This window comes from Synergistaceae bacterium (assembly GCA_017450125.1).
GTDB lineage: Bacteria > Synergistota > Synergistia > Synergistales > Aminobacteriaceae > JAFUXM01.
The window spans coordinates 1-55029 of record JAFSWZ010000014.1 but is presented as its reverse complement, the minus strand read 5'-3'; the positions used below and the strand labels follow the sequence as shown (position 1 = coordinate 55029).

67 protein-coding genes and 1 tRNA gene (1 of these 68 only partly in view) are annotated in these 55029 nt (G+C 54.5%); 23 read left to right on the top strand and 45 right to left on the bottom strand.

Annotation, left to right across the window (positions count from 1 at the left end; genetic code table 11):
- Positions 1-92, bottom strand: the start of a protein-coding gene (locus IJT02_03115) for an acyl-CoA thioesterase (GenBank protein ID MBQ7543912.1). 334 nt of this gene lie to the left of the window's left edge; only the first 92 of its 426 coding nucleotides appear in the window; the start codon lies at positions 90-92; its stop codon lies off the left edge, out of view.
- A gap of 92 nt (positions 93-184) precedes the next feature.
- Here IJT02_03115 and gyrB point away from each other — a divergent pair, with 92 nt between their 5' ends.
- The 4 genes from gyrB to IJT02_03095 all read left to right on the top strand — a co-directional run bounded on the left by gyrB (position 185) and on the right by IJT02_03095 (position 4267).
- On the top strand, positions 185-2095 hold the full coding sequence (gyrB, locus tag IJT02_03110) for a DNA topoisomerase (ATP-hydrolyzing) subunit B (GenBank protein ID MBQ7543911.1): 1911 nt from the start codon (positions 185-187) through the stop codon (positions 2093-2095).
- An 87-nt stretch (positions 2096-2182) separates the two neighbouring features.
- Positions 2183-2755 (top strand): flagellar export chaperone FliS, encoded by a 573-nt coding sequence (gene fliS, locus IJT02_03105; GenBank protein MBQ7543910.1) that lies wholly within the window; start codon positions 2183-2185, stop codon positions 2753-2755.
- The gene (locus IJT02_03100) at positions 2745-3218 is read left to right on the top strand and encodes a hypothetical protein (GenBank protein ID MBQ7543909.1); all 474 of its coding nucleotides are present in this window, start codon (positions 2745-2747) and stop codon (positions 3216-3218) included. Before fliS ends, IJT02_03100 begins: the two co-directional genes overlap by 11 nt.
- A complete protein-coding gene (locus IJT02_03095; GenBank protein MBQ7543908.1) occupies positions 3215-4267 on the top strand; it encodes a M48 family metalloprotease in 1053 nt (350 codons plus the stop codon). Before IJT02_03100 ends, IJT02_03095 begins: the two co-directional genes overlap by 4 nt.
- 36 nt (positions 4268-4303) lie before the next feature.
- Here IJT02_03095 and IJT02_03090 read toward each other — a convergent pair whose 3' ends face one another.
- From IJT02_03090 to acgM, 4 genes are all read right to left on the bottom strand, one after another.
- Positions 4304-5197, bottom strand: a complete 894-nt coding sequence (locus tag IJT02_03090; protein MBQ7543907.1) for an O-fucosyltransferase family protein — start codon at positions 5195-5197, stop codon at positions 4304-4306.
- A gap of 98 nt (positions 5198-5295) precedes the next feature.
- Positions 5296-5371, bottom strand: a tRNA-Arg gene (locus IJT02_03085).
- A gap of 73 nt (positions 5372-5444) precedes the next feature.
- Entirely contained in the window at positions 5445-6026 is a 582-nt protein-coding gene (locus tag IJT02_03080; GenBank protein ID MBQ7543906.1) for a nitroreductase family protein, read from the bottom strand.
- Entirely contained in the window at positions 6023-7054 is a 1032-nt protein-coding gene (gene acgM, locus IJT02_03075) for a radical SAM/SPASM domain protein, ACGX system (GenBank protein ID MBQ7543905.1), read from the bottom strand. The genes IJT02_03080 and acgM overlap by 4 nt, the downstream gene beginning before the upstream one ends.
- Positions 7055-7332: 278 nt before the next feature.
- Between acgM and IJT02_03070 the strand changes: the two genes are divergently transcribed.
- Complete coding sequence (locus IJT02_03070) at positions 7333-7686, top strand: helix-turn-helix transcriptional regulator (protein ID MBQ7543904.1); 354 nt, start codon at positions 7333-7335, stop codon at positions 7684-7686.
- Here IJT02_03070 and IJT02_03065 read toward each other — a convergent pair.
- Positions 7649-8152, bottom strand: coding sequence for a 3-isopropylmalate dehydratase small subunit (locus tag IJT02_03065; protein ID MBQ7543903.1), 504 nt, complete (start codon positions 8150-8152; stop codon positions 7649-7651). The genes IJT02_03070 and IJT02_03065 overlap by 38 nt on opposite strands.
- A gap of 12 nt (positions 8153-8164) precedes the next feature.
- Positions 8165-9424, bottom strand: a complete 1260-nt coding sequence (locus tag IJT02_03060) for a 3-isopropylmalate dehydratase large subunit (protein MBQ7543902.1) — start codon at positions 9422-9424, stop codon at positions 8165-8167.
- Positions 9425-9473: 49 nt separating this feature from the next.
- Between IJT02_03060 and radA the strand changes: the two genes are divergently transcribed.
- Complete coding sequence (gene radA, locus IJT02_03055) at positions 9474-10820, top strand: DNA repair protein RadA (protein MBQ7543901.1); 1347 nt, start codon at positions 9474-9476, stop codon at positions 10818-10820.
- On the opposite strand, the gene IJT02_03050 is transcribed toward radA, so the two are convergent.
- On the bottom strand, positions 10817-11851 hold the full coding sequence (locus IJT02_03050) for a hypothetical protein (protein ID MBQ7543900.1): 1035 nt from the start codon (positions 11849-11851) through the stop codon (positions 10817-10819). The two genes, radA and IJT02_03050, sit on opposite strands and share 4 nt — an antisense overlap.
- An 80-nt stretch (positions 11852-11931) precedes the next feature.
- Here IJT02_03050 and IJT02_03045 point away from each other — a divergent pair, with 80 nt between their 5' ends.
- Genes IJT02_03045 through IJT02_03035 form a run of 3 tightly spaced genes read left to right on the top strand, consistent with a single transcriptional unit; the run spans position 11932 to position 13611 of the window.
- On the top strand, positions 11932-12300 hold the full coding sequence (locus IJT02_03045) for a desulfoferrodoxin (protein MBQ7543899.1): 369 nt from the start codon (positions 11932-11934) through the stop codon (positions 12298-12300).
- 17 nt (positions 12301-12317) lie between these two features.
- Positions 12318-12788, top strand: coding sequence for a ferritin (locus IJT02_03040; GenBank protein ID MBQ7543898.1), 471 nt, complete (start codon positions 12318-12320; stop codon positions 12786-12788).
- A gap of 49 nt (positions 12789-12837) precedes the next feature.
- Complete coding sequence (locus IJT02_03035) at positions 12838-13611, top strand: TIGR02757 family protein (GenBank protein ID MBQ7543897.1); 774 nt, start codon at positions 12838-12840, stop codon at positions 13609-13611.
- 74 nt (positions 13612-13685) lie between these two features.
- Here the strand turns inward: IJT02_03035 and IJT02_03030 are convergent, their stop codons facing one another.
- From IJT02_03030 to IJT02_02990, 9 genes are all read right to left on the bottom strand, one after another.
- Positions 13686-13826 (bottom strand): XkdX family protein, encoded by a 141-nt coding sequence (locus IJT02_03030; protein MBQ7543896.1) that lies wholly within the window; start codon positions 13824-13826, stop codon positions 13686-13688.
- A complete protein-coding gene (locus IJT02_03025) occupies positions 13826-14110 on the bottom strand; it encodes a hypothetical protein (protein ID MBQ7543895.1) in 285 nt (94 codons plus the stop codon). Before IJT02_03025 ends, IJT02_03030 begins: the two co-directional genes overlap by 1 nt.
- A 19-nt stretch (positions 14111-14129) precedes the next feature.
- Complete coding sequence (locus IJT02_03020) at positions 14130-15407, bottom strand: hypothetical protein (protein MBQ7543894.1); 1278 nt, start codon at positions 15405-15407, stop codon at positions 14130-14132.
- A gap of 151 nt (positions 15408-15558) precedes the next feature.
- A complete protein-coding gene (locus IJT02_03015) occupies positions 15559-16113 on the bottom strand; it encodes a hypothetical protein (protein ID MBQ7543893.1) in 555 nt (184 codons plus the stop codon).
- 12 nt (positions 16114-16125) lie between these two features.
- On the bottom strand, positions 16126-16812 hold the full coding sequence (locus IJT02_03010) for a hypothetical protein (GenBank protein ID MBQ7543892.1): 687 nt from the start codon (positions 16810-16812) through the stop codon (positions 16126-16128).
- Positions 16813-16892: 80 nt separating this feature from the next.
- Positions 16893-18353: a hypothetical protein gene (locus tag IJT02_03005; protein ID MBQ7543891.1), complete on the bottom strand. Its 1461-nt coding sequence runs from the start codon at positions 18351-18353 to the stop codon at positions 16893-16895.
- A 147-nt stretch (positions 18354-18500) separates the two neighbouring features.
- Positions 18501-20228 (bottom strand): hypothetical protein, encoded by a 1728-nt coding sequence (locus IJT02_03000; GenBank protein ID MBQ7543890.1) that lies wholly within the window; start codon positions 20226-20228, stop codon positions 18501-18503.
- Between the two features lie 15 nt (positions 20229-20243).
- Complete coding sequence (locus IJT02_02995) at positions 20244-21410, bottom strand: hypothetical protein (protein MBQ7543889.1); 1167 nt, start codon at positions 21408-21410, stop codon at positions 20244-20246.
- Entirely contained in the window at positions 21407-22162 is a 756-nt protein-coding gene (locus IJT02_02990; protein MBQ7543888.1) for a phage tail protein I, read from the bottom strand. Before IJT02_02990 ends, IJT02_02995 begins: the two co-directional genes overlap by 4 nt.
- A 52-nt stretch (positions 22163-22214) precedes the next feature.
- On the opposite strand from IJT02_02990, the gene IJT02_02985 reads away from it, so the two are divergent.
- The 5 genes from IJT02_02985 to IJT02_02965 all read left to right on the top strand — a co-directional run bounded on the left by IJT02_02985 (position 22215) and on the right by IJT02_02965 (position 25148).
- On the top strand, positions 22215-22601 hold the full coding sequence (locus IJT02_02985) for a hypothetical protein (GenBank protein ID MBQ7543887.1): 387 nt from the start codon (positions 22215-22217) through the stop codon (positions 22599-22601).
- Positions 22598-22948: a hypothetical protein gene (locus tag IJT02_02980; protein ID MBQ7543886.1), complete on the top strand. Its 351-nt coding sequence runs from the start codon at positions 22598-22600 to the stop codon at positions 22946-22948. The genes IJT02_02985 and IJT02_02980 overlap by 4 nt, the downstream gene beginning before the upstream one ends.
- A complete protein-coding gene (locus tag IJT02_02975) occupies positions 22945-23274 on the top strand; it encodes a hypothetical protein (GenBank protein ID MBQ7543885.1) in 330 nt (109 codons plus the stop codon). Before IJT02_02980 ends, IJT02_02975 begins: the two co-directional genes overlap by 4 nt.
- 91 nt (positions 23275-23365) lie before the next feature.
- Positions 23366-23983: an IS607 family transposase gene (locus IJT02_02970; GenBank protein MBQ7543884.1), complete on the top strand. Its 618-nt coding sequence runs from the start codon at positions 23366-23368 to the stop codon at positions 23981-23983.
- Positions 23967-25148, top strand: coding sequence for a transposase (locus IJT02_02965; GenBank protein MBQ7543883.1), 1182 nt, complete (start codon positions 23967-23969; stop codon positions 25146-25148). The genes IJT02_02970 and IJT02_02965 overlap by 17 nt, the downstream gene beginning before the upstream one ends.
- Positions 25149-25291: 143 nt before the next feature.
- Here the strand turns inward: IJT02_02965 and IJT02_02960 are convergent, their stop codons facing one another.
- From IJT02_02960 to IJT02_02945, 4 genes are read right to left on the bottom strand one after another with little or no spacing between them, the layout of a single operon-like run.
- A complete protein-coding gene (locus IJT02_02960; GenBank protein MBQ7543882.1) occupies positions 25292-25492 on the bottom strand; it encodes a hypothetical protein in 201 nt (66 codons plus the stop codon).
- Positions 25489-25863: a peptidase M15 gene (locus tag IJT02_02955; GenBank protein ID MBQ7543881.1), complete on the bottom strand. Its 375-nt coding sequence runs from the start codon at positions 25861-25863 to the stop codon at positions 25489-25491. The genes IJT02_02960 and IJT02_02955 overlap by 4 nt, the downstream gene beginning before the upstream one ends.
- A gap of 17 nt (positions 25864-25880) precedes the next feature.
- Positions 25881-26090, bottom strand: coding sequence for a tail protein X (locus tag IJT02_02950; GenBank protein MBQ7543880.1), 210 nt, complete (start codon positions 26088-26090; stop codon positions 25881-25883).
- Positions 26083-28425 (bottom strand): phage tail tape measure protein, encoded by a 2343-nt coding sequence (locus IJT02_02945; GenBank protein ID MBQ7543879.1) that lies wholly within the window; start codon positions 28423-28425, stop codon positions 26083-26085. Before IJT02_02945 ends, IJT02_02950 begins: the two co-directional genes overlap by 8 nt.
- Before the next feature lie 66 nt (positions 28426-28491).
- Between IJT02_02945 and IJT02_02940 the strand changes: the two genes are divergently transcribed.
- Complete coding sequence (locus IJT02_02940; protein ID MBQ7543878.1) at positions 28492-28731, top strand: hypothetical protein; 240 nt, start codon at positions 28492-28494, stop codon at positions 28729-28731.
- Between the two features lie 90 nt (positions 28732-28821).
- On the opposite strand, the gene IJT02_02935 is transcribed toward IJT02_02940, so the two are convergent.
- Together IJT02_02935 and IJT02_02930 are read right to left on the bottom strand one after the other, a co-directional pair.
- Entirely contained in the window at positions 28822-29136 is a 315-nt protein-coding gene (locus IJT02_02935; protein ID MBQ7543877.1) for a phage tail assembly protein, read from the bottom strand.
- A gap of 4 nt (positions 29137-29140) precedes the next feature.
- Positions 29141-29665 carry a phage major tail tube protein gene (locus IJT02_02930; protein ID MBQ7543876.1) on the bottom strand — a complete coding sequence of 175 codons (525 nt, stop codon included), beginning with the start codon at positions 29663-29665 and terminating at the stop codon, positions 29141-29143.
- A gap of 43 nt (positions 29666-29708) precedes the next feature.
- On the opposite strand from IJT02_02930, the gene IJT02_02925 reads away from it, so the two are divergent.
- On the top strand, positions 29709-29864 hold the full coding sequence (locus IJT02_02925; protein MBQ7543875.1) for a hypothetical protein: 156 nt from the start codon (positions 29709-29711) through the stop codon (positions 29862-29864).
- 4 nt (positions 29865-29868) lie between these two features.
- A complete protein-coding gene (locus tag IJT02_02920; GenBank protein MBQ7543874.1) occupies positions 29869-30063 on the top strand; it encodes a hypothetical protein in 195 nt (64 codons plus the stop codon).
- A 1-nt stretch (position 30064) separates the two neighbouring features.
- Here IJT02_02920 and IJT02_02915 read toward each other — a convergent pair whose 3' ends face one another.
- From IJT02_02915 to IJT02_02835, 17 genes are all read right to left on the bottom strand, one after another.
- Positions 30065-31309: a phage tail sheath family protein gene (locus tag IJT02_02915; GenBank protein MBQ7543873.1), complete on the bottom strand. Its 1245-nt coding sequence runs from the start codon at positions 31307-31309 to the stop codon at positions 30065-30067.
- Positions 31310-31561: a hypothetical protein gene (locus IJT02_02910; GenBank protein ID MBQ7543872.1), complete on the bottom strand. Its 252-nt coding sequence runs from the start codon at positions 31559-31561 to the stop codon at positions 31310-31312.
- Positions 31562-31565: 4 nt separating this feature from the next.
- Positions 31566-32105, bottom strand: coding sequence for a hypothetical protein (locus IJT02_02905; GenBank protein ID MBQ7543871.1), 540 nt, complete (start codon positions 32103-32105; stop codon positions 31566-31568).
- Positions 32102-32638, bottom strand: a complete 537-nt coding sequence (locus IJT02_02900) for a hypothetical protein (GenBank protein ID MBQ7543870.1) — start codon at positions 32636-32638, stop codon at positions 32102-32104. The genes IJT02_02905 and IJT02_02900 overlap by 4 nt, the downstream gene beginning before the upstream one ends.
- Entirely contained in the window at positions 32635-32997 is a 363-nt protein-coding gene (locus IJT02_02895; GenBank protein ID MBQ7543869.1) for a hypothetical protein, read from the bottom strand. The genes IJT02_02900 and IJT02_02895 overlap by 4 nt, the downstream gene beginning before the upstream one ends.
- Positions 32970-33998 (bottom strand): major capsid protein, encoded by a 1029-nt coding sequence (locus tag IJT02_02890; protein MBQ7543868.1) that lies wholly within the window; start codon positions 33996-33998, stop codon positions 32970-32972. The genes IJT02_02895 and IJT02_02890 overlap by 28 nt, the downstream gene beginning before the upstream one ends.
- Positions 33999-34008: 10 nt before the next feature.
- Positions 34009-34392: a hypothetical protein gene (locus IJT02_02885; GenBank protein ID MBQ7543867.1), complete on the bottom strand. Its 384-nt coding sequence runs from the start codon at positions 34390-34392 to the stop codon at positions 34009-34011.
- Between the two features lie 5 nt (positions 34393-34397).
- Positions 34398-35204: a Clp protease ClpP gene (locus tag IJT02_02880; protein ID MBQ7543866.1), complete on the bottom strand. Its 807-nt coding sequence runs from the start codon at positions 35202-35204 to the stop codon at positions 34398-34400.
- The gene (locus tag IJT02_02875) at positions 35170-35472 is read right to left on the bottom strand and encodes a hypothetical protein (GenBank protein ID MBQ7543865.1); all 303 of its coding nucleotides are present in this window, start codon (positions 35470-35472) and stop codon (positions 35170-35172) included. The genes IJT02_02880 and IJT02_02875 overlap by 35 nt, the downstream gene beginning before the upstream one ends.
- Positions 35442-36626: a phage portal protein gene (locus tag IJT02_02870; protein MBQ7543864.1), complete on the bottom strand. Its 1185-nt coding sequence runs from the start codon at positions 36624-36626 to the stop codon at positions 35442-35444. The genes IJT02_02875 and IJT02_02870 overlap by 31 nt, the downstream gene beginning before the upstream one ends.
- Positions 36623-36853 carry a hypothetical protein gene (locus IJT02_02865; protein ID MBQ7543863.1) on the bottom strand — a complete coding sequence of 77 codons (231 nt, stop codon included), beginning with the start codon at positions 36851-36853 and terminating at the stop codon, positions 36623-36625. The genes IJT02_02870 and IJT02_02865 overlap by 4 nt, the downstream gene beginning before the upstream one ends.
- Positions 36847-38640, bottom strand: a complete 1794-nt coding sequence (locus tag IJT02_02860; protein MBQ7543862.1) for a phage terminase large subunit family protein — start codon at positions 38638-38640, stop codon at positions 36847-36849. Before IJT02_02860 ends, IJT02_02865 begins: the two co-directional genes overlap by 7 nt.
- Positions 38576-38950, bottom strand: coding sequence for a hypothetical protein (locus IJT02_02855; GenBank protein MBQ7543861.1), 375 nt, complete (start codon positions 38948-38950; stop codon positions 38576-38578). The genes IJT02_02860 and IJT02_02855 overlap by 65 nt, the downstream gene beginning before the upstream one ends.
- On the bottom strand, positions 38950-39180 hold the full coding sequence (locus tag IJT02_02850; protein ID MBQ7543860.1) for a hypothetical protein: 231 nt from the start codon (positions 39178-39180) through the stop codon (positions 38950-38952). Before IJT02_02850 ends, IJT02_02855 begins: the two co-directional genes overlap by 1 nt.
- Before the next feature lie 2 nt (positions 39181-39182).
- A complete protein-coding gene (locus IJT02_02845; protein ID MBQ7543859.1) occupies positions 39183-39353 on the bottom strand; it encodes a Lar family restriction alleviation protein in 171 nt (56 codons plus the stop codon).
- A gap of 290 nt (positions 39354-39643) precedes the next feature.
- The gene (locus IJT02_02840) at positions 39644-40105 is read right to left on the bottom strand and encodes a hypothetical protein (protein MBQ7543858.1); all 462 of its coding nucleotides are present in this window, start codon (positions 40103-40105) and stop codon (positions 39644-39646) included.
- Positions 40093-43122 (bottom strand): toprim domain-containing protein, encoded by a 3030-nt coding sequence (locus IJT02_02835; protein ID MBQ7543857.1) that lies wholly within the window; start codon positions 43120-43122, stop codon positions 40093-40095. The genes IJT02_02840 and IJT02_02835 overlap by 13 nt, the downstream gene beginning before the upstream one ends.
- Before the next feature lie 115 nt (positions 43123-43237).
- On the opposite strand from IJT02_02835, the gene IJT02_02830 reads away from it, so the two are divergent.
- The 6 genes from IJT02_02830 (at position 43238) to IJT02_02805 (ending at position 48602) form a co-directional block, all read left to right on the top strand.
- The gene (locus IJT02_02830) at positions 43238-44203 is read left to right on the top strand and encodes an AIR synthase family protein (protein MBQ7543856.1); all 966 of its coding nucleotides are present in this window, start codon (positions 43238-43240) and stop codon (positions 44201-44203) included.
- A gap of 30 nt (positions 44204-44233) precedes the next feature.
- Positions 44234-44686 (top strand): hypothetical protein, encoded by a 453-nt coding sequence (locus tag IJT02_02825; GenBank protein MBQ7543855.1) that lies wholly within the window; start codon positions 44234-44236, stop codon positions 44684-44686.
- A 129-nt stretch (positions 44687-44815) separates the two neighbouring features.
- Positions 44816-46615, top strand: a complete 1800-nt coding sequence (gene aspS / locus IJT02_02820) for an aspartate--tRNA ligase (protein ID MBQ7543854.1) — start codon at positions 44816-44818, stop codon at positions 46613-46615.
- Between the two features lie 354 nt (positions 46616-46969).
- On the top strand, positions 46970-47770 hold the full coding sequence (locus tag IJT02_02815; GenBank protein ID MBQ7543853.1) for a radical SAM protein: 801 nt from the start codon (positions 46970-46972) through the stop codon (positions 47768-47770).
- Positions 47771-47893: 123 nt separating this feature from the next.
- Entirely contained in the window at positions 47894-48085 is a 192-nt protein-coding gene (locus IJT02_02810) for a hypothetical protein (GenBank protein ID MBQ7543852.1), read from the top strand.
- A gap of 211 nt (positions 48086-48296) precedes the next feature.
- A complete protein-coding gene (locus IJT02_02805; protein ID MBQ7543851.1) occupies positions 48297-48602 on the top strand; it encodes a hypothetical protein in 306 nt (101 codons plus the stop codon).
- 14 nt (positions 48603-48616) lie between these two features.
- Here IJT02_02805 and IJT02_02800 read toward each other — a convergent pair whose 3' ends face one another.
- From IJT02_02800 to IJT02_02780, 5 genes are all read right to left on the bottom strand, one after another.
- Positions 48617-48817, bottom strand: coding sequence for a hypothetical protein (locus IJT02_02800; protein ID MBQ7543850.1), 201 nt, complete (start codon positions 48815-48817; stop codon positions 48617-48619).
- A 28-nt stretch (positions 48818-48845) separates the two neighbouring features.
- The gene (locus IJT02_02795; protein ID MBQ7543849.1) at positions 48846-49265 is read right to left on the bottom strand and encodes a flavodoxin; all 420 of its coding nucleotides are present in this window, start codon (positions 49263-49265) and stop codon (positions 48846-48848) included.
- An 18-nt stretch (positions 49266-49283) separates the two neighbouring features.
- Positions 49284-49880 carry a DUF3793 family protein gene (locus IJT02_02790; GenBank protein ID MBQ7543848.1) on the bottom strand — a complete coding sequence of 199 codons (597 nt, stop codon included), beginning with the start codon at positions 49878-49880 and terminating at the stop codon, positions 49284-49286.
- Between the two features lie 66 nt (positions 49881-49946).
- Entirely contained in the window at positions 49947-51347 is a 1401-nt protein-coding gene (locus tag IJT02_02785; protein MBQ7543847.1) for an MATE family efflux transporter, read from the bottom strand.
- 176 nt (positions 51348-51523) lie between these two features.
- Positions 51524-55029 (bottom strand): putative Ig domain-containing protein (locus IJT02_02780; protein MBQ7543846.1); only part of this gene is annotated, 3506 nt, incomplete at its 5' end.

Sequence of the window (55029 nt, the reverse complement as noted above, 5' to 3'; positions counted from 1 at the left end):
AACCAGTCCAGATAGTGCCCGTGATACGCAACTCCCATCTTGTCGGTCTCCGCATAACGCACGCGGATTGTTGCCGTGCTCACTCTTGCCATAAGTTCACCGTCTTTCCCGAAAATTTTTCCGCAATGATACCACAATGCTATAATCTCTTTATCCCAGCAAAGGAGCTAACAATATATATCACATGGAATCACAGCAGCATGTAAATGATTACGGAGCAGAAAGCATAAAGGTTCTGGAAGGTCTTGAAGCCGTCAGGAAGCGTCCCGGAATGTACATCGGCGACACATCAACGCGCGGGCTTCATCACCTAGTCTATGAAGTTGTAGATAACGCTGTCGACGAAGCGATGGCGGGCTTCTGCAACGAAATACAGATTACCATTCACCGCGACGAGAGCATCACTGTGCAGGACAACGGGCGCGGCATCCCTACAGACCCTCACCCCTACAACGGCAGGCCGACGAGCGAAGTCGTGCTTACGGTGCTTCACGCGGGCGGAAAGTTCGGGCAGGGAGCGTACAAGGTCTCAGGCGGGCTTCACGGAGTCGGCGTGTCTGTCGTAAATGCGCTGTCTGAATGGTTAGTGGTTACGATTGCGCGCGACGGCATCGCGAAGACCCAGCGTTTCGAGCGCGGAGTTCCTGTTACTGACCTGAGCGAGGGCTCACCCGCAGACTGGCAGGGCACTCGTATAGACTATCTGCCGGACAAGGAGATTTTCGAGGAAGTCCACCACTCTCTTGATACGCTGAAGAGCCGCTTCAAGGAATTAGCCTTCCTGAATCCGGGCTTGAAGATTTCTGTTCTCGACGAGCGCACGAACGACAGCCGCGAGTACTTCTTCAAGGGAGGCATCGGGGCATTCGTGAAGTACATTGACCGCGACAGGACGGCACTCTTCAACGAACCCGTAGTGCTTTCGGGAACGCGGGACAACATCTCGATAGACTTGGGCTTTGAGTACAACGACGGCTATCAGGAGCACATGTACACCTACGCGAACCTGATACACACGATAGAGGGCGGAACTCACCTTGTGGGGCTTCGCACGGCTCTGACCCGCGCAATCAACGAGGCGGCAAGGACGGGGAAGATTCTCCGCGACAAGGAAGAGAACCTCAGCGGCGATGACCTCAAAGAAGGGCTGACCTGCGTGCTGTCGGTGAGGCTCAGCGAACCGCAGTTCGAGGGACAGACAAAAACACGTCTCGGTAACAGCGAAGTTAGGGGAGCAGTGGACTCGTTCATCTACGAGGGGTTAATCTCTGCGTTCGAGGACAGGCCGGAGATCGTCAGACCCATCGCGGAGAAGGCGATACGTGCGAGAAGGGCACGTGAGGCGGCCAAGAAAGCGCGCGAGCTCGTCCGCAAGGGTGCAATGTCGGGGATGAGTCTTCCGGGCAAACTTGCTGACTGTTCGTCGAAGAAGGCGGAGAACACCGAGCTGTACATAGTCGAGGGCGACAGTGCAGGCGGAAGCGCAAAGCAGGGGCGCGACAGGAAGTTTCAGGCTATTCTGCCTCTGCGGGGAAAAATCCTCAACGTCGAGAAGGCACAGATGGACAGAATGCTGAGCAACAGGGAGATTCAGACCATCATTACGGCACTGGGATGCGGGATCGGCAGTGAGTTCGACGCAAGCAAACTGCGTTACCACAAGATTATCATCATGACGGATGCCGATGTCGACGGTGCACACATAGCTACGCTGCTTCTGACGTTCTTCTACCGCCACATGCCGGAGCTCCTCTCGCAGGGTTATCTGTACCTCGCACAGCCTCCGCTCTACCGCGTGCAGTACGGAAAGACCGTGAACTACTGCTACACCGACCGTGAACTTCGCGAGCACATCGAGAGTGCCGCAGACCCGTCGAAGGTCAGCGTCCAGAGGTACAAGGGGCTAGGCGAGATGAACCCCGAGCAGTTGTGGGAAACCACGATGGACCCGGCAAACAGAATCCTCAAGAGGGTAGAGCTCGACGACAACCTTCTTGCTGATGAGTACTTCGACATTCTGATGGGCGACAAGGTAGAACCGCGCAGGCAGTTCATCATAGCGAACGCCGGTGAAGTGAAAAATCTTGACGTTTAGGCCGCGTTGTGTTAAAAGTGCAGAAATCCCTAACCGATATTCTTTGCAGAAACCAATAACACAAGAACAATTCAGGGGGTCAGTTTTATGGTAAATCCTAATGCACAGTTCACCTATCAGGCGACGAGAATTTCAACGGCGACGAAGGAACAGCTCCTTCTCATCACCTACGACATCGGAATAAAGGCCTGCCACACTGCGGAGAATGCACTTCTCGGCAAGACGAACGGCGGTTCTCCGGACTACGACCTCGCCAACAGGGAGACGATACGCGCTCAGGAAGTTATCCGCGAGCTCATGGTTACGTTGAACCGCGAGAAGGGCGGGGAAGTTGCGGAAAAGCTCATGCAGCTCTATGAGTACATGTACCAGCTTCTTGTTGACGCGAACATCAAGAAAGAGCCCGAGAACATCAGGACGGTCTGCGGAATGCTCGAGGAACTCAAGCAGACGTGGGAGGAAGCACTGGTGAAGCTGCTGAAGGAGTATCAGGCGGCGCATCCTGAGGATCAGGACCTGGCGGCGGCAGTAGCTGAGGTTGAGGGCAGGAAGCCGGAGCCCGCACCGGCAAGAGCACCGTCGGCATACCCTCCTGCAGGAGCTGCGGCTCAGGGGACAGCGAAAAATGTTAAAGCAGGAACATTCACGCTTGCAGGATAGCGTACTGACACAGGCAAAGGAACTCATACGGCGTGAGATAAGTTTATGCCGGACGTTAAGGGCAATGATCTCGAGGGAACTTGAGGCCATTGTCCTTAATGGTGATATGGACGAGCTGTTTGACCTGCTGGAACAGAAAGACGGCATAATCTCACAGCTCCAGCTTCTTGCGGACGGCTGGAAGGACCTTCTTGAGCAGGCAGGCCTTCACTCAGCCCCGAACGGCATGAACTTCCCTGAGGGATTCGGGAGGTATCTGCTTGACCTGTACCCTGACGACGAGGAACTTCCTGCGCTCATCGAGGAGAGCCGGGACTTGGCCGGGAGCATAATCCGTGCAGAGGACGACGCGATAAACGAGCTGGACAAGTTCAAGAGCGGCCTCAGAAGCCAGATGGTTACGCGCGTACAGGGACAGAACGCCGCCGCGAGCTATGCGCGTATGGGAGGGTCGATGATATGAGGAAGTTTATTGCGGTAATCCTTGTGCTCGTGTGCGCGGGATGCGCTTTCTGCGCTGAGCCTGACCCTGACTTGGCGAAGGAAGTAGAGATAGGACGCAAGGCTATGGCGCGCATCAGCGAGGAGTGGCCTATAACTGCAGACCCTGCGGCTGTCTCGAAGCTGGAGATGATAGCGGCACGTCTTGAACCGTTCATGTCCCGTCGCATAAAGTGGGAAGTACGTCTCGTGAAGACCGAAGCCATCAACGCCTTCTGCTTACCTGGAGGGTTTATCTTCTTCACGACGGGAATAGTCGACGCGCTGAAGACTGACTCGGAACTTGCGGCGGTAATGGCACACGAAATGATTCACGCGGACAGGAAGCACAGTCTGCGGATGGCGGCGGAGAGCAACAAGGTTACGCTGGGTGCGCTGGCTGTAATGCTCCTCAGCGGGGGAGCTGCCGCACCGATAATCCTTGCTCAGGTTGCGCAGGTTGCCATCACAAGCTCATACACGCGGGAGCTTGAGGCAGAAGCTGACCGGCTGGGGCTTGAGGCACTCATACAATCCGGGTACTCGCCGACGGGAATGGTTACGCTGTTCGAGCACTTCATGGAGCAGGAGTACAAACAGCCTATAATCGAGTACGGAATTTACATGAACCACCCGGACACTCCGAAGAGGCTTGATGCGGCGGTGAAGACCTTGCACGAGCGCAAGATACCCATTGAGCGCAAGTACTCTCTGGGTCTCCTCAGAACCGACATCAAGGAGAGCGGGAACAACCTTCAGCTGACGGTTGACGGGCTTGCAGTTGCGACGGGGAACAAGACGGCGGAGGTCAGGGCTGTGCTTTCGGGAATGCGGGAAACTCTGGACAAGTACTTACAGCTTGAGCTTGCACCGTATGAACTGCACATAGTGAACGGTACGCTGTACATAGGGAATCATTTTACGGCGGGGCAGGTGAAGGGGGTAACTCCTCCCGATAAGATTCGTGAGAACCTGATGAGGGCAATAAACCTAGCGAGAGCCAAACATCCAACGTCAAAATTCTTCAAGTGATACACAGAGTCCCGTACAAAGGTGCGGGGCTTGTTTTTACGGGTATTCTCCGAGAGCGAACACATAGAGGTACTCAAAGCCTTCAGAGAGGCACACAACACCTGTTGATCCGCTCGTCGGTGAAGTGATGAACCCTGCGCACCTGCTCAGGAACAGCATTGACACGAGATATTCCAGCCCGCGAAGGTATTTGTCGTTTGCCCTTGATGCCTGAACATACGGCAGATATTTCGGATTGTCGTAATTATAATCGAGGTAATCAGCATCAGGAAGCATCAGCTTATCCCCGAAAGCATCACGGAATTGTGCGAGTATCACTTTGTCTTCAGTAGCGAGGTACACTGCATCAAAGCCTTCTTCCTGCAGAGCCTCACGGGTTTTAGCGATTGCCTGTTCTGCTGTCGGAGGTATCGGGTGGCCTTTAGGCTTCAAGGCAGCGTAGTCCGTCCCTCTGACCAGAACGCCGAGCACTCTTCTGCTTTCTGCTTTCCGGCGGAGCTCACCGAGACGTTCGAGCACTGCAGGAGTGAAGCGGATATACTTTCTGCACAGTCCGCGCCAGTAATCCAGCTTTCCGTCAAGCCCGTAAAAGAACTCTGCAGATTGCGAAGGACGGGACAAACACGCCGAGTCCTTGCCGAGAATATATTTTCTGCATGAGAGTGCTTCATCAAGCGCAACGTTACCGGGCTGCTCAAAGTAGTATTCCCACGCGTTCACTTGGCCAAGTTCGGAGGGGTACAGATACGCGTTGGGGTAATTCTTCATATCGACAACAGGGATATAGCCCTTGCGGTCGGCATAGTCTATCCCGCCGAGAATGGTGATGAAGTAGGAGAACAGTCCGACATCGTCAGCTTCTCTCCGTATGATGTAGGGCGTTCTGCTGAAACTTATTCTGCTGTGGGGCTGGAAACGTGTCTTGTTCATTCTCCACGCGTAATAATGCTTCAGTTTTGCGATGCGGTCAGAGACAGACATACAGCGAAAATTCCCTTCGTGATAATTTATGCGGTGAATGTTTGTGATGGCGACCCCGGGGTGACTCGAACACCCGGCCTACTGCTTAGGAGGCAGTCGCTCTATCCACTGAGCTACGGGGCCTGAAAAGTTCAACCGTAAGAATATAGCAACAATCCCCTATTTTGTCAAACCTTCAGCCTTCCCATTGCGGCGATTACCCCACAATCCTGAATCTTCCTTCATGCAGTTTCTTGGGGGAAGGTTCAGGACCGTCAATATACCCCAGCAGCACGAAGCATCTTGCCGTGTAGCCTTCGGGAATCTCCCACTCCTTCAGGAGCTTCCGGCCTTCGGGGCTGGTGAAAGTCTCCTCGCCTCTCGCAACTATGCATGACGACAGCCCGATTGAGTGAGCCTCAAGAATCATGTTCTCGGCACAGCAGAACGCATCCGCCACGCTGTACAGAAAATCCTCCGGCCCGAAGACCGCGCACACGCACGGAGCACCGTAGAACCCGCTCTTGATTGACGGGTCATCGATGATGCTGGGCTGTTCATCAGAGACATAGCTGCCCAGAAGCGCAGACCTGTCGAACTGTGCAACGTTGAGCTTCCCGACAAGCTCGGCGAGTCTTGCGTCGTGAATGCCGATGATTATGCTTCCCTGCCGTCCGCCTGCGTTCGGTGCGCGAAGCCCGGCCTCTATGATTTTCTCGAGGTCTCCGCGCTCTATCTGCTTGGCCAAGTATTTCCTGATTGAGTGCCTCGTCCTGATTACGTCTATAATGTCCATCATTGTATCTCCTTCCAGCATTGCGGGTCTTCCGCGTAAAAATCTCCGTGTGTTCCTGTAGCGACTGCAGGGCATCCGCGACAATATGCCAATAGCTCGCACCTCGAACACTTCACGAATCTATTATATTCCCTGTAACGTTCCATCTCATTCAGCCACAAATCAGCGAGTCTGTCAGTTAATGCATTGCCTACCTTGCTGCCCTTGACCCTTCTGCAGGCGTAAACCTCTCCCGTCGGAAGGATGGTCAAATGAGCGTTTCCGCAGTTGCACCCGCCGTAAATTATGCCACGTTCGGCGGATTCTGGTATCGTGAATCGTCCCCGCCCGTGATCGTATAGGGTCCACAGGTGGTCTTTGCGGTCAAAGTATGTCCGGCAGCCCCTGCTCTCGTAATACCTGAACTTTTCGTCGCACAGTCCGAGAAATTCGCGGTACTCACTCGGAGTTATGCCGTTGGTCTCGCCTTCGTGTGTCGGACAGTACCGCGCGAACGAGAACACTTCAGCATCACGCTCTACAGCGACATCAATCACGCCCGGTATCTCGTGAATGTTCCGGCCTGAGACGGTAGACATTATGACCGAGCATATTCCGGCATCGTTGATGGTCTTGACGGCGTTCAATGTCGCGTCGAATGAGCCCGGCTTCCTGAAGTAGTCGTGCGTCTCACGGAGGCCGTCAATCGAGAGCTGGTACTTCTCACAGCCGAGAACCTTAAGCCTTCTGCAGGTGTCCGCGTCAATGTGGAAGGGGTTGCCGAGAATCGAGAAGCCTATATTGTGTTCATGGAAAGTTTCGAGGAGCTCCCAGAAGTTTGGGTGAAGTATCGGGTCTCCTCCCGTAATGTAGAAGTATGGTATCCGCCCGAAAGTCCCGCAGAAGTTCAGGCAGTTCGAGAACACGCGCTGAATGCCGTCAAGCGTCATGCTCTCGGGAGCGTGTGTGTTTTCGCCTGAGTATATGTAGCAGTGTTTGCACCGCTGGTCGCATTCGTCGGTGATGTGCCACTGAAACGAGAAGTATCGCATGTGCACAAATATACCCCGCCTTGTGAACGGGGTATCGTGTCAGTTATTTCTTTCCGCCGCAAGCTGAGGGTTTGCTTCCTCCGCATGATACGTCTTTCTTTCCGCCGCAAGCCGACGGTTTCTGTCCTCCGCATGATGAAGCCTTGCTGCCCCAGTCTGCTAAGTCTTTGAGTGCCATTGATGCTGCCTCCTGTGAATGATTTTGCTCCGCATGATAGACAACATCACGTAATCCCGCAAGAACGCACTAATTTGTAACCGCATGTATAATCAGTACTATGATTCACAAACACGAACTCCCGGAATGTCCGGCCGCAACAGCAATACAGTTAATCGGCAGCAAATGGAAGCTGCTTGTTATCCGCGAGCTCCTCATAAAGCCCTGCAGGTTCAACGAGCTCAAGCGCAGTCTGTCCGGCATAAGCCATAAAGTCCTCACTGAATCCCTGCGCTCGATGGAACTTGACGGGCTGATTTCCCGCAAGGTCTATAACTCTCGGCCTCCGTGCGTTGAGTACCAGCTGAGCGAACTGGGCATGACGTTAAAGCCCGTGCTTCACGTTATGGAGGACTGGGGAAAATCCTACAAGGAAGCTATTTCCCTGCGAACCTTGCCCGCATCAGAGGCTTAATCCCTCCGGCTTCCAGAATCTTCATCGCCTGTTCCCCCAGCTTCTCGCACTCGTACTCTTCTCCTGTCTCCTCAACCTTCACTGTTCCTTTGTCGAGGTCGAGCGTCAAAGTTTGTCCGGCCTTGACGTGCTGGCTTAACCCCTTGCAGATTATGGGCAGGAGTCCGAGATTTACGGCGTTCCTGAAGAATATCCGTGCGAACGAGTCGGCCAAGACCGCGACTGCTCCCATGTTGAGCAGTGCAATCGGAGCATGTTCGCGCGACGACCCGCACCCGAAGTTACGCCCCGCCACAACGAAACCTCCCTGCGGAAAGTTAGGGGAAATGTCCTCGCTGACTCCGCAGAGGCAGTGAGAGCCTATCTCTTTCGGGTCAGTGATTGCGAGGAAACGGCCCGGATATATCTGGTCAGTGTCGATGTTGTCGCCGATTACTATACATTTGCCTGTAAGTACAGTCTTCATTGTCTGCCTCCTCTAGAGAAATTCGCGCGGGTCTGTGATTTTCCCGTTCACCATGCTCGCCGCAACCGTCGCAGGGCTGGCAAGGTACATCTTCGCTTCCGTCGAGCCCATACGTCCCGGAAAGTTCCTGTTGGTGCTGGTAATGCAGACTTCGCCGGGCGCAAGAATACCCTCATGAGCACCGAGACACGCACCGCAGCCCGGAGTCGAGATAGTTGCTCCGGCATTCATGAGGTCAGTGATGTAGCCCCTAGCGATGCACTCGAGCATTACCTCGCGCGACGCAGGAATCACTACAAGCCGCGTGTACTCTGGAATGTGCTTGCCCCTCAGAATCTTGGCCGCAACCGCAATATCCTCAACTCTTCCGCCAGTGCATGAGCCTATGTACCCCTGATTGAGCTTCACTTCTCCCTGCGCGACGACACTTGCGAGCGTGTGAACGTTCTCGACGCTTGACGGGCAGGCCAGCTCCGGCTCGAGAGTGCTCACGTCGAACACGTAGCTTTCTGCGTAGTGATACCCCTTGTCCGTGAACTGAACCTCGAACGGACGCACCGCACGTTTGCCCACGAAATCCAGCACTTCCTGATTCGGCTGCATGTAGGCGGTCTTCGCTCCCATCTCAACGGCCATGTTGCAGATCGTCATTCTCCCCGCGACACCGAGCGCGTCAACGTAGCTCCCCGTGAAGTCTATAGCCTTGTAGACTGCCCCGTCTGCTCTTATCCGTCCGAGCACCGCAAGCACAACATCCTTCGGGAAAACGCCTTTGGGTGCTTCACCCTCAAGCCTGACCTCGATGACCTCCGGCACTCTGAACCACAGCTCGCCGGTCATCAGTATTGTTGCCATGTCCGTAGCTCCGCAGCCTGTGCCCATCGCGCCGAAAGCTCCCTGTGTCGTGGTGTGGCTGTCAGTCTCGACGACAATCATTCCGGGATAGATTAACCCTGCTTCGGCCAAGACCTGATGGCACACGCCGGTGTTGGTGTCGAAGTGATACTTGAGGTTGTTCTTGATGGCGAACTCACGCATAGCCTTGTGGTTCTTCGCACTCTTGATGTCCGGGCACGGTGCGTAATGGTCGAACACGAACGCACAACGCGTGTTGTCCCAGACGTGCTGGCCTCCCATCTCGTAGAACGAGTACACCGTCTGAAGGTAGAGGTCATTAATCTCGGCAAAGTCTATTTTTGCGCTGACGATTTCGCCGGTCTGTATGGAGCTTCTGCCGCTGTTCTTCATTAGAATCTTCTCGATAGCGTGCAACGTTATTCCCCCTCTGAAAAATTTTGTATGCATAGTATGATTATATATTATGGCAAACACGAAAATCACAAAATATATTTGCGTAGAATGCGGACACATCACGACCACCAAAACCGGCAAATGTCCTTCATGCGGTTCGTGGGGAACGTTCGAGGAGTTCGACGACTCGCCGAAGCCTGCGGCAGTGTCTTCATCCCCGCGCGTTCAGGTAATCAGTGCCCTCGATGTTGCGCCACCGCAGAGAATCACTACGGGCATCAGCGAGCTTGACCGTGTACTCGGCGGAGGGTTAGTGCCCGGCGGAGTCGTGTTAATCGGAGGACAGCCCGGCATCGGGAAGTCTACGCTTCTGCTTCAGGCGGCGGGAAGCGTCGCGAAAAACTACAACGCTCCTGTTCTGTACATTTCGGGCGAGGAGAGTGATGCTCAGGTAGCACTTCGGGCAGCTAGGCTCAACACTGCAACAGAGAACCTCTACCTGTACTCCGGCTCTGACATCGAGGACGCGTTACGTAACCTTGACGGCAGGGAGTTTGCGTTCTTTGTGCTGGACAGCGTTCAGGCAATGAGCACAGAAGGAGCTTCGGGCTGGCCGGGAACAGTAACGCAGGTTCGTGCAGTTGCCCAGCGTGTGATTGACTGCGCGCGTGAGAAGAACATTCCTGCGGTGCTTATCGGCCACATCACGAAAGACGGGAAGATAGCCGGGCCTATGATGCTTGAACACATGGTAGATACTGTGCTGAACTTTTCGGGCGAGGGCTACTCTTCATACAGGATGCTTCGTGCGCAGAAGAACCGTTACGGCAACACCGATGAACTTGGAGTGTTCGAGATGAAGGAGGACGGGCTTTCTCCCGTAACCGACAAGAGCGGGCTTTACTGGAACAGGGATGACTCCGCCGTTGCGGGGGTAGCGATGACGATAGCCCTCGAGGGGAGCACGCCTCTTGCGGCGGAGATTCAGACACTCGCAGTGCGGACGACATTTCCTTACCCACGCAGGACATCGCGCGGAATTGAGCTTAACCGTTTCCAGCTTTTGACGGCGGTAATCGATAGGCGGTGCAGTGTTTCGACGAACAATCACGACCTGTATATCAACGTTGCTGGGGGATTGAGCCTTCAAGACCCGAGCGCGGATTTGGGGGCATGTGCGGCGATAGCTTCTGCATTGAAGAACATTCCCCTGAAGCCCGGGATCTGCTGGCTGGGCGAGGTTGGGCTTGCGGGGGAAGTCAGGCCTGTAACGCGGATTGAACTCCGTTTGCGCGAGGCGGCACGTCTGGGGTTTCACGCTGCTGTAGTTAGTTCGCGGGAACAGGTGAAGTTCTCGGGCATCGAGCTAGTCAGGGTGTCGCACGTAAGCGGTGCACTGTCCGGCGTTCTCGGCTAATGGAACAGAGGCGCAAGGTTGTAGAGCTTCCACGCGGCCTGCGAGACGTGAACCCTGTGCTGTCCGAACTCGCTCTTCCAGTAGGAGCTCGGCCAGTTCGGCGGGCATGAAGTTGTCTGTCCGTCGTCGCGGAGGCCTTCGCTCACGAGAACCTGCAGGTCGAGGATTGGGATTGCGGGTTTGGTGTCAAGCGTCATGTGGAGTTCGAGGATGCCGGAGGTGTGGGGGTGCTTGTTCCAGTTTGTGCCGCTGTCGTCTATGTTCGCGAAGTAGAAGCTGTTGCTTTCCGCCCAGAGCTTCTGGCACTCGAGGTTGAGGAGCTCGCTCATCGGGTGAATAGTTACCCCCTTGTACGGAGAATATATGGAAAAGTTGTACGACTTTTTTGTATCTACCTGCTGATAATCCCTCACGCGGAACGGTACACCTGAAGCCTCCGTAACAGCCCAGCCTTTGATGTTAGCGTTCATCTGTAAGAAACTGAAGTTAGTCGTGAGCTTCTCACCAAACTTTATGAACTTGAAGGTCTCGTTTCCGCCTGCCGCTATTACTGCGTCGCTGCTAGCCACGCTCTTCTTCAGCACGGCAAGATTCTTGTCGTTATCCTTGTGGGCATGGAGCAGCACAAGAACATTCCCCTCATACACTCCGTCCTCCGACACAGTAACGAGCACACTGCCGATGCTTCCCTTCTCCGACGACAGCACAGCCACCGGCAGGTCGAACGGTATATAGCCGCCGCCTTTCGGGGTCGTCAGAGCCGTCATCGTCGGTGTGCCCTGCGTCAGCCCTAACGCTTCAGCCACACCCAGAGGACTCCCGCACTTCCACAGCCCAAGCCCGGCGTTGCGTATCCTGTTGTCCACGTAATTGATAACCGTCTGCCCCGAATCATTCGCCGCCAACGTCTGCTGTGTACTCGTCCCGAACGTCAGCAGCATGTAGAACGCTCCGAACAGCGTGATGATGAACATGGACTGCAGCATCAGCCCGGTAAGTATCTCCGTCAGAATGAATGCCCTTCTCTTCATGAAACGTTCCCCCTTTGAGTAATTCACATGCGCATGATATTATTCTAGCATTCCATCAATAATTCACAGGGGGTAAAAGTATCATGGAGAAGTTAAGCGTATTCAAGTGTGCCAAGTGCGGCAACATCGTTGAGGTTATGCACGTCGGAGGCGGCCAGCTGGTGTGCTGCGGCGAGCCTATGCGTGAGCTCAAGGAGAACACTACCGACGCGGCAACGGAGAAGCACGTGCCTGCGTTCGACGGCCAGACGGTGAAGGTAGGGAGCGTCGCTCATCCTATGGCGGAAGATCACTACATCGAGTGGATCGAGGTCATCAACGGCGAGCGTGTGTGCCGCCAGTTCCTGAAGCCCGGCGAAGCACCTGCGGCAGAGTTCGGGAACATCAAGGCCGGTACTGTAGCGCGTGAGTACTGCAACAAGCACGGTCTCTGGAAGGCTGAGGCGTAATGAAGATTTCCGACGCGATGGTCTCTGCCATCAACGACCAGATCAAGGCCGAGTACGATTCTGTGTACATCTACCTTGCGATGTCGGCCTACTTCAAGGCGGAAGGTCTCGACGGAATGTCCCACTGGATGCGCAAGCAGTACAGCGAGGAGGTCGAGCACGCGGAGAAGTTCATCGCCTACATCTACGAGCGCGGAGCACGGGTAATCATCCCCGACGTTGCGAAGCCGAAAGAGGCCTACGCTGACGCACTGGAGGCGTTCAAGGCGGCCTATGCTCATGAACAGTACGTAACCTCCCGCATCTACAAGCTGGTTGACCTTGCCATAAGCGAGAAGGATTACGCGACGCAGTCAATGCTTCAGTGGTACGTTGACGAGCAGATGGAGGAAGAGGACAACACCAGCGGTATCGTGAGCAAGCTGGAATTTCTGGGCACGGACAAGCACGGTGTCTACACAGTTGACCGTGAACTTGCCGGGCGTTAAGCGGACGAGCAGGGGGGTGGAATGACGCTCCCCTGAATTTTTGGGCACAATGGAGAAGGATAAGCTGAAGGCGTTTCTTGAGGGGATGTACTATGTTTACGCGCGCAGGGAGATAGTCAACCCTGACCCGCTGTTTTTCCTGTACAACTACGACGACGTGAGGGACAGGGAGATAACGGGACTTGTGGCTTCGTCGCTGGCGTACGGCCGCGTGGCACAGATCATGAAGAGCACGGAGAAGGTCTTGTCGCGTCTAGGTAAGCATCCGCATGAATTTCTGCTGAACAACGACAATCCTGACATATTGCCTAAAGACTTCAAGCACCGTTTTACGACAGCACGGGACATGAACAACCTGCTGAGGAACATGACGGAAGTGCTCAGGGAATATGACAGCATCGAGGCATTTGCGGGAGATTGTCTGCGCAAGTCTGACGGGGATATATTTTCCGGGATGGACAAGTTTGCGGAGAGGTTATCACGCAACAAAGCGGCTGGTTCGTTCTCGTTAATCTCAGCCCCTAAGGATGGCAGCGCATGTAAGAGACTGTTCTTGTACTTAAGGTGGATGGTAAGGAAGGAAGATGTAGATCCCGGCGGCTGGGAAGTCCTGAAGCCCAGCGAACTTATTGTGCCGACAGATGTGCACATGCACCGAATAGCACTTAGACTTGGCCTAACGTTGCGGAAAATCGGGGACATCGTGTCCGCTAAGCAAATTACTTCCTCTTTCCGCCTCTTCTGCCCTTCCGACCCCGTGAAGTTCGACTTCCCACTCACTAGGTTAGGCATCCGCGCTATTTCAAGTTCTTTCTCTGGATAGGCACATTATACCACAAAAAAAATTAGCAGGCATGCAACCTGTCTCAAAGTTACACACCTGCTTCATCTCTTACCTTACCCCAGAAGTCCCTTCCCCGTTATCGCCTTGAACTCCTCCGCACTCAGCTTCCCTTGTGCTACTGCCTCGCGTACCCGCTGTTCACTCCACAGCCCCAGCACGTACCATCTCTTCACTTTCAGCGCAAACTCGCTCATTACAGTTCCACCCCCGCCATCATCGCGACGTACTCTATATCCGCCGCAGCCTTCTCCAACTTCAGCTTCTCCGCGCTCATCGCCTCAAGCCACACACCGCACTTTCCCCCGACGTTGCTCACCGCCTGCACCTCGAGGGCTCCGGCCAAGACTACGCTCCCGTCGTCATCAACAACGCTCACTCCGTCAAGGTCCGAACGCGTTACAGGCTCGGCACACTCCCAGAAGTCACCGTTGCGCTCGCACTCAACCTCTCGACCGCCGCTCAGCTTCAGCTTGCTCATTCCTGCTCACTCTCCTCCCTTAGTTGTACACCGCTACGCCCCAGTACGGCCGGAAACCACTCGACACGTCCTGCGTGATGAAGCTCTGCATCATGCCGCTGTTCATCCCCGCGACCTGGCCGTAAACCCACAGCAATTGCGGCTGTAGGCACCCGTAGTACGACGACCAGCCCTGTATGTCCCGCAGGCAGCAGCCGACCACCTTGTACCTGTACTGCGGCGCTAGGCGGAACAGCGCAAACTCCTCCGTCCACCAGATATTGTCTATGTTCGTGTAGTTCTCACTCCGCTTGTTCACGCTCGGGTAACCGAACAGCTCCTGCACGCTCAGCAGACCCGCCATTACGTACTGCGTCGTGTAACCCACCTGCGTGTGCGCGTCGTTCATCTTGCTCGCCATCGTCTGCTGGAACTCCAGAAGGTGCTCTGCTCCAACGTAGCCCGCAAGCTTCGTGTAGATCTGCGGCAGTATCTCGTTCCAGAAGTTCGTCCCGTAGTAACCCTGCAGAATTGTGTCCTCAGTGTGCCACTTGCCCGTGATTATCGACGCGTCGGGTAGCAGAATCACGTGATGGGGGGTGCGGGAGGCGTTGTACACGTACCCCTTCGCGGCTATGTCGCCGGGCTGGACCGTAGGGTTGAAGCCCGTTCCCCTGTCGTAGTAGTAGTCGATGTGCGCTATGCGGTGCTTTATCCCGTCGAACGTCCAGTAATCCCCGATGTACAGGTCATCGAACGTCCCGTTCTTGATGGCGTTGTACTGCGCGGCCGTTATCGTTGAGCCCAAGTCCTTGCCCCTGAAAATGCTGTTGTGCGTCGGACCGGCCATCTCTGAGAGTATCGCTGTGCGCGCATCAAGCGTGTTCCACTGCCCAGCCCCGATGAGGCTCTCTAACCACTGCGATTCTGTGCCCGTGTAGCCCTTCGCTACGGCGATTTCGTACGCACTCTTGCCCCTCAGAGTCTGCGTGTCGTTATCGAGGTATCGCCTCATGTCCAGCAGAAGGTCGCTCGTCTGCGCCGCTACCTGTGCGGGCATCGTCGCCGTGAAGTTGCGAACTATCGCGTACGAGCTCGCGCTGTCCGTACCCTGCGTGTAAGCCGTCTTTAACGTTATGTGCGTGTTGTCCGTTACCGTGTCGATTTCGTAGAACGTCGCCCCGTTGTCCGTCGTGAATAAGTCCCCCGGTAACAGCCCTGACGCGCTCCAATAGGTACTCGTTCCCGTAACGGCCTTGCTGTTGTAGGTTACGGCGCACTGCCCTACTCTGTACCACCTTGAATAATCCGTTGCCATTTTCTTATCATCTCCCTAAAAACAGCCCCCCTGTTATAGGGGGCTATGTTCTTATGTACGCTCGAAGTTGCCGATTACGCTGTTCACGAGGTCTTTCACGTCAACTACGAGCCCTTCTAGTGCCTCAAGCCGCGCCTGCATCACAGACCAGTTATGCAGAAAAGGGATTCGCGCTGATGGTCGTTATGGCCTCGAGCGCGTCTAACCTCCCTCCCTGTGCTGTGTTGACACCTTCAATCGCTGTCATGCGCGACTCGTGCGTCGTGTCCTTTGCCTCGAGCGCGTCGATGTCGGCCTCTGCAGTATCAAGTCTGCCCTCTACTGCGTCGATGTCGTCTTCAGCTGTCGTGAGGCGCGTGCCCTGTGAGGTGATGTTGCCCTCTGCTGTGTCAAGGCGCGTCCCGTGTGAGGTGATGTTGCCCTCCGCAGTGTCCATGCGCGTGCCCAGTGATGTCAGCGTGCCTTCTGCTGTGGTTACGCGGCCGGTAAGAGTCTCGACGAGGCCGCTTACTACGGGGTCGCTGTAGTACCCCAGCTCGCTCCATACTGTTGAGCCGTCGCCCAGCTTCACCTTCTTGGTGTCGAGCTCTACTCCGAGTTCGCCCGCCGCAAGAACATAGTCCGCGCTCCAGTTCGCCGCGTTGTTGCACTTGAACACAAGGTGTTCGAGGTTGAGGGTTGTTCCGTTAATTCCGTACGTAGGCATTATAGTTCCTCCTTATAGATTGGTTAATGTTAGGGTGATAAACCCGTCCGTCTCCTGCTTGTCCGCTACCTTCCAGTCCGTACCGTCATACTCGACGCGGTCGCCGGTTGTTAGCGTGTTAATCAGGAGTTCCTGCGCCTCTAACTCTAAGACGATGGTGCCGTCCTTCAAGTTCGTCTGTTGAATTGTCCATGTACCCGCCTCTGTTGACAGTGTTTCGTTGTCCAGCGGGTCATCGTAGGACTGTTCCTGCGGGTCGGGGTACATCTCGCCGATTGTCTTGGCCAGCGTTGAAACTGCGTTGTCGTACTGGTTGAACTTCTCGTGAAGCAGTGCTGTGAGAGTCAGTATCGCGTTCGCTGTCTGGTCTACCTGCGCCTGCAGTTCTGTACGCGCGTCATCGACAAGACCTTCAAGGCGTTCATCATGTGTGCGGACGTACTCGCTTTCTTCCCACATGTAGTTCTGCATCTTCAATGACGCTTCACTCAGGCTGTCTATCTGTGCCTGTATCACCGGCAAAGGTTCGCCGGGTATGCCTTGTGCTCCTACCTTGCCGCCGTATGTTACCGGGCCGTAACCGTGATCAACGATGATGATTTGTTCGTCATCGACAAAGTACGCGCGCCCTTTCGTTAGCTTGGCCGGAAGCTGGGATTGTGTCTCTACGTGTTTGACGCTGAAATTAGGCCTGCTCATTCTTCCTCACCTTCTTTCTGTTCAGGCTCGGGAATGGGTATTGGCTTTGGTCTGCGCTGTGTGCTCATCGTTCTCACCTCTCATTCGCTGAACACTGCTTCTATCTGGTAGATTGATGGCGGATTGCTCTGCCATTCGTAATTGGCTGTTATGGCTTGCCCGGCTGTTACGGACGCTGTGATGTGCTGTGCGTCTTCATGAAGAGCAAAGTACTTCTCTGAAAGCTGTGTGCCGTTCACGATAAGTTTCACTTCGCCGCCCTTTACGGGATGTTTGAGCTTGTAGGTTTTCTGACGGCCTGTCCCCGCGCCTAAAGCCTCCCCGTAGATCACGCCGCTTTCTGTCGTTGTTACTGCCCTCAGTGCACAGCATGTGTCCGTGTTTCCGTGAACTGCAAGCCGGTACTCGGATTTCATGTGCGTGCCCATGTCGTACCGTGAGGTTAGTGGTAGTTCTTGCCACTCTTCAGCACTCCAGCCACACTCGTAATCGCACGTAATGATTGTGCCTACAGGGGCTGTGCATGACACTGTGCCCTGCTGTCCGTCCACCTCAAAGTCCGTTACTGCGGGCTCGCCGTCGTAGTACAGCTGAAAGCCGTCCGGCCTTATGCCCGTCCTGTGCAGGAGCGTGAAGGTCTGTCTTGCTCCTGTGCCTGTGCCCAGCGTTGTGCCCGTTACTCTTTCGGGGGCGGGGCGGAATGACGCGTACAGTTTCAGCGTGCTTCCTTCAAGTTCGCTGTGGTTGACCGTTACCCTGCAGGAATGCACCGGCATGTACCAGTCCTCCGTCTTCGTGATCAGTTCGCTCTCGCTCGAGCCCGGAATTACCACGCCCCCCGTAGCGTAAATAACTTTCACCACGCCAAGATTGACGCGGTCAGGAATAGCCGCTCCTACTCTCTGGACTGAGAAGTCTGCTCGGAGCTGGACTGCTTTTGCGCAAACACCCGCCATGTCGCTTATAGGTGTCCACTCGGACAAGTGCCCGTCAGGGGCTGTGTACTGTGCGTAAACGTTGCACATACCATCCCGCTGTCCCTCTGCTTCAGCCCAGATGTTTATCACCTGTGCATCGGCGGCCAAGTCGTAGCGCGGGGAGTACTGCGATGTTGTGTACTGTATCTCCGTGCTCCGGCACTTGAAGGTCAGTGAGATGAGCGGAATGTGCCTGCTCAGATCGTCTGTGCTCAGGCCAAGTGCAATGCCGAACTTCTGCCCCGCAAGTGCTGGTACGTTCGTCAGGGCTGTTAATTCTTCAGGGGTATTGCCGTAGGCCCTGAGAGTGTTCATGTCCGCCTTGTTCGTGCTGAATGCGCTGAATGTCCCAGAGCCCGTTAATCTCCCCCACTGCCCCCTCACCTTGAAGGCCACGTAACGCGATGTGCCGTCGGGCTGGTAGCCACTCACCTCAATGCCTGTTACCGTGTTTGCGCTCGACAAGTCCATCGGTGCGCTGTCTGTCGTAACGAGCATGCCTTCAGCGTATGTGCTGAGAGTGTCTGTCTGCCAGCGTATAGGGTCAATTGATATGTTGCTCATGTAAGTAATTCTCCGTACGTTTTAGCAGTCTCTCTGCTCGTGTGCCAAAATTGTGTAAAAAAAAGTACAACTTCCTGCTCAGGAGAATTGCACTTTTTTTCGTGAAATTTTAGCGGTCAGAGTGTTCGAGTGCTAAAAGCTAGGTAGTTATGCGTATGATTGTGTAGCTATGTAACAGAAGCCCGTACCGCTTCCGCCGCTTGCGTTTGCGCTTGAGCTTCCGCCCTTGCCGCCTGTAGAGATGGCGTTTTCGTCGGCGCGTACTTTTTGTGCGATGAGGATGAGGCATGCTCCTGAGGCTTGGCCGGGTGCGTCTCCTGCACTGCCGGAATTCCCTCCTGCGCCGCCGCCTCCTGTATCGAGGTCTCCCGTAGCGTCGGGGGAATTGCCGCCGGTTGTTGAGGCCTGAGTACCGCCCCTGCAAGTTTCGCCTGTGAGGTCGACTCCGTAGCCGCCTGTTCCCGAAGTGCCTGCGTCTCCTCCTGATGCGCCGTCTCCTGCGCCGCCGCCTCCGCCTACGCCGCCCTTGCCGCCTAAGCCTGAGTTGTCGGTGTCAGAACCTCCCGCTCCTCCGTAACCAGCTCCGCCATCACCGCCACCGCCTCCGAGAACGGGTGCGCCTCCCTTGCCTGCTCCCGACCAGTTCGCGCCTATCCGTGCGTATGATGTCGCCGTGAAAGTTCCACCGCATGCGATGAAGATACCGCCGCCGCTGTTCACGATGAAGTTGTCGATGAGCTGGGGATGACTTATTGCCCGCAGGTCAGTTCGTGCCCGCCCGAAAGCGTGCGTGTGTATCCGGCCGTCAACGTAGCAGTCCCCCTTGCACCTGAAAGCGATAATGCCTCCGCTCTGGTATGAGTCAGTCCACATCGGAGGAATGAGCACGCCTTCATCCGTAACTGTGAGAGTGTTGAAGTTAGGTACGCTCACGCACTGAACACTGCCGCTCCCGATAGTGATTGCGTCCGTGAAAGTTATCTCCGTGTCGGTCATGCTCTCTATCCTCGTGAACTGGTACTTGCCCGTTTCGTTGTTGAGCAACATGACTTCCCAGCCAGCGGCAAGCTTGCCGAGAGACATCGTGCGTTTCTTGCTGTAAGTAGCTGTCTTCAGGGAAAACCCCGTGATACAGCACGCGCTTGATATGGGGGTACGTTTCTTCACGGTAACGTCCCCGAGTTCGCCAGTGCCGAAGCCCCCGATGTCGTAGACGTTCAGAGTGCCCTGTCGCGGTGATGCGGGAACGCCGTCTTCAGCTCCCGCCGACAAGCAGAACTCATCTATCATGCCGTCGAGGCCGCCTACGTTTATGCTCCCAATCTGCATGGCGGAAAGACTGTCTATCCCCGTGTACACGTAGGGTGTTCCGCCGTTGATGATGATTGTTACCGTCTTGTTCGTGATGTCTACGCGCGCGCGGATGAACGCCCATGTGTTGAGCGTAAGAGAGATGTCCGGCTCAACAGAGAAAGCGTTGATGACAATCTGCGGCCTAACCTGACCGTCAAGCCTGAGGAGAACGCGCGGCAACCCTGCAGAAGAGTTCAGCTGTGAGATAAGGCCGCCCGCTAAGCTTATTGGGCGCACCCAGCAGGATATCTCCACAATGCTTGTGAACACTGGGTGATTAGAGGATTGGCCGGTGATGTACTGTGCTTCGTTGCGGGTGTACAAGCACCTGTACCCGAACTTCGGCACACCCGAGGTGAGCTCGTCGCAGGGTATCTCTTTGCCCGCAAGTTTCGCTCCCCCCTGCCGCCTCCACGTGAACAGCCCTATCTCGTCTCTGAGGCCGTCTCCTGTTTCCCCGTAGTAGGGGAAGTCGAAGTGAAGCAGTGCCCTGATGTTAGCGTCAAAAGTTCTTCTCGCCATAACAATCACCTTCCATTACTCAGCAAGCATGAGGTAATCCACGCCCGTAATCTTAGCGAACCCCGAGAGCGTGTATCGACCGACATCAGCGACGGAGAACTCAAAGTACCTGTTGAAATCAGTGCTTGTGTTGAGGCCGTACCACTCAAAATTTGCAGGCCACACCTTTACGCTCAGCACCCCCGCTCCCGTAGCCTCTCCGTCCGTTATCTTGGCCGTCGTCCGGCAAAGTATTGTCCCGTCCGTGCGGTAGGTGTTCATGACCGGCCCGTCGAACTTCAGCGTAACAGAGTTCTTGCCCTCTGTGATCGCCGTAACCTGAACGCGCTCTGAACTAACGCCGTCCGTGAGCCAGTACCAGCTTCCGGGGATAAGCCCGTCTGCAGGCTCTGCCTCCGCCGTCCAGCTCCCCGCCGTAACCTTAATCATGTCCGTGCGGAATGTGTCAATCATCGACGTGTTCGTGAAGTCTTCGGCCATGAAGTGCGAAAAACCGTCGAAGTCCTGCTGTGTCTCAACCGCAAGCCACAACTCAGAGAGAGCGTCCTCAACGCGTTCAAGTCGTTTGTCGAGAGCGGCGGGTTCAATGCCTCCAAGCAGGAGCTCTTTTGTCTGCGGTATGGTTATGGGACGCAGTCTCTTGTCGCCTGAAGGTGCTGTAGTCCAGAAGCCCGCAGGGGTTGTGTAGGGCGCGTAGAGGTCATCAAATCTCTGGTCAAGGCGCGCGTACGTAACGTACTGGTTGGTGTTGTTGATGACGGCCGTAACGTGCTTTGCTTGGTCTATCACCGTAACAAGAGAGAGCGTGTAATTTATCTGGTCAACGTTATTGTCGGGCTCAATGTATCCTGCGTCGTTGCCCTTGTTGCAATAAGCGTAAAGGACATCGGCGTTAGTGTCAGGGTCTCGGGCAATCAGGCCGAACTCTCTCACGAAAAACCCCGTCGTCAGCCCCTTGTTTGTCATCTCGAGGAAGAACTCCGCAGTTCCAACGACAGACGCAACGGTCATGCGCTGAATGCTGAGCTCGCGTTTCTGTGAGATGAGGGCGGTAAGTTCTTTGGGGTTGCGCGTGCCTAACCAGCCATCACCGCAGACGCACTTTGTGAAGTTCAGTGTCTTGCCAGTGATAGCTTTCGCTAGCAGGTTAAGGCCTGCGTTTGTGATGATGAGGCCGTTCATTCAGCGTCCTCCATGTCCTTCCAGCGTAGCATGTCCATGATAGCGTCAAGCCGTGCGTTAATCGCGGCCTGCTGTGCTGTGAGGTCAGCAAGTATCGTGCTCTCGTACGAATCAATGCGGCTGATTATTCGTTTCTCGAACTGTAACAATAATTCCTGCATGTCGTCTAAATTCACTCCTAAAGCGACATCCCTTGTCTCGAGGCTGACGGTTGCCGTAGCAAGTTCCGCGTCATCTTCCACTTCAATGCGGATGTCGAGGTCATTCATGAGACTGCGTGCGGCCTTGCTCTCCTCTATTGCGCGGTGAATGGAGCTCTGCAGTTTGTCCCGTCCCGTAGTACGGTAGAACTCGCCGCCTACGATGGCCTTAAGGTCGAACGTGTAGGGCTCACCGCCTGTGTCGTGCCAATGCCTGAACGTAGCCTCAACGTCAATCTGCCTGAGAGCGTCCTTGATTGCCCAGACAGTGCCCTTGTGCATGTGCCACTTGAGGCTGTCTTTTACGGCCTTGCGCTTAACGTCCAGAGTTCCGGCCAAGTCGTAGAAGTCCGCGTGCAACTGCCAAGCCAGCAGGTCAATGACGTTCTCGGGGAGCTCGTCGATGCGCGCCCAGATTAATGCCTCGAGGCTGCCCCGTGAGAGGGCTTGAAGTTCGGGGTCAATCGCCGCGATCAGGGCTGAAATGTTGCTGTCTTCAGCGATGTTGCGGGGTGTAATGTCGTTGAGGGATAGAGAGTAGAGGTCTTTCACGTGTCTCACCTCCTGCGTGATATAATGGCCTCATTCCCCCAACGAAAGAAAGATGATGATGATGATGACTAGCTCCGACAGAATAATTTACGTAGAGATTGACGGTATCCAGTACAGGGCTGAGGGATTAGTACTGCGACCTGCGGGCCGTGATGAAGCGTTGATGCACCGCCTTGACGGTATAGAGACGCGCCTTGACAGGATAGAGGCCCGTCTTGGTGCGGTAGAGCAGGACATAACGATAATCAAGCACGACCAGCAGACGCTACAGCACAGTGTGTACTGGGTGCTTGGTGCGGTTGGTGTCTTCCTTGCGGCAATGGCATTAAGGCCGTCGCGCGGAACACCGAAAGAGGATAAGCCTGTTCCTGCGCCGTACATCATCCAAGTTCCTGCGTACATTCCGCCGTCTCATGACAGAGAGGAGAAGTCCGCATGACGAGTTCCGACAGAGAGATACTCATAGCGATAGACGGCAAGGTAACTGCGTTAGGCGAACGGCTTGACCGTCTGGAGGCCCGCGTGGATGTGCTGGAAACCGGCCTGCGTGAAGTCCGCGAAGAACAGCGTCTCATGCGCAGTGAGATAGCTTCACTGACGACTGCTGTTTACTGGGTGCTTGGTGCGATAGGCATTTTCCTTGCGGCACTAGGCGTGTTCACCGCGCTGTACCTGTGGCTGTCCGACAGACGGCATGATGACAAGTCGCCTGTTCCTGCGCCGTACATCATCCAAGTTCCTGTGTACATTCCGCCGTCTCATGACAGAGAGGAGAAATCAGCATGACCAGCTCCGACAGAGAGATACTCATAGCGATAGACGGCAAGGTAACTGCGTTAGGCGAACGGCTTGACCATCTGGAAGCCCGCGTAGCCGCAGTAGAACGCCGTATCGAGACGTTATCTATCGAGGTACAGCACAACACCGACCGTATAGACTGGGTGCAGACTACGGTGTACTGGGGCTTTGCGATGATAGCGTTCATTGTGGGAGCAATCCCCATAGTGCAGGGTCGCAATCATGATCAGTCCCCGCACGGCGGATTGAGTTACCGCGATGTGAAGGACATCATCAAGTCCGAGCTACGAGAACGTGAAGCGGAGTGGGGGTAGTAAACAGATAGATTAAATCTATAATATATTGTAAATATATTGTTGTTATTATAAGTTATCTCTTGTATAATTTATTCAGGAGGTGCTTACGATGACACGATATTACTCTATCCGCGTGTTCTCCAAACTGCTGGGCGTTACCCCGCAAACTCTTCGGAACTGGGATAGGACAGGGAAGCTCAAACCCCATCACACTGCATCGAACGGATACCGCTACTATTCACAGGAACAGCTTGACGAAATTACCAACGTCCGGCGGGAGAAGAGAATAACAATCGGTTACTGCCGCGTATCAAGCCACAAACAGAAGGATGACCTCAACCGACAGTGCGAGAACATGCAGACGTATTTGTTAGCACAAGGTAGGCCATTCAGGATAATTCGAGACATCGGGAGCGGAATTAATTACCGCAACAAAGGCCTCTTAGAACTGATAGAGCTGATAAACAGCAACCGCGTCGATAAAGTCGTAATCTTGTATAAAGACAGGCTTCTGCGCTTCGGCTTTGAACTTGTTGAAGAGTTCGCAACCCTACATCAATGCGAGATAGAAGTCATTGACCATGTGGAAAAAACTGAACAGCAGGAGCTCGTAGAAGACTTGATACAGATAATCACAGTCTTTAGCTGTAAATTACAAGGCAAACGAGCTCATAAAGCCAAGAAGTTGATACAGGAACTAGCGGACGCTGGTGATGAAGATGATTAAGACCATCCGTGTCATGCTAATTCCCAACAACCGGCAAAGAACACGCCTGTTCCAGTTCGCGGGAACGGCACGGTTCGCTTATAACTGGGCATTGGCTGAAGAGAAGAGAACTCGTGAAGCAGGCGGAAAGTTCTTGCAGGATTACGAACTCCGAAAACGTTTTACGCAGTTCAAGCGAGAGCCTAAAAACGCATGGCTGTACACAATCAGCAACAACGTGTGCAAGCAGGCCATCAAGGATGCCGCTGATGCGTACATAAAGTTCTTCAAGGGTTTATCCCAGCCTCCCAAGTATAAGAGCCGTAAACGTAGCAAGCCCAGCTTTTACGTTGACCCCGTGAAGATAAAGTTCACACAGACACACGTGAAACTGGAGAGCATAGCTCTCAGCAGGAAGAAGAGCCGCCAGTGCGCTAACTGGTTCAGGCTTGCCGAGCACGACCGTATCCCGCAGGACACAAAATACTTTAATCCCCGCGTATCATTCGACGGGCTTCACTGGTTTTTGACGGTAGGAATTGAGGTTGAGGACAAAGCTCCAGCAGAGAATACGCACGACGGCATCGGGATTGACTTAGGCGTGAAAGAACTTGCGGTATGTAGTTCAGGGCACGTCTACAAGAACATCAACAAGACAAGCCGAGTGAGACGGCTGAAGAAAAAGGTGCGCCGGTTACAGCGCAAAATCTCACGCAAATACACTAAGAACAAGAAAGGAGAAAGTTACAGGAAGACACGTAACATTATAAAGAGCGAACACCAGCTTTTGAAGCTAACCCATCGGCTGACGAACATCAGAGCCAATCATATACATCAAGCCACGACCGAGATAGTGAAGCGAGAGCCAAGTTTCATAGTCATGGAGGACTTGAATGTAGCTGGCATGATGAAGAACAGACATCTGGCGAAGGCTGTACAGGAGCAGAAGTTAGCAGAGTTCTACAGGATAATGCGATACAAGTGCGACTGGTGCGGCATAAGGTTTATCACGGCAGACAGATACTACGCGTCGAGCAAATTGTGTTCAGTATGCGGACGCAAGAAGGCAGACTTGAAGCTGTCAGACAGGATATATCGATGCGAGCACTGCGGTGCAGTGATAGACCGAGACCTGAACGCCAGCATGAATTTATACCATTATGGACAATCAATAACATTTCACTGACACGAGAATATTGATATGTACCGATACGTTAGTCGGGAATTAAAGCCTCTGGAGCGTTACACCAAACGCAAGTAGCAGTAACACCGTGAAAGCGAGCGCTATGAATGAGGAATGGAGCAGAGAAGTTAGTTTTGAGCTCAAAGCTAATAGCTTTTTATAAGTCTTCTGTAACGGTGCTCAACACTGCCTATCTGTTCTTCCTCAGTATGCCATCCTTCACCCGGCGGAGCAGGCGGGACATGATGATTAGCCTCTTCGGCATGAACCGGTGCAGGAAGCGTATCCTTAGCCCTTTTCCCTTGCTGAAAGTGCACATCAAAAAGAAGCCGGGCATCAATCATCACGTCCTATCCTCCCACAAACGCTTTCGAGCCCCGCCGCAGTCAATGTGTATCCAGCGTGAGTACTTTATGCAGTACGACAAATCATTGAGCTTGCCCGCCGCATGCAGTTTCTTGGCCGCCGCGAACAGTGCCCCCGCTCCAAGAGAGCATGACAAGTCCGCCGCTAATCCCCGAGTGTGCGTGCTGTTCCGTACGCCGCCGACTTCAGCGTTGTGCTTGTTGCACCTGCACCCACTGTTCACCTTGACGGGAACGCCTAATTCATCGCGCAAGGCCTGACACATGTTAATCAGCCTCTGGTCAATGATGTTCCAGCCGCAGCACTTGCACGCAAATTCTTTCACCTTAAAGTTCTTCGTATCAACAGCCATGTGGTAAATCTCTCCTCTCATCTCATCCATGGGGGCAAAGTCCTTGACGCGGGAATGTACGCCTCCGGGACTTCAAGCACAACGCCCGCCTTAAAGATAACCGTCTCTCTGTACTGGGGGTTAGCCTCAATAAGCAGGCTCGTGAGCTTTTCTCCCCCTAACCCGTTGTAGGCCTTGTACGCGATGAAGTCCCATGTGTCACCGCTTGTTGTCTTGTAGCTAGGCATAACTCACCCTCTCCTCGAGGCTCATGATGTCCGACAGTGCGTCCCTCACAGCCGCCGCAATCCTTTCAGCAAGCCCCGCGTCCTCTGAGTTGCCCTGAACGTTCACTGTGATGTTCACGGTTGCAGGAGCGGGTGATGAAGCGGACGGAGAGAGATAACCTCCCGCCGCAGGAGTTACGCCGAGCAGTTCAGCGGCCTGCATCAGCAAGGGAACACCGCGCGCTTTGTCCCGCAAGGGTATGACTGCTTCGGGGCCGTCTTCCGCAACAAGCCCGATGTGTGGCGTTGTGAGTATGCCTCCCGTTGCGTGAGCCTGCATGTAGCTCGGAGCAAGGTTCTGGACAGTCCCGCTCCGTACAGCCGCTTTGCCTGCGGCCAAGTCAACGCTGGGTTTGTCCCAGTTCTTGAAGGGGTTGAGGTTAGACAGCCAATTAGTGAAGCCTTCCCATATCCCTTTAAGGTACGAGATAGTTTCCTCGCACCAACGCGCCAACGGCTCCCAGACGTTAGGCAGTACCCATGATGCCCACCATTCTTTGAGGGTATCCCAGTTAGCGATGGCCAGAGCGACAGCACCTGCAACGAGCGTACCTATTGCGATGACGGGGTGAGCCATGATGATTGCCCCCAGCCCGCTGAGCATTGAGCTCAACCCCCCGAACGCTGACGTAGCCCCCTCAATGGCAGTGATTGCACCTTTCAGCTCAATGAACGCCTTGAAGGCCTGAACTGAGAGAGATAGGTACTTCCAGACGGTCCGAAGCACCATGAAGCCCCCGATAAAATAGGCGGCCTGCGCAATCAAATCTGCGAACGGGCCCATCGTGTCAATAATCTCATTGAGCTTCTGCACACCCTTAGTGAGCGTCTGCGTGAAAAACCTGTTTATCGGGTCTAGTGCCTTGCCGATACGTATCATCAGGCCTTCCCACGCCGAACCCAGCGACGTAATGTCTCCCTTAAGAGTGTCGTTGCGTGTTGCGTTCATCCGGCTAGACGCACCGTCTCTCTTCTTCTGCGTCCCTTCCAGAAGCTCGGAATATTCCCCGTTCATGAGGGTGCGTTCAAGTCCCTGCATCTGCGCGCCGAACTGCCCGTAAATGTTGCCCCTCATTCTTGCGGCTGTCTTTGAGCCTAACTTTTCGCCCTTCAGTGCAACCTGCGCGATGATTTCCGCGAACGGTGCAAAGTCTCCTTTGCGCGTCTGCGTTCTGATGCCGTAACGTGATAACTCGTTGCGTGCCTGAGCGGGGTCAGAGCCGAGCCTGCGGAGGACACTCGATAACGCAGTTCCCGCCTCAGCTCCGCGTACTGTGTTGCTCATAGCCCCGAGCGTCGCCATCAGCTCCTCAACACTGCCGCCCATTGACGCGAAAGGCCCTGCGGCTTTGAGTGCTGCCTCACCTAACTGCGCAATGTTCGTGTTGGAGTGCGCAGATGTGTAGGCCATTACGTCGGCAACCCGCCCCATCTCGCTTATGGGAAGGTTCATGTTCTTCGTGACGTTGATGAGGATGTCTGCGGCCTGTGAAATGTCCATGCCTTCAGCCCCAGCAGTCTGCAGAATGTGAGGCAGGGCTACCAGTATCTCCTGCGGCTTCAGATTGGCGCGGGCTAGTACTTCCTGTGATGCGGCGGCCTGCGTTGCCGTGAACTGCGTCGAGCTTCCGAGTTCGAGGGCTTGTTTGCGCAGTGAAGTGAACTGTTCCTGAGTGAGCGCGGCTACAGAGTTGACCTGAGCCATCGCCTGCTCAAAATCCATGTCAACCTTTATAGGTGCCTGAAAGGTTTTGATTAGAGCAAGGGACGTAATGAGGTCATTCTTCATGTTGTCCCAGCTCAATTGTCCCCGTATCTGCGCAAATTTGCTCTGTGCGTTCGCTAGGCGGTCCTGAGCGGCTTTAACTTTGTCCGACGCGGCGGCTAGCTTCTGCTGTTCGCCTGTCAGGTTTCGGGTGTTGATGCCGCTTTTCATCAGCTCACTGTTCAGCTCGGCAAGCCTCTGTCTCTGCGTCTGGAACTTCGCCTCCAGCATGCCCGCATGTCTCTGTGCGTCTGCGAACTGCTTGCGCATTGCTGCTGTAGGGGCATTAGTCTTGCTGAACTCTTCGCGCAGTACTCTGACGCGTTCACGAGCCTGCCCCATTTTCTCGCGGAGCTGTTCCAATGAGGCGCGCTGTTTCTGGAAGCCCTCAATCTGCCGTGTGGCGGCCTGAAGCGTTTTAGCCCTTGTCTGCAGTGCGGCTATGGCCTGACCCGCTTTAGTGGCTTCGGGAATGAGGTTGCCGCTGGTCAGCATCGAAAGATTTACAGCCAGTTCCAAGATTTTAGCCATATACTACAGGCCTCCTTTCTGTTAAGATTTCTGCATTCCATCATCAATTTTGCGGGGTGTATTGCTGTGAGTATTCATGACAGTTACAGACGCTGTTATCATGACCCCTTCAAGGAGTATATCGGCGGCCTTGAAGGGGAAGACTGGACGCGTTACCGCCGGAATGTTGAAGCCTTCGAGAAAGACTTCAACAACAGGCTTTCAACCCGTCTGCTTAAATTAGCATTCAATGTTATTGGTGCGCTGTTCTTTGGTGCGCTGTTCTGGGGTTTTGTGCTGTATGTTGTTTTTTGTAGTGCTCCGTGATGATGGAGCACCACTCTGAGAGTTCAGGAAGTGTCATGCCCAGCCACACATCAATGCCCGTGTGAGCTTCACTCAGAGCCAGCGCGAAGATTAGTCGTCGGAATTTGTTTGCGTTGAGGCCGCAGAGGCCTGTCCGCCCAAAAAAGCCGCCGCCTCAAGTGTGATGCGTGTGAAGTCAGTAACGTTCATGTCCTCGAGGACTTCACGGGGAAGCCCGCAGGCACGTGCCGCGATGGCCGCTAAGTAGCTCCGTGAGAACTCCCACGCGGAGAAGGTTTGACCCTGCGCACGGAGGGCTTTTTCTGCGTCGATGAGGTCGCGTCCTGTGAGGCTTTCGAAGTCAGGGTCGAGTGTCTGTATGTCTGTGTCCTTGTAGCGTATCGGCTTGGTGAGTTCAATCTTCATCGTGCTACCTCATTCCCAGAGCGGCGCGGACATCTTCAAGATAGTCTACGCCGTTCACCCTGTACATGTAGTTCATCTTGTCTATCTCCAGCACTTCAAGCCCGTCTATATCGGCCTTCATGTAGTACACTTCGTGCTCTGTCGAAGCGTCCTGCGTCGCTACTACGTCCAGCTTGCCCGGGTCCATCTTCTTCGTGAAAGCTTTCGCGAACACGTGAATTCTCGTCGCGATGAGGTCTCCCGTCCCCGCATCAATCTGCTGTCCGGCCGCGTACATGTCCAGAATGTGCCCGCCCGGTGCTCCAAGTTCCCAGTAGTCTTGCGTTGTCAGCCGCCAGTTCAGCGTGATGACCAGCGAACCGAACTGTCCCAGTCCCGGAGCGTCGATAGTTCCTGCTATGCCCGCGCCCTTGATTTCGGCCGTCATCAGCTCGAGGGGCGGGAAGTTTCCGTCGGCAATGCCCATTAAGCGGCCGCCGTCTGCGTATACGTTAAAGTTTAGTACCTTCTCAGGTATGATGTTAGGCATGCTATAATCTCCTTATCCCTGAACAATTTATGAGGTGAAAGCTATGAGTATCCGTGAAAAGCTCAAACGCCGTCATCCTGTCCTTCCGTATGACGAATGGCGCAGGAAACTGTGGCGCGATTTTTGGCGGCAGATGGCCTTTATCGCGTCGGCCTGGATTGCCGCAGGTGCGTTCACCGTGTGGCTTCTGTCGAGGTAGCTCCATGAATGATAATGACTTCGTCCGTAAAGACCTGCACGACAAAGATATAGACATCGTCATTCAGGAGACGAACAACCTCAACAACAGGATTGATGACCTGAAGTCTTTTGTGTCGTGGGGCTTCTCGATACTGGGCATTCTGCTTGTCGTAGTACAGCTCGGCGTTGGGTTTATCCTCTACCTCATAACAAAATGATTTAGCTCAACGCGTTGTACAAGACCTGCAGGTACTCGGGATCATACTCAAAGATACCCTCAATCACTTCAGCCGGAACAGGCGGCGTGATGAAGATGTGGAACTTCAGAATGCCGTTCATCAAGTCAGTGTACATGTTCTCGTCTTCCCGAAACTCCACCCTAGCCCCTAACAGCATCTCACGCGCAACAAGACTGTTCAGGTACATGTTGAAGGTGTTCACGATAGTTCGCACAAGGCGTGCGGTCATGGGCTGGTCAGTCTGCTGCCAGAACGTCAGGATGAACTGGTTGCCCAGATAGTCGAACATCCGACGCACCGCGATGAAGCAGTCCTTTACGTCTGTCTTGGCCGGGTAGCACCCTGTTCTGTTGCCCCAAGCCCGCCATCCGCCTATCCAGTTCAACGCAGTAACAATGCCCTGACTGTTCAGGTAGTTCGCCTGCTCGAGCCCTAAAAGTATCTCTTTCCCGCCCGCAACGCACGCGTCCATCTGCAACAGCTCGTTACTCGGGGACTTGTAGGGTATGTCGTCATGCGCGCCGTCAACCTTGTTCATGAGGCCTACAAGCTGTGTCGACATGTGAAAGACCTTGCCGTCCAGCGAAACCTTAGGCCAGCAGACTACTTCATGCTCTGCAACGTAGTTGTTGCGCTCTTTCCACTGCGGAGCGGCCGTGTAGTTCGTTACGCCGCTGTTATCGCTGGGGATATCCAGCACGCATATGCACGTGAACAGCCCGTTGACCGCGTCGGCCTTAGCGCGCATCACGGCGGCCACACCGGGATTTTCGCTCCACTTGGGGCACGCGATTATTCCGGGAACAAGCCTGAAACGCGGGAACACTTCATTGACGAGCTCGAGGCCGGTTGTGGTGTTGGTTGTGGTGTTCACGCCCCCGATGATGTCTGCGGCCGTAACTTTTGACGGGTCGGGCTTGCCGGAACTGTCCTTGTGCTTGGCCGGGTCAAAGACGTTGATTAGCACGCACGGAGCTTGCCCGAAGAGCGCGAACTGTGAGTAAATGAACTCACTTAGGGTATAATTATCCCAGTCCTCTGAAAAACCAAATATCTCTACAGCCTCTTCGTACGTGTAGACCAGGCGCGGAATGTTGACGCACTCGCTATCTGCTTCATGTACGGGGGCTGTACCTATTATGACGGGAAGTCCGGCCTCTCCCTGTGCGGGGGCAATAATGCTCGTCGGTACTTCCTGCTTGTACACGCCATGCCTGAATGACATTTACCTGACACCTGCCTTCTCTTTGAGTTTCTGTGCCGCGTGATGTATGTGCGTGCCCTTTGTCTTGGCCGCGTCCAGCGCACTTGAACAACCCTCTACGGGAACGATTAGCTCGTCTAGCTCCGGGTACTCTTCCTGCAGGGCTGTGATGTGGCCGGGCAGTCCGTCTAGGAACACTTGGTTTCTGATGAGCCCGAGCTTCGCGATCGTCGGGCCGACGTATATTGCGTGAATGTTTGTCTGTTCGTCCATTGTGTTATCTCTCCCTTGTCATCATCGCGGGCCTGTACACGTACTCGCTGTTCATCACCGGCCGCCCGCTCTCGTACAACAGCTCCATCTCCCCAAAGTACACCGGCCAAGTCTCGCACTCGTTCAGCCTAGCCTTCACGGGCATGCGCAGAATGTGCTTGCGGCCAAGTACCCGATGTTCCAGCAGACAGCCCCGTAGCTTTTCCTGAATGTCCAGCAAATCAGCCCATCCCGTACATTCCGGCGACTTGTCCACTACACCGAAAAGAAGGTTAACTTTCACCGCGCTCTGAATTAACGAGTGCTCCTCGCTGTCCGTCATCTCCCCGATGCGCACCGTTATGCTCGGGAAATGTGCCGCGTAATCCCCCTCCGTGTAGCTCTTCAGCCCCGTTTCTCCGAACGTTACCCCTTCGGGCTGGGGGATGTACTGCGCGTAGACGTGAAGCTCCGTGAGCTCCTCCGACTTGTTCAGCAACATGTACCCCGCGAACTCCTGCTTTAACAGTGCCACAAGGTCATTCATCAATAGTTTTGCGTTCATTTCCTGCGTCCTCCTGTGAGCCGGTCTGTCCAGTACTTTGCCCTGTTCGTGAACAGCTCGTGCGCACGTTCCTCAATCAGAGGTAGGTTGTTTTCGCTCCCGACCAGCTGGGCGATGGAGGGCCCGTACAGAAGCTTGTAGGGCTTGCGGTCAGGCGTGATGCGCACATAAGGCCGCCACTTTCCGCCGCTACGTTTAAGGAACGCGTTAGCACCGAGAGGCTTAAGGCCGCCGCGTTTCACCGCACCCATGAGGGGATAGCCGCGTTTTCTTGGTGCTTTTGGTGAAACCTTGTACTTGTCGAGAGCACGCATGCCGCTACGCACTCGAAGCCCCGTAGGCTCTATGCGCGTGGCCTTCTTCACTTCGCTCTGCGTGATGTAGTTCTGCTCGGCCGTTAACTTGGCCGCGTAACCGTAGAGCGTCTTTATCGCGTCCCGACGGGCTAGCCCTAGTGCCTTCTGCAGTTGAGACGGCAAAGCCTGTAGTGTCCGTAAGTCAGCTGTCTGCGATGTTACGTTTATGCGGATCATCCTGAGTACCCCTCCAGCTCAATGCGCGTAACCTCGTTCAAGGGCGAACTTACCCCAGCAACGATGTAGTCCGTCCCGTCTACGCACAGGCTCGCACCTTGCCGAATTCCCGACACATCGCACTTCCTCACGATGAGAATGGCGGTTATCCTGTGAACTCCGTCGGTGCTGTCCGTGTAGGCGGTTAGTGTGCTGTGTTTCGGTGAAGTCAGTATGCAGTGTACTCTGTGATTGTTGATGTCGCGGTACTTCCCGAAGGCCGAGAAGAACACTTCAGCCTCCATGTAGTCGGGCTCGGGCTCGTCAAAGATTGCGCGTAAGTTCCAGCCGGTTAGATTACGTTCTTCAGGGTAATCCATGAAGTTATGTCCGTCGGCATGGGCAGTGTCCTTGATGACACAATCAGCTTCCGTACGGGCGGGTCTTCATGCGTAACGACGTAGGGCACGTACTCCCTCATCTCGCTCACGTACCCCCCTGTCCGCGTGTCTATGTGCAGTACTGCTCCGTGCAACATCATGTTGTGCTCCCGTGAACTCTGCAATATAGCCGTTTTCGGGTCAATCATCGGCTGTAAGTCCCCGTCTTCGTCCTCGTAGTACTCATCGTACTCGTAGACGTTCAGGTACAAGCCCGGTGCTCTAAGCCTGCAGACGAACGTAACGCCGTCTTCAAGGCTGGCAGGAGCGGGAATGTCAACGAACTGGTCATGACGGAGCTTCAACACGCCCTCGTTGTTGCAGAGTGCCTCGCTTGCGTCGTGCCCTACTATCAGCATGTCGGGATTTATCCCGTTCTTGCGGAGCTCCCGCGCCTTCTTCGTGAGGTAACCCAGTACGTCAGACGTTGCTCCCCACTTGTTCGCACTCGCTACGGTCTCTATTTGGGTGAAACCGTAATCTATCGTCGTGTTCAGTCCCGTTGCGTTCACCGTGAATTTCCCGTCCTGCTTAAGGCGCGCGCACATGTACTCCTCCTGCTTGTAGAGAGCGTCCGTGAGCTCCATCAAGTCCCGCAGCGCAAGTTCCTCAGCGCGTTCATCCATAGACATGCCCGAGTTGTACGGGCTCTCCCCGATGAGCTTCTGTGCTAGAGTGTCGGCCGTTATCGTCCTTGACCCAGACAACAGCGGCGCGGTGAACGTCAAGGCCTGATAGGGATTGCGCTTGACCGGCGGGCTGGGCATGTGGTCATCACTGAACGGCAAAAGGGCTCGCGTGTTCTTTGCGTACTCAAAGGTTACTGTCTTTGTGGGAAATGTCATGCTTTCGGTGAAAAACCTGTTCCTGAAGAATAGGCGTGCAGGCGTTATCTTGGTTATGGCTGCCCGCAGGTATTTAGCGTCATAGTAATCGTTCATCGTTCCACCTCTATATAATCGTGAAGCCCGAGCGTCTCAGTGCGGGACGTGCCGCCTCTATCAGCTCTGAATGCACGTCGCTGTCCGTCTCGTACGGCAGGATGATTGATGCCCCGTTGATTAAGCCCGTGAAGTACGCTGTTGCGGCGCATTCCGTAGCGTCGTCGGGGATGTCCTCACAGAGTATCGCTAGCTCGTAGGCGTTGGCTATGCCGGCCTTTTCGGCGGGGGTGAAGATGTTGTCCCCGTTGCTCATCAGGAGCGTACCGCGCTTTAAGCCTCCGTCGGAAGCGATGTTTATCGGGTTTGCGGTGAACCAGCCCGACACAAGGTCATCAGGGGCGGGTATATCCTGAATTTGCGTGTAACTTCTGGTGTATGTTGTGTCTGACATTGTCTTTAGCCTCTCAGTCTCTTAAGTATCTCGCTTACGTGAACGGCCGGGTCTGCTTTCGCCTCCAATGGAAGGCTGTTTATGCTTGATGTCCGCCCCCTGTCCGACTTCAGCAGGGTTAGTGCGATGTCCTGCGCTGTCTGCCCCGTCTCGTACTTGGCCGCGTTGATGACGGCAGACCTTTCGGGGGTCATGAGTTCGTCGAGAGCTCGTAGCCTCTCACGCTCCGCCTTTACCCCTTCCGCGTATCTGTCCGTGAACTCTATCTCTTCGTCAACAGGCAGGGGCCCTACAAGAGGGGTTACGGTTATCACGCTCTCCACAGCGTCGGCAAAGCCGGTGTTTACGGCCTCCTGAGCGGTCATCCATGTTTCTGCGTCCATAAGGGTGATTATCGTGTCGCGCGTCATCCCCGTGCGTTCGGCGTAGATGTCAGCCATCTGGTCGCGGAGCTTGTTGAGCACGTCGCTTTCTCCCTTGTGGGTCTCGCTGTCCCCGTAAACCAGACTGCAGGGGTTGTGTATCATCATCATGCTACCCTGCATCATCGTGATGTGCTCTCCGGCCATCGCCACAATGCTTGCCGCGCTGGCGCAAATGCCATCAACCACTACGTCAATGCCCTTCGGCTTAAGGTAGTTGTAGAGGGCTATCGCGTCAAAGGCTTCGCCCCCGTCGGAGTTTATTCGGAGCGTGATTTCCCCCTCGACGTTGCGGAGCTGCTTCAGGATGTTGCCCGCTGTCGTTCCGCCCTCAATGAGGCTGTACAGCAGGAGCTCAGCCCTGCCGTTCTCGTTCGTTATCTTGTACATCTATCTTTCCCCTCTCTCGGGTTAATGTGCTCATCACCAAGTCCCAGTCCTCGCCCGTAAGTTCTCCGCATTCGCGCTGGTACGTGCTTAGGTTGTGCTGTATCTTCATCACAGAGGCCTCGACCTCCTGAACGGGGTTGAGCTGTCCTTGTGCTGGACCTACCCATTCCGCCCATGAGTACAGCTTCTGGTAGTACGCGTCCTTCATGTACAGCGGCGCGTCTATCCGGCCCGTCATCACCGCGATGTCCAGCCATGCCTCATACACCGGCTGACAGAACTCTTGCGCAAACCATGCCCGCCAATACTTGAACAGCTTCCATGCCTCGAGCAATGCTCCCCTGCTTGCGGAATAGCTCGCCGTGAAGTGCAGGAACAGCAGCTCCTGCGGAATGCCCAGTGCCCCCCTAACTGGTGCGCTAGGCTCTCTATGAACTGGTTGAAGTTCTGGTTGGGACGGCCCGGCGAAAGACTTGTCGCTTTTACCCCCTCCGGCAAGTCCATGACTGAGCCGTACATCATCTCTGTTGTGAGGCCTTCAAGGCCCGGCGTTTCACCGAAACCTTCTTCTGACGCGTACTCCTCAGAGCCGTATGCCCCGTCCTCGCGCGGCTCGTGCTCAAAAAACACTGCGTACATTCCGCTGACTACAGCCGCCATCAACTCAGCATCAGTGTAGCGGCTTAACTGCTTCAGCACTTCAAGCACCGGCGCAAGGAACGGCACTCCCCTGTGCTGGCCTATGCGTTCACGCTGAAAGAGATGAAGTACCCTTACACCTGCATCAACTAGCTCGTACGTCTTGGCCGGTTGGCCCGGAAGTTCCGCGTTGGGGTTGCGGTTCGTTACCCAGTAGCCGATCACTCGCCCTTGTTCGTCAAGCTGTACCCCCTCATCAACTAGCTTCTGTGCGTGAGGCGCGGGAGTCTCTATGCGTTCGGCCTCTATCAGGTGAACGGTCATTCCGTAAGGGTCCCGCCGCGTCGTTTCTCCCCAGTTGAGCAGGACTAAGACCTCCCCGTCCAGCAGTATGCTCTTTAACGCTAACACCTGCAGTTCGTAGAAGTTCAGCTCATGGTTGAAGTCCGCGTTCTTTGAGCTTGCCCAGAAGTCGAACTCCCCCTCTGTCTTGGCCGCCCACTTGGCTGCCTGCTCCGTGTCCATCTCTAACTGTTCGGGGTCAATCCGTACGTTCAGCTTCAGACCTGCTCCTAAGGCGTTCAGGACGACTCTGTCTATCGCGCCCCTGCCTAAAGGCCCGCCCCCTGCGTAAAGGTCTCGTGAACGTTCACGCAAAAGCTCGATATTCTGTGAAATGTCTTCATGGGGGGACTTGCTCTGTGCGTTCCAGCGGATTAATGATGTCTTGCGCCTCGATGCTCCGTGCTCGCTGTAGCCGCTGTTCGTGATTTTATGTGTCATAATGGCACTACCGCCCTTATCCGCCGTCTTGGCCGCTCCATCGTCTTTTCCAGCTCCTCCAACTCGTTCTCCAAGTTTCTTATCTCTTTCCGCAAGTCCGTTAATGACGCTCTCGTAATCCTCATCCCTTCGAGCTCTACCGTCTGACCGTTTATCTTCACTTCATGTTCCGCCTTGTAGTACTCGTTCAGCCGAGACTGCAACAGCGCACGCCTGCTCATCACCATGATAAACCCCTCCTTACTACCCTGCGCTTCCGTGCTACAGGGGCACTCTGTTTCTCCGTGATCACGGGCTTAACAGCCTTCACCATCCCGAGCGCGTGCTTCCGCAAATCAGGGTCAAGTATCTCGAACGCCCCCATCGCGTACACCCGGCAGTCCAGTGGCTCATTGCGCGTCTTGTCGCTCCTGAGCTCCCAGCGCACGGTCTCTCTCCCTCTGGTACGCCTCACTACCATGCGTTCACTTAACAACCCTGCGAAGTACACTTCATCGTACCCCCGCTTTGGGTCTTTCGGAAAGTGGCAGTAGCCCGGCTCGCCTTTCTGCGCCTTCAGCCTTGCATGAAGCGTTCCCTTTATCGTCCCAACTCCGAGCGTGAACAGCGGGATACGGTAGCGGTTGTTGCGGGTTGGCTTGCGCACTGATGGCGTGCCCCATTGCCCGCGTCCTACTATCGGGAAGATACGCCGCTTAAGTCGGGGCAAACAGAACTTGTACACCTGCTCGGTTGAATGCCCTGCACTGTCTATGCACGTACAGGAGATTATCATCCCCTCGCCGTTCGCCTTCTTGAACTCCCTGCTTAAGTACGCATCAAGGTCATTCCACACGTCCGCTGTGCCCGTGTTGCCGTAGATTATCTTGTACTCTATCCCCCATGACTGCCCGCCCAATCCCCAGCCTACTACTTCAAGCTCGAGCCTGTCATCCTGCGTGTCCACTCCGCACGTCAAGACCAGCACGTCATCAGGTACTTCAGCCTCGTAGGGCTCGCAGTTCTCGTTTATGCTCTCTACCTCTATTACACCCTCTGCGTTCTCGTACGGCTCGCCTAACACCGTGTTTATCCATGTCTGAAGCCTTTCGGGCCCAGTGTTGTACGCCTCGCTGTAATCACGCACAAGCTCCGGCCAAGTCTTCCAGACCGACGCAAACGCATTCAGGTGAAAACCCCGAACATCACTCGCCGCCTGCGACATCCATTCGTGAGGCTGAACCTTCCACGTATGCTCGTCATGCTCCGCACCGCATGAAGCGCACCTCATTACTGGGATTGTCCTATCTCGCCACAGCATTGCGTCGAACGTGTAGGGTTGCGCCGCCCCGCACGTAGGACAGTGCGTCATCCATTCGTCGCGCGTCGATGATTCAAATTCGGGGTAAATTCGCGAAATGCCTTTCATTGTGGGGGTGCTCACCATCACGATATGCCTGTTCCAGAACGTGCTTGTTCGCTTCATCGCTATCGATAACGGGTCTCCCTCTTTGCCCGCACTCTCGGGGTAACGGTCTACCTCATCGCACAGCAGCACTCGCACGCTCCGTGATGCAAGACCTGCAGGGCTGTTTGCGCCGGTGATTGAGAGTATCGCGCTGTTGCTGAAGTGCTTGTACCTGATGTTGTTGTCGCGGGTGCGGGCTTTCTGTTCTATCAGGCGGGAAAGGGCCGGTGTGTCCCTTATCATCGGGGCTATCTTCTCCTTGCTGAAGGCCTCTCCCATCTCGAGCGTCGGCTGTACCATCAGTATCGGGCACGGGTCATAATGCACGAAGTACCCCAATGTGTTCAGGAGTACTTCGCTCTTCCCGACTTGCGCCGCTGTCATGATTACGACGCGTTCGTTCTCCTTTACTGCGTCCATCATCGCCTTCTGGTACGGGGCACGCGATGTGTGCCACTTCCCGGGCTCTGCGGAAGCCTCCGATGACAGGTAACGGTAACCGTCAGCCCACTCGCTCACTGTAAGTGTCGGCGGCGGAAGGTACAGCTCCCGTGTCATCCGGCTCATCCTGTTCGTCCTGTTCTTCCTGCTTCTCCGGCAAGGCTAATTCATTCAGCACTTCATCAATCACCGAAGAAAGCAGCAAATATACTTGCGCGGGGTTCGTCAAGCCAGTAACTTGCGGTGTCAATCTTGCGGGCACGGCCAAAAGCTTTGTCCTTACTCGCACCACTTCTTCCGCATGGGCTTTCTCGACATCCTCTTTCAGGACGTACTGCCCCTGCTCCTGCGCCAGCTTGAAACGGATTTTGTCCGTTTGCGCATACGCCAGCTCCGTCTTGGCCTGCTCGTATGCTTCGTGTGTCTCTTTGCTCATTAGTTGTCATCATCGTCCCATTGCGGCCACTTGAACAGCTCCGCTATCAGGTTGTACGTTGTCTGTGATGTTCTGAAAGGCTCGTGGACTATGTCAATTACCCAGTCCCTAGACTTCCCGATGCGGCGGGCTATCTCGGCCTTGTTTAACAGGGGGGACCGCAAGCACCTTATGCGCTTCATTACCCAGTCGGGGGGAAGTACTCCCTTCCTGCGTCGTCTAAAGTACATCGCTAGCCGTCCCCCAGCCTCTTGTTGAACGCGTACATCGCCGCCTCGTCGTTTGACTTCACAGGGCCGCGTGCCCCGCAGTCCATGCACTTGACGCAGAAACGCTGATACCGCTCTGTCGACGTTACTATCACTCTGTCGCTCCCGCAGAACGGGCATGTCTTCTCTATCATCTGGCTCTCTACTCCTTCAACGAAATCTTTTTTTCGCTGTAACTAGCTGAAAATCGGGGTGTCCCGCTAGCGCGCCCCCGCAATCCGCCCCCCCGTTGCCCAGTACCTGCGCTAAAGAGGGATGACTACAGGATACACATAACCCTCCCTGAGGACAGGTTTCAGAGAGGGTCTGTGTTGCATTACTTGCTAGAAACCTTTATAGCATTTGTCGAAGGAGTGTCTTCCTACACTTTCGCCATTGTCCATAGAATATACCCTCAATGAAATTTGTGTATCCGCAAACATACTCAGAGTGAATTACCGAACTTCTCAACCTCCTCTACAAGTTGTTCTAGCAGTTTACGTTTCTGCCGCCTCATGTAACCTATGCTCCGTTTGTACAGGTGGAGCATGACCGTAACCATGTCTATATCCTCAAAGTAGTACAGCTCCATGATGTAGAAGCGTACCCGTTCGTCCTCGCTTCCGCTGTTCTTCAGACGGTTGCGGAGACGGAGCACCGGGACTACGCGCTGTTCGATGCGGCGGAGCTGTTCCTCCATCGACATCACCCTGAGGGCTAGCAGTGCTACGGGGTCTGAGTGCGTGCCCGTTGAGGCTGTCTGTGCCTCGTAGCTGTGTGCTTGTACGTCAAGCTGTGTGCGCTGTTGTGCTATCGCCTGCTGTAGCTCCTGAAGCCGCATCAGGTTCAGGGGGAAACGGTAAAGCAGACTTTTCGCTGTCCTGAATAAGTGCTTCAGCTTTGCCACGACCTTAGCCACTCTTCACTGCCATACGCAGGAAGTTCGCGAACGTTGCCCTTCACTGGGGGCTTGCCCGTCTCGAGCCCAAGTCCTAGCTGACTATCGCGAACGGCAACCGTGCCCTGTTCACCATTACCCGGCTGCGGGCGTGGGCGTTCATCAGCCGCTGCTTCTTTGTCCTGTACTTCCTCTTTTTGTGCCGTCTGCACGATGAAGCATTCCGGTACGTCATCCCTTGTGTTAATCACCTCCGTTGTCTTGGCCGCCTCTTCCTGAGCTTCGACAGCCGCATTCAGTGTCTGGTTGAACTTCTCTATCATGCGACGTGAGGCTACCACAGCATGGGCAGTATTGAGCGCGCCCGCCTGCTCTGCGTGGTAAATCGTCTCGTCCATCTCCGGGATGATCAGGCACTCCTGACCCTCTATCTCCTGTACACTCAGTGCCTCGAGGCCGTCGGCTCTCTCTAAGCGTGGAGCTAAGAAGCGTAACCGTTCCGTGAATATCCCCCTGTTCGTGTAGGTGTACCCCGCATCCAAGCTCCAGTTCTTGTAGCATGAGTAGAGTTGTTTTAAGGAGGGATACTCGCTGTAGGTAACCATGTCCCCCAGCGGACGTTGATTGAAGTTCCCTGTAAAGGTCTCGCGCAAGAACACTCGCAACGGTTCGATATGTTCCACAAAGCGCGTCCTTGTCCTCTTCTGCGCTGGACACTCGATAAAACCTTCCTTCATTAATAGTCTGTACCCGGCCAAGCACCAGTTGAAGATACCGGCCAAGTTAGAGCAGAGTTTCTTTGCAAGTTCAGGGTCTCCGTGTTCAAAGACGTTGTTGAATGGGAAGAACACGAAACGCTGAATGAACCCCTCCGACAAGTCCCGCGCGTTGAACATGTTGTTCGCGGCGATGAATAACTTTGCACGCGGGACGAACTCTACGGCATCAACGCCTTTGTGAGCCGCCATGATTGGGTCTCCGGCCACTATGCTTTTCAGTGTCTCTTCACTGCCCTTGAGGTAGCGGCCACCCTCAAAGCAGAAGTTGTAGAGCTTGCCCTTCATCGCCATAGGAGCAAACTCCTCGCCCATCCTGTCAGGACGGACAGATGAGCCGTTACCCTCACCGAAGACTGAGCGCAACACCGTCAGGAGTGTAGATTTGCCGTTGCGCCCGTCCCCGATGAGGTAGTACATCTTGTGCAAGGAGTTGTCGGACATCAGGATACTCCCGCACGCCTTCTGCAGTTCGCGAACTAATGCCGCGTCACCACAGCAGACTTCATCTATAAACTGTTCCCACTCACGGCTTCGCGCTCCCGCGATGTACCTGTACCCCACGTGTATTGTTGCGCGGTACTCGGGGGATGGACGTACAAGTCGGCCCTTGTTGCCCGCCTCGTCGTCTTCATCAAGGAGGAGTACACCATTTGTGAACGTAAAGACGTGCTCGGTGTCAAAGGCACGGTCATCAGCAATGCGGGTTTTGAGGGTTTTGATGACCTTGCCGACCCGTCCGTCGCTAGCTTTCTTGCCCAATAGAGAATAGACATAACGGCGAACGAATTGTTCATGCTTTTTCTCCCAGTGGTTGCCGTTGAACTCGTAGAACGCGTCATCAATGCTGTAGGTCAGCGTGTGATGTGCGCAGACTTCATCGGCTGTGTCCTGTTCTGGCGGTGGCATGAAAGCCCCTTGAAACATAAAGTTCAGGTCTTCCTTGCTGAACAGGGGCACTTCATGAGTGTTTCCCGATGGGTCTGTGTATGTGCGCGTGCGGCGTTTGAGCTCGTGCTTCAGTGCAAGCAGGTCATAACGTGTGGCGTAGCGTGCACTGCGCTCGAGGAATTCTGCTACTTTCTGCAGGCTGTAGAGTGAGCGCGATATCTCGCTGATGCCGGGCACTGCACGACGGACAAGCTCCTGCAGAGCGTACGCACCGGCCTCCTGTTCGTCCCTGTGTCCAGAGGTCTTGTAGTTGTTGCACGCGGCGCGGTAATAATCCGCAACGTCGAACTTAGGAGTACCTTGCTCTGCAGTGTGTCCGCAGACAAAAGGAATTTGCGCTTCAAACAGGCGGCGGGCCCAGTTGCGCTGGAACTCTGAGCCTTTGCCGTCATTGTCGAAGCAGATGAACACGCGCTTAAACAGGCGGGCAATGTCAAGGATTTCAGGGATGATGGCGTTGCGGAAAGTTCCGCCGATAGGAGAAAGGCACTGCCAGCCGTTTTGCGCAAACACCGCCACATCGACCATGCCCTCGCAGATGATCAGGGTGTCGTCTTTTAGGTCATCTGCGTATGGGGTTTCGTAGAAGTCATCTGAGGGGGTATGCCGCGACGACTTCTTAGGATGGAGCGTATGAAGTCCCCAAGGGCAATGGTCTAATGCGTCGGTAATCTTTAGCTTTTGGTACTTAGGGGTATCATGCCTGCGCGGGTCATCCTTAGGGAGCTCGCACCGGCCGGAGAAATCTCTACCAACTATGTAAACAATCTGACCGTTTCTGCGGTAAGGGAAGATGATGCGTTTAGTTTCTGGATTGAAGCCTATCTGTTCCTTCTTAATGAAGTCTAAGGTGATTTTTCTGTCGAGCAAATAATCGAGTGCGCCTTCGTCTCTGTCCTGCGCAATGCGGTGGATGACGGGGTTAGTGAGCAGGCATTCGTGCCACTTCTTTACGTCGTCGGCAAGCTTTTGGCGTTCTTCAGCCCAGTTTGTTGCGATGGCGGAATGGGACTGTGTGAAGCGTAGGCCTGTGAGGGCTTCGACACTCGAGAGGAAGTCCCTGTGATGAAAGAGCATGTCGAGGGCGAAGATGTCGTAGCTTGTGCGTGTGCCGAAGTCGTAGCAGAAGGAGTGATGGACGCAGAAGGACGGGTCATGATCGTCTGGGCGGATTTGGCGGGGAGTGACGATGAGGGCACCGTCGAATGGGACGTGGAAGCCGAGAGTTGAGAGGTAGTCGATGCAGGAGTGGGATGACTTGAAGTTGTCGAGGTGAGAGCGTAAGTTGTCGTTGAACATGTAAAAGCCTCCGAGCAATGAGATTATGAGAGGGACTTGGCCTAACGTTGCGGAAAATCGGGGACATCGTGTGGTAAAATCTGTGCAAAAAAACTCCCTGAAGGTGAATCACTAAATGCCCGGAAAGTTACAGCCTGATATTCTTAAGCAGAAAGTCCTGAATTACACAGGAGCTCACAGAGAAGACCTGCTCGTCGGCGGAGGTCTCGGCGAAGATGCCGCGTTAATCCGTGTCCCTGAAGGAATCCTCGTCGCCGCCTCTGACCCCGTAACTGGTGCGGTCAAGGGTGCAGGAAGCCTCCTCGTTCACGTCAACGCCAACGACATAGCCTGCAAGGGTGCAGACCCTTCATGGATTGTCGTAACCCTCATAGTCCCCGACAAGCTCGGAGCAGACTTCATCGCCGCGACAATGCAGGAGATTCACGAGACATGCAGAGAGATGAACATAGCAGTAGCCGGAGGCCACACAGAACTTACAGACCGTTATGACTTCCCCGTTCTGTCAGCAACGATGCTCGGAATGACCAAGTATGAGCTCAGCACAAAAAATATCCGCGAGGGCGACGCTGTTATTGCGACAGGACACGCAGGGTTAGAGGGGATGAGCATAATCGCACACGACAGGCCGGAACTGTTAGAGGGGCTGTTCTCCCGTGAAGAGCTGGCGGAAATATGCTCGTGGAAAAATGCTCTGTCAGTAGTGAAACCAGCAAAGATTCTTCGTGAGTTCGCGTGCTACATGCATGACCCTACAGAAGGAGGCATAAACGGTGCGCTTCTCGAAACATCACAGGCTTGCGGGCTGGGAGTTGAGCTGTTAGGAGAGAAAGTGCCGGTATCACCTCTGACTATGAGGGCGGCCAAGAGACTGGACTTCAACCCCCTAAATCTCATCTCTTCTGGAATGCTGCTCGCTGTTGTTCCGCAGGAGAGCATCCCGCAGGCTCAGGCCAAGTTGTCGGAGGAAGGCGTAACCTCAAGCGTAATAGGCAGGTTCGTGAAAGGCAACAGCAGCGTACAGCTTGACGCACACGAAGAGTTATGGGGAATATTAGCGCAGGAACAGGAGGAGGATTGACGGTGGCAGTATTCAAGTGTCAGGCTTGCAGTGCAGGGCTTGAGGTACGGGGAGTTTGCGAAGGCCGACGAGTATTGCGACAGAGTGCTTGACATCGAGCCGAAGAATGCCCGCGCGTATCTCGGAAAACTGATGGCAGAGCTTAGAATGAGTAACTTGGATGCGACAGCTAATCAGAGCAGACTCGGTTCTGTGAAGGTTGAGGGACACAGAAATTTCACCAAAGCTATGCAGTTTGCGGATGACGAACTGAGGACGACTCTCGAAACTTACCGCGAGACCTCCATCAGATGCCGTCAGGAATATTACGACAAGGCCTGCAGTCTGACGGACGAAGGGAAGTACACGGAGGCTGTAGACTTTTTCCAGAAGAGTCTCGGCTATGAGGATGCCGCACAAAAAGTTTTACGGTGTCTGGAACTGGAGCGTGAACGTCTGGAACAGGAAAAAGCTGAACTTGAGGCACAGAGCTTCAAGGCTTAAATTTTCGCCTTGTTCGCATGTTATATAGCTTGTGCCGCCTACTTGATTAACACAGGAGCTATAAGGTTGTAAAACCGCTATAATATTCAGGCTGATACGCAATAATTCATGAAGGGAACGTGTAATTAGTTGGCAAGAATATTCGACAAGACTTGGCAGAGGACGAAACTTTGCGGAACATTCACCGAGTCAGACGCTGGCCAAGAAGTCAGAGCTAACGGCTGGGTACGTGCCCGCCGCGACTTGGGCGGAATAATCTTCATTGAAGTGTGGGACTGGACAGGGCCGATTCAGGTAGTCTTCAACCCGGAAGCCGGAGAGATTCACGAGCAGGCCGCCCGTCTGCGCAACGAGTACTGCATAGCCGTCAAGGGCAGGATGCGCATCCGTCCCGAAGGCACGGACAACCCCGAGCTCAAGACCGGCACAATCGAGATAGTAGCGAGCGACTTCCTCGTTATGAGCAAGGCAAGGCCATTACCCTTTGAGGTAGGCGACGAGACCGACAGCGTCGACGAGAACATCAGGCTGAAATACCGTTATCTTGACCTCCGCAGGGACAAGATGCAGTTCAACCTTCGCACACGCGCAAAGATTAACGCCTACACGAGGCAGTATCTCGGCGAGCGTGATTTTGTTGAGCTCGAGACCCCGATGCTCACAAAGGCAACCCCAGAAGGTGCGCGTGATTACCTCGTGCCGTCGAGGGTGAATCAGGGATGCTTCTACGCTCTTCCCCAGAGCCCGCAGCTGTTCAAGCAGATACTCATGATTTCCGGGTTCGACAGGTATTACCAGATAGCACGGTGCTTCAGGGATGAAGACCTGCGCGCGGACAGACAGCCTGAGTTCACGCAGGTAGATATAGAGATGAGCTACATTGTCGAGGACGACATCATGACCCTCATGGAAGGCTACATGAAGGGGCTCTTCAAGCTCATAAGGGGCGTGGACATTCCGACACCGTTCAAGCGTATGCCCTACTGGGAAGCAATGGACAGGTTCGGGAGCGACAAGCCGGATCTCCGCGTGAAGCTGGAACTGTGCGACTTGGCCGATGCGTTCCGTAACGCAGGGTTTGAGCCGTTCAGGAAGATTCTCGAGGCCGGAGGAGTTGTGTGCGGCTTAAGGCTTCCGGGCGGAGCGTCAATGTCCCGCAAGGAGATACTGGATCTCGAGAACCGTGCCATAAAGCTGGGCACGTCAGGACTCGCTAACTTCCTGTACAAGGACGGCGGGCTTAAGGGGCCGCTGATGAAGTTCCTGAAGCCCGAAGACGCAGAGAAGGTCAAGGAACTCGGCGGAATGCAGCCTGATGACGCGCTGTTCATCGTCGCGAACGAGTCCAGACGCAAGGCGTGCGAGATTCTCGGAACTCTGAGGCTGGAGCTTGGCCGGGCACGTGAAGACCTATTCGACAACGCGCCGGACAACTGGCAGTTCTTGTGGGTAACGCGCTTCCCGTTGTTCGAGTGGAGTGCGGAGGAGAAACGCTGGGAGGCAATGCATCACCCGTTCACGTCTCCTGCACTCGACAACGACATACCGTTTGACGAAGACCCCGCGAATGCACTTGCGCGCGCGTATGACTGCGTACTCAACGGCAACGAGGTCGGCGGAGGGTCAATCAGGATTCACGACCCGGATGTTCAGGCGCGGCTGTTCAAGTGCTTGGGCATCACTCCTGAGGAGGCCAAGAGACGCTTCGGGTTCTTCCTCGACGCTCTGAGCTACGGGACTCCTCCTCACGGCGGAATTGCTCTCGGCGTTGACAGGCTGGTGATGCTTCTGTGCGGAGGGAACTCAATCCGCGAGGTTATGGCCTTCCCGAAGACGCAGAAGGCACAGTGCCTGATGAGCGGTGCACCTGACGCAGTGGAGCAGGAACGTCTAGACGAGCTGGCAATCAGCGTCGTGAAGGACGAGTAAGAATCATCAATCCCCCTTGCCGGCAAAAGCAGGGGGGAAATTTTTTATGATATAATCTCCGAAATCCCAGCATTAAGGAGGTTGACAGTGATGAACGCGTGTGCGTATAATATTCGCAGTTCGCAGTTCGCAGTTCGCAGTTCGCAGTAGCTTAGTCTGTCCCGTTTTTCCCTGTACAAGAATAATATCGCCTGTTTACACTTCGCTGTATTGTTTTGCTGAAAGAGGTAGAACAATATGGTAATCCAGCGGCTTCGGAATTTCCTCAAGAGAATCTGTCCTGTCTCCGTATTGCCTGTACTAGATCACATCAGAATGTTTATCAAGTCTATTGCAGCCAGAATCAGGATGTGCTTGCATCTGCCTCTGAAGAAAGTACCTGCAAAGCTGAAGTTCGAAATGCACCTCGTTGAGCATTGCAACCTGAACTGCAGGGGATGCAGCAACTTTTCACCATTAGCCGGGCCGGAATTTGTTGATGTTGAGGAGTTCCGCAGGGATTTCATTAGGCTGGGAGATGTGTTCTCCCACACATGCGAGCGCATATGGCTCATGGGCGGCGAGCCTCTGCTCCACCCGGAGATCAGCACTTTGGTTAGGATTGCCAGAGAGAATTTCTCTGATGGGGAAATCTCCGTGTTCACGAACGGCATACTTCTGCCGCAAATGAAGGATGATTTCTGGGAGTCCTGCCGCGACAGCAATACAGGCATACTCATATCAGCCTACCCGATAAATCTCCCTATAGACAAAATAAGAGACTCGGCTTTGAAGTTCGGCGTACAAGTCAGATGGGCTTGGAATCAAAGCGACAAAGAACGGGATTTGTTCATCATACGTCCCGTAAATCTTGCCGGAGACAGCAACATAAATATCAACTTCGGGATATGCCCTCATTCTGTCGACTGCATCACGCTTAGTCATGGAAGGCTGTATACCTGTTGCTTTGCGCCGCATGTACATCACTTCTCAAACTTCTTCAGGAAAGACATCCTCATTACAGACAGCGACTCTGTGGACATTTACGGAGAACTGAGCGCGAAGGAGATTCTGCGCAGGCTTGCAGAGCCCATTCCTGCCTGCAGGTATTGCAATCTCAGCGGGAAATTTGTAGAGTGGGGTATATCCGGGAAGAAGATAGACGAGTGGGTATAACCTGCTGAAGGTTTGTGCTCCGTTAATTTCTAACGCCGTGTAGTAATATGCCCGGCGTATTTCTTGCTTGTGTGCTACAATAGTTCAGGCGACGACACTTACCCTGCAGAAGACAGCCTGGAAATGTACGCCCACGTTCATGAGGAGGGTGCTGGCATGGTAACCGGCTGCCGTCTTTCCTCAACTTACTTCCAGCAGAACAAGAGCCCCTTCCACAATTTCAGCAACTCCATAAAGCACAAGGAGCGCAGAGAATTTGAGTTCCGGCTTCAGGAGATTAACAGGTGGCGGGTGGAAGAAGGTGTAGGCTCATGAAGACTGAGAAGCATAACGACGCGGCAGGACTCCTCCTCTTAGTTATCTGCAACATACTCCTTCACGTTGTCCTGCAGTATACTGTCCTGAACTATTCGCGGACTTGCGTCTGATTACCAGAAGATAGGTTATTCGCTGGCACTGATGCCGTTCTTTGCCATCAAAGACGTAGTTCTGCGTCTGAAAGCTATAGGGTTTCGGTAACATAGTCTTGATGAATCTGTCCGTGATATTTGCTTGGCTGATTGCCGGTGAACTGGGTCTCAGGAGGCGCACAAAGTACTTCATCGCCATCTTCACGGCTATTCTCCCTGAGATGATGATAGCTATGACGTTCATGTCCGAAGTGCTCTACTGGCCGCTGTTTATGCTGTTCTTCGCGTGCACGCAGGACATCGACGCTGATACCATAAGCCGCCGACGAGCAAAACTCCTCGCTGTGTCGGGCATCGTCTTGATGTACGTGTGCCTAATGTTCAAGGGCTTCGAGGTCAACAACAACATAGATCATTACTGAAAGTGATATGCGCTTCAGCGATAATCGCCAACCTGAATATCGGTGCTTGCGCGGCTCTGAAGTTTGCTTACAGTGCAGAGCCCGAAGCGGTCAGAGAGCTCGTAGCCATCAACGACTACTTCAATGACGACAACGACTCTGACATCATGTACCTGGTCTACGGTGTCCCCAAGAAACGCTTTGACCGTGCGGGAAACAACAAACCCTCCCGCCAAACCTTCAACGGGAGGAAAATTTACGTAATTACGCCAGCTTTGCTCCGAACGCCTTGCACTCCGCCAGAGCGTCATCATCCGGCTCAAGATGTGCCTTCACGCTCGCCACAACCTCAGCACCAGCGGCCTTGCACCTGTCCTCCCACGTCCTCAGCCACTCGCCGTCGCCCCAGTCGTACGACCCGAACACTGCGACCTTCTTGCCGCTTATCTTGCCCTCTGCCTCACTGAAGAACGGCTCCATCTCGCCTTCCTCGAGGACTTCCGCGCCCATCGCAGGAGAACCGAACGCCACTACATCATAGCCCGCAAGCTCGTCAACGCTGGCTTCTCCGACCGTCTTCAGGGTTACGTCAGCCCCTGCACCCTTCGCCGCATCAGCGATTACGTTCGCCATCTTCTCGGTGTTGCCCGTTGTCGACACATACACTACAAGTACTTTCGCCATAACTCTGCCTCCATGTATTTACTCGCCCGCAAGAATCTTACGGGCTGCTTCACACTCTGCCTGCTTGTACATCAGGAACTTCCTCCGAGCTGCCTCCGCATTGCCGTACACCTTCCAGTAGCAGCACGGGCAAGATAACTGTTTCGGTGCTCTGTTCTCGATGAAGCCTCTCACGTCTTCCGGCGGGTAATCTAGGAACAGCCCGATCTCGTGAGGGAACGTCCCGCACAGTCTCCCGCGAAGGCACTCAAGGCACGCATCAAGGTCATGAAGAGGGTAGCCGTGTTCCCTGAGTATCGAGCAGGCCTCAGAACAACCGAGAGCCTCTGCCAGAAGCTCGCGCCTGTAGAGAAGGACGAGAGCGTTGCTGCCGTGTTTGTTCAGTAAGACCCACTGAACATTTAGGGCACACAGCCACTCGTCAGCGTGCTCAAGCCACAACGAACGCATATCTTCATGAATACCGCGCTTAAAGTTGAGGAGAGTTGCTGCCTTCAGTCCTGCTATAGTTGGTGCACAGAAACATAACAGCATACTCCTCAAAAACTGTTCGGGCGGTAATTCCCTGACATACCTCATGAAACTCATGATAATATCTGCGTCTTTGTGTGCCATAGATGTTTTTGCCTCGTCCGTGAGTTTGTTTGATGGGTAAAAATTTATAACACAGTATTTGATTTGTCAAGCATCAACTTCTTGGCCTAACTCACGGTAAATCATCGCAATAACAGCCGCCGACACAATGAACGTCAGCCCGTCAGAGGCCGGCATTGACCACAAAACGCCTTCGAGCCCCATGAACATCGGCATAATCACCGTCAGCCCTGCACCAAACACAACCTCGCGCACAACGGACAGCCCCGCAGAAGTCCACGCCCTGCCCATCGCCTGAATGAAGATGAACGCGGCCTTATTGATGCACGCAAGGACGATAAGGCACAGGTACACCCTGAAGCTGTGCACCGTGAAAGCCATGTAGTACACGCTCTCGCCGGATGCTCCGAACAAATCAGCAATGTACATCGGGAAGACCTCAACAATCACGAACGCCGCAGCACCGAGCACTGCCTCGCACGCAAGAAGAAGCGTGAAGAGACTGCGCACACGTTCAGGATGCCCCGCGCCGATGTTGTAGGCGGTTATCGGTGTACAGCTCGCGGAAAGTCCTACGCACACGGAGATCACTATCTGAAAGAATTTCATGACGATGCCGATTACTGCCATAGGTATCTGGGAAAATTCCGGCTTGCCGAAAACCTCGTGAAGCGCGCCGTACTTCCGAATCATCATGTTCACCGCCGCAACGCTGATAACTATCGATACCTGAGAAATGAAGCTGCACAGGCCAAGAGGAAGGTATCTCCTCATCAGGCGCGGGCTGTAATGAAGGTTCTTGCGGGAAAAGTCTACTGCCTTCATCTTCCTCGAGAGGTAGCGCAGGGACATCAAGGCCGTGAAAATCTGCCCCATTATCGTAGCGACAGCCGCCCCCGTCATTCCCCAGTGGAAGCCGAAGATGAACAGCGGGTCAAGCACAATGTTGATGCCCGCACCGCAAAGCGTAGAGAACATCACGTACTCGGGGCTTCCGTCGGCGGAGATTATCGGGTTCATGGCCTGACCGAAAACATAGAACGGAATACCAGGAATTATCCACGAAAAATATTCCATCGCAAGCCTGAAAGTCTCGTCATTCACGCGTCCGCCGAAGAAGGTCAGGAGCTCCTCGCGTAACAGCCAGTACACGCACGCGATTATTACCCCGAGCGTCGCGGACAGCAGAGCCGCACTGCCGACAGCATCACCGGCCTGCTTCGTCTGCCTCGAACCGAGAGACATGCTCACGAAGGCACATGCACCGTCGCCGATTAACAGCGTGAAAGCCAAAGCAATGACTGTGAGGGGAAAAACTACGTTGTTTGCGGCGTTTCCGTTAGAGCCGAGATAGTGTGCGTTGGCGATAAATATCTGGTCGACGATGTTATAGAGTGCCGCAACGAGAAGGGACACGATTAACGGGACGGAATACTTCACGAGAAGTCTGCTGACCGGCTCGCGTTCAAGGAAAATGCTGGAGTTCAAGATTATCACCTCATGATGTTTCGGGCGACAAAAAAAAATTGCGTCTGCCCGTAATAAGCCTGGACTTACCGTAGGACGCAGTACGCATTCTAGCTGCACAGCTTGAGTAAATTATAGCACCAGCATTCTGCATAGAAATTCCCCCCTGCGCTGTACAGAGGGGAGAACTCGCCGTGTTACTTCTTCTTCGAGAGAACGAATACCGCCGAGAGCGCGAGAACCGCCATTGCCGCAGCTCCCGAATCGCAGCCGCCGGACGGACTTCCGACATCGCCAGTCTCTTCGGAGGCACTCCCTCTAACCGTAACGTCCATCGATGCGCCTTCAAAGCCGGTATCGTAATCGTAGGTTATGCTTGACGGCGCACTTGCGAACGTAACTTCGCCGGTCTCCGGGTTGTACTGCGACGCTATTTCTTGGCCGGACGCATCATAGCCCTTGACGTTCAGAACCTTGTTATCACCGTCGGCAGAAGCAGAAACTCCCGACACCTGCGCTGACATTATGAAGTTGAGCAGTCTGAAGACCCGCCCCAGAGTCGACACGCTTGCTTCCTGTCCTCTGCAGAAAAGCTCCTCAAGCACAGGGAAGCCTTCCGCATCGAATCGCCTGACAGCATTTCCGCCGAAGTCGAGCTTCCGCAGTTTCCGGCAGCCCTCGAGATTCATGCTGCTTACCCTGCTTGCCGCGCATTCAAGAACTTCGAGGTTCTCGCAGTCCTTAGCGTTCAGGGAAGAAATGTTCGTGCCGCTCACCTTGAGTTCCTTGATGGTCTTGTTGCCCTCAATGTTGACCTCCTCGAGCGAAGCACAGCCTTCCGCATTCACTCTCTCAACGTGAGAACCAGCGAGATTGAGCGTCGTAACTGACGAATTGCCGGTCATGTCTACATCCTTAACTGACGTGTTGCCGGAAAGGTCTACTTCCGTGAGCGAGTCCGCACTTGTCAGATCCAGCGACTCTAGGTTGGTGAGTTTCTCGAGGCCGGAAAGATCCGTGATTTTATCGCCGACAACCAGAGTTTCTATTGCCGCCGCCTGTTCTGGCGTGAGATTGTCTATCGCATCAGAGAGGCTTGCCTCTTCCTGCGTGTTTATTGTCTCAGGTTCAGGCTTCGTGTCAACTGAAACATCCGGGCTCGTCGGAGGTACGGGAACATCCGGGCTGGCAGGTGCTGGAGGCTCTACATACTCCGAAATTGTTACGTCCATGCTTTCAGCGTCTCGGGTGATGTAGTTGTACGTTACCCTGTGAGGTGCTGAAGCGAATTTCGCCACTCCTGCAAGCTCGTCGTAGTCCGCGCTTATCTCTTGGCCGGAAGCGTCAAAGCCGGTGATGTCCTTCACGTTCACTTCATCCGAAGCAACATTGATGGGCTCAGCTTCAACCACTGAAACCTTCGCGAGGCTCAGGAAGTCGCGTAACGGAAAATCCCTCGACAGCGTCTGCACGGTAATTGCCTGTCCGGCGCATTCCAGAGTCTGCAGTTCTGTGAAGCCTTGCGCGTTGAACTTCCTTATTGCGTTAAAAGAGAAGTCCAGAATCCTCAAGCTGGTACAGCCTGACAGATAAAGCTCGCTGATGTCGCATGACGCGCACAGCAAAGTCTCGAGGCCTACGCAGTCTTCAGCGTTCAGTACGGAGAGCGCAGAGCATTCCTCAGCGTTGACATGCTTGAACGCCCCGCCCGAAATGTTCAGCTCCTTAACTGACTTGTTCCCCGCAATATCGAGCGTCATAATCGCATCGTTGCTGCTGAGGTCTATTGCTGTCAGCCCTGCTGCTTCGGTGAGGTCTAACGTTGTGAGCCCCGTCAGGTTCTCGATGCCGGACAAGTCCGTGAAGTACTCGTTGAGCTTCAGGGTCTCTATTGCCGCGAGCTGGTCAGCCGAGAGAGTGTTAAGGAAGCCTGAAAGAGTCGTCGGCGATGACACATCCGCACTCTTAACCTCGTAATTCTTGGTGAGTACGTTTATCATCACTGTTTTTGTCGCTTCACCAGCATAGTTCTCCGCCGTGAAAGTGTAGCCGTAGATTCCTCTCGTGCTTTCCGCAGGAGTCCCGCTGATGGTATAGCTGTTGCCACTGCCAGACACGGACAAGCCGTCAGGAAGTGTCCCGCTGTTAGTCCACACGAGATCATTCCCTGAGACTGCGGATACAGTTGCGCTCACCGCTTCGCCTTCGTAGACAGTTACTGCAGAGTCGCCGGACAAAACGGGCATTGCGTACACCGAGACATTAAGCCTGAGCGTCGCACTTCCGGCCAAGTTCGAGGCCGTGAATGTACAGTCATAGCTTCCCGCCGCCCCTTCCGCAGGAGTCCCGCTGATGCTGAAGGTTGTATCGCTGCTCGTGTATCTCAGTCCGTCTGGGAACGTCCCCGTCATTCTCCACGCTAGATGATTTCCTGCGTTGATGGCCACGCTCTGAGCCGCCAGTGCTGTACTCTCTACCGCGTTAATCGTGAGCGCGCTTGATGACAGTTCGGGAGCTTCATAGACGACAGCACTTACTGCCGCGTCTGCACTTCCCGCGTAATTCGCCGCTGTAACAGTGAACGCGTAATCCCCTGCCGCAGTAGGAGTTCCTGTGATGGTTGCCGAGTTGTCCGAGCTGGCGACACTTAACCCCGCCGGAAGAGTCCCGCTTACCGACCACGCAAGATGATTCCCTTCTGTCGCCGTGATGGTCTGAACGGTCATAGCCTTATCCTTGCTCGTGTGAATTGCCAGAGAGGACGCGGACAGAACGGGCACTTCATAGACTGTCATTCTCACGTAAACATCATCGCTTCCGGCCAAGTTCGAGGCAGTGAACGTACACTCATAATCTCCTGCCGCCGTCGGTGTTCCGCTGAAGGTTAGGCCTGCATCACTGCTTGCAACCTCAAGCCCTGCCGGAATGTCTCCGCTGGCTGTCCACACAAGATGATTTCCCGAGTCTGCGGAGATGGTCTGCGTGAACGACTCGCCCTTGATGAGTTTCAGGTCTGCGCTGTCCGGCAGAACGGGAGGAGTGTAGACGGTTACGCTGACTTTCACGTCATGGCTGCCCTTCGCGTTCGAGGCAATGACTGAGAAGCTGTAATCTCCCCATTGCGCGGGCGCACCGCTGAGGGTGTATGTCATTCCGTTTGCGTCCTCTGAAGCCGCAACTCCCGAAGGCATGTCTCCGCTGACCGTCCATGTGAGTGCTTTGTTGGGTTCGGTGTCAGTTATCGTGATAGGGGTAATCTCGGTGCTCACGACAACATGAATGCTCGCGTCCGCCGAGAGAACTGGAACGGTAACAGCCTTCTCCATTGCTCCGATGTCGGGTGAGTTCACTCGTGTTGTTCCGAGCTGGTCGAATGATGGCGATGTGTAGTCAAGTGCGGCCTCGTATGTGCCGGAAGGACGGACGATTCTGTTCGCTCCAGCACCGACAAGAGGCTTCAACGCAGGGTTGTCCTCAATCCTGTAGACCGTGTGAGTTATCCCGTTGACTGTCTCGGTTGACGAAACGGGATTCCATGAAGCTATCTTCACGATGTCGAAGCTCGGTGAAGTGCTGGGAAGCGCAAGGCTCTCAGGAATCGCGCAGTTGAAGAACATTGAGCGTTCACTGTCTTTGTTGACGAATGACCTGTCCGGCGAAGTCGGGTTGTATATCAGCGAGTTGATGAACGGGATTCGGCTAG

Excerpts from the sequence above, each read along its gene's own strand:
- IJT02_02835 (MBQ7543857.1), bottom strand. The coding sequence starts at position 43,122 with ATGTTCAACGACAACTTACGCTCTCACCTCGACAACTTCAAGTCATCC.
- IJT02_02855 (MBQ7543861.1), bottom strand. The coding sequence starts at position 38,950 with ATGAGCAAAGAGACACACGAAGCATACGAGCAGGCCAAGACGGAGCTG.
- IJT02_02925 (MBQ7543875.1), top strand. The coding sequence starts at position 29,709 with ATGAGTATCCGTGAAAAGCTCAAACGCCGTCATCCTGTCCTTCCGTAT.
- IJT02_03005 (MBQ7543891.1), bottom strand. The coding sequence starts at position 18,353 with ATGAGCAACATATCAATTGACCCTATACGCTGGCAGACAGACACTCTC.
- IJT02_03030 (MBQ7543896.1), bottom strand. The coding sequence starts at position 13,826 with ATGAGCGAGTTTGCGCTGAAAGTGAAGAGATGGTACGTGCTGGGGCTG.
- IJT02_02900 (MBQ7543870.1), bottom strand. The coding sequence starts at position 32,638 with ATGATCCGCATAAACGTAACATCGCAGACAGCTGACTTACGGACACTA.
- IJT02_02870 (MBQ7543864.1), bottom strand. The coding sequence starts at position 36,626 with ATGACACATAAAATCACGAACAGCGGCTACAGCGAGCACGGAGCATCG.
- IJT02_03015 (MBQ7543893.1), bottom strand. The coding sequence starts at position 16,113 with ATGCCTACGTACGGAATTAACGGAACAACCCTCAACCTCGAACACCTT.
- IJT02_02985 (MBQ7543887.1), top strand. The coding sequence starts at position 22,215 with ATGATGATGATGATGACTAGCTCCGACAGAATAATTTACGTAGAGATT.
- IJT02_03020 (MBQ7543894.1), bottom strand. The coding sequence starts at position 15,407 with ATGGCAACGGATTATTCAAGGTGGTACAGAGTAGGGCAGTGCGCCGTA.
- IJT02_02830 (MBQ7543856.1), top strand. The coding sequence starts at position 43,238 with ATGCCCGGAAAGTTACAGCCTGATATTCTTAAGCAGAAAGTCCTGAAT.
- IJT02_03010 (MBQ7543892.1), bottom strand. The coding sequence starts at position 16,812 with ATGAGCAGGCCTAATTTCAGCGTCAAACACGTAGAGACACAATCCCAG.
- acgM (MBQ7543905.1), bottom strand. The coding sequence starts at position 7,054 with ATGCGATACTTCTCGTTTCAGTGGCACATCACCGACGAATGCGACCAG.
- IJT02_03040 (MBQ7543898.1), top strand. The coding sequence starts at position 12,318 with ATGGTCTCTGCCATCAACGACCAGATCAAGGCCGAGTACGATTCTGTG.
- IJT02_03065 (MBQ7543903.1), bottom strand. The coding sequence starts at position 8,152 with ATGAAGACTGTACTTACAGGCAAATGTATAGTAATCGGCGACAACATC.
- radA (MBQ7543901.1), top strand. The coding sequence starts at position 9,474 with ATGGCAAACACGAAAATCACAAAATATATTTGCGTAGAATGCGGACAC.
- IJT02_02890 (MBQ7543868.1), bottom strand. The coding sequence starts at position 33,998 with ATGAACGATTACTATGACGCTAAATACCTGCGGGCAGCCATAACCAAG.
- fliS (MBQ7543910.1), top strand. The coding sequence starts at position 2,183 with ATGGTAAATCCTAATGCACAGTTCACCTATCAGGCGACGAGAATTTCA.
- IJT02_03000 (MBQ7543890.1), bottom strand. The coding sequence starts at position 20,228 with ATGGCGAGAAGAACTTTTGACGCTAACATCAGGGCACTGCTTCACTTC.
- IJT02_02935 (MBQ7543877.1), bottom strand. The coding sequence starts at position 29,136 with ATGAAGATTGAACTCACCAAGCCGATACGCTACAAGGACACAGACATA.
- IJT02_03080 (MBQ7543906.1), bottom strand. The coding sequence starts at position 6,026 with ATGATGGACATTATAGACGTAATCAGGACGAGGCACTCAATCAGGAAA.
- IJT02_02865 (MBQ7543863.1), bottom strand. The coding sequence starts at position 36,853 with ATGGTGATGAGCAGGCGTGCGCTGTTGCAGTCTCGGCTGAACGAGTAC.
- IJT02_02945 (MBQ7543879.1), bottom strand. The coding sequence starts at position 28,425 with ATGGCTAAAATCTTGGAACTGGCTGTAAATCTTTCGATGCTGACCAGC.
- IJT02_02810 (MBQ7543852.1), top strand. The coding sequence starts at position 47,894 with ATGTACGCCCACGTTCATGAGGAGGGTGCTGGCATGGTAACCGGCTGC.
- IJT02_02950 (MBQ7543880.1), bottom strand. The coding sequence starts at position 26,090 with ATGCCTAGCTACAAGACAACAAGCGGTGACACATGGGACTTCATCGCG.
- IJT02_02955 (MBQ7543881.1), bottom strand. The coding sequence starts at position 25,863 with ATGGCTGTTGATACGAAGAACTTTAAGGTGAAAGAATTTGCGTGCAAG.
- IJT02_03025 (MBQ7543895.1), bottom strand. The coding sequence starts at position 14,110 with ATGAGCAAGCTGAAGCTGAGCGGCGGTCGAGAGGTTGAGTGCGAGCGC.
- gyrB (MBQ7543911.1), top strand. The coding sequence starts at position 185 with ATGGAATCACAGCAGCATGTAAATGATTACGGAGCAGAAAGCATAAAG.
- IJT02_02980 (MBQ7543886.1), top strand. The coding sequence starts at position 22,598 with ATGACGAGTTCCGACAGAGAGATACTCATAGCGATAGACGGCAAGGTA.
- IJT02_02975 (MBQ7543885.1), top strand. The coding sequence starts at position 22,945 with ATGACCAGCTCCGACAGAGAGATACTCATAGCGATAGACGGCAAGGTA.
- IJT02_02845 (MBQ7543859.1), bottom strand. The coding sequence starts at position 39,353 with ATGATAGAGAAGACATGCCCGTTCTGCGGGAGCGACAGAGTGATAGTA.
- IJT02_02915 (MBQ7543873.1), bottom strand. The coding sequence starts at position 31,309 with ATGTCATTCAGGCATGGCGTGTACAAGCAGGAAGTACCGACGAGCATT.
- IJT02_02970 (MBQ7543884.1), top strand. The coding sequence starts at position 23,366 with ATGACACGATATTACTCTATCCGCGTGTTCTCCAAACTGCTGGGCGTT.
- IJT02_03035 (MBQ7543897.1), top strand. The coding sequence starts at position 12,838 with ATGGAGAAGGATAAGCTGAAGGCGTTTCTTGAGGGGATGTACTATGTT.
- IJT02_02930 (MBQ7543876.1), bottom strand. The coding sequence starts at position 29,665 with ATGCCTAACATCATACCTGAGAAGGTACTAAACTTTAACGTATACGCA.
- IJT02_03095 (MBQ7543908.1), top strand. The coding sequence starts at position 3,215 with ATGAGGAAGTTTATTGCGGTAATCCTTGTGCTCGTGTGCGCGGGATGC.
- IJT02_02920 (MBQ7543874.1), top strand. The coding sequence starts at position 29,869 with ATGAATGATAATGACTTCGTCCGTAAAGACCTGCACGACAAAGATATA.
- IJT02_02790 (MBQ7543848.1), bottom strand. The coding sequence starts at position 49,880 with ATGGCACACAAAGACGCAGATATTATCATGAGTTTCATGAGGTATGTC.
- IJT02_03070 (MBQ7543904.1), top strand. The coding sequence starts at position 7,333 with ATGATTCACAAACACGAACTCCCGGAATGTCCGGCCGCAACAGCAATA.
- IJT02_03050 (MBQ7543900.1), bottom strand. The coding sequence starts at position 11,851 with ATGAAGAGAAGGGCATTCATTCTGACGGAGATACTTACCGGGCTGATG.
- IJT02_03090 (MBQ7543907.1), bottom strand. The coding sequence starts at position 5,197 with ATGAACAAGACACGTTTCCAGCCCCACAGCAGAATAAGTTTCAGCAGA.
- IJT02_02995 (MBQ7543889.1), bottom strand. The coding sequence starts at position 21,410 with ATGAACGGCCTCATCATCACAAACGCAGGCCTTAACCTGCTAGCGAAA.
- IJT02_02795 (MBQ7543849.1), bottom strand. The coding sequence starts at position 49,265 with ATGGCGAAAGTACTTGTAGTGTATGTGTCGACAACGGGCAACACCGAG.
- IJT02_02910 (MBQ7543872.1), bottom strand. The coding sequence starts at position 31,561 with ATGGACGAACAGACAAACATTCACGCAATATACGTCGGCCCGACGATC.
- IJT02_02880 (MBQ7543866.1), bottom strand. The coding sequence starts at position 35,204 with ATGTACAAGATAACGAACGAGAACGGCAGGGCTGAGCTCCTGCTGTAC.
- IJT02_02885 (MBQ7543867.1), bottom strand. The coding sequence starts at position 34,392 with ATGTCAGACACAACATACACCAGAAGTTACACGCAAATTCAGGATATA.
- IJT02_02895 (MBQ7543869.1), bottom strand. The coding sequence starts at position 32,997 with ATGGATTACCCTGAAGAACGTAATCTAACCGGCTGGAACTTACGCGCA.
- IJT02_02905 (MBQ7543871.1), bottom strand. The coding sequence starts at position 32,105 with ATGAACGCAAAACTATTGATGAATGACCTTGTGGCACTGTTAAAGCAG.
- IJT02_02860 (MBQ7543862.1), bottom strand. The coding sequence starts at position 38,640 with ATGAGCCGGATGACACGGGAGCTGTACCTTCCGCCGCCGACACTTACA.
- IJT02_02850 (MBQ7543860.1), bottom strand. The coding sequence starts at position 39,180 with ATGTACTTTAGACGACGCAGGAAGGGAGTACTTCCCCCCGACTGGGTA.